The 57671-nt window shown below is 66.7% G+C and carries 48 protein-coding genes (2 of these 48 running past the window's edge); 25 read left to right on the top strand and 23 right to left on the bottom strand.

Annotated features, from left to right (window positions below):
• The 3 genes in view from rbbA to AC13EK_RS08865 are tightly spaced (each overlapping or abutting the next) and all read right to left on the bottom strand, a layout consistent with a single transcriptional unit that may run on beyond the window.
• Positions 1 to 2664: the 5' portion of a ribosome-associated ATPase/putative transporter RbbA gene (rbbA, locus tag AC13EK_RS08875; protein ID WP_170828615.1), read on the bottom strand. The gene continues 87 nt to the left of window position 1, outside the view; only the first 2664 of its 2751 coding nucleotides appear in the window; it begins with the start codon at positions 2662 to 2664; its stop codon lies beyond the left edge, outside the window.
• Entirely contained in the window at positions 2661 to 3752 is a 1092-nt protein-coding gene (locus tag AC13EK_RS08870; protein WP_069335637.1) for an HlyD family secretion protein, read from the bottom strand. Before AC13EK_RS08870 ends, rbbA begins: the two co-directional genes overlap by 4 nt.
• Positions 3749 to 5158 (bottom strand): efflux transporter outer membrane subunit, encoded by a 1410-nt coding sequence (locus AC13EK_RS08865; protein ID WP_069335641.1) that lies wholly within the window; start codon positions 5156 to 5158, stop codon positions 3749 to 3751. Before AC13EK_RS08865 ends, AC13EK_RS08870 begins: the two co-directional genes overlap by 4 nt.
• Positions 5159 to 5460: 302 nt before the next feature.
• Between AC13EK_RS08865 and AC13EK_RS08860 the strand changes: the two genes are divergently transcribed.
• The 3 genes from AC13EK_RS08860 to AC13EK_RS08850 are packed head-to-tail and all read left to right on the top strand — an operon-like array spanning position 5461 to position 10517.
• Positions 5461 to 6723, top strand: coding sequence for a phospholipase A (locus AC13EK_RS08860; protein WP_277788330.1), 1263 nt, complete (start codon positions 5461 to 5463; stop codon positions 6721 to 6723).
• A gap of 50 nt (positions 6724 to 6773) precedes the next feature.
• Positions 6774 to 9446: an HAD-IC family P-type ATPase gene (locus AC13EK_RS08855; protein WP_069335446.1), complete on the top strand. Its 2673-nt coding sequence runs from the start codon at positions 6774 to 6776 to the stop codon at positions 9444 to 9446.
• Between the two features lie 45 nt (positions 9447 to 9491).
• Entirely contained in the window at positions 9492 to 10517 is a 1026-nt protein-coding gene (locus tag AC13EK_RS08850; RefSeq protein ID WP_069335445.1) for a zinc-dependent alcohol dehydrogenase, read from the top strand.
• A 50-nt stretch (positions 10518 to 10567) separates the two neighbouring features.
• Here the strand turns inward: AC13EK_RS08850 and AC13EK_RS08845 are convergent, their stop codons facing one another.
• The 3 genes from AC13EK_RS08845 to AC13EK_RS08835 are packed head-to-tail and all read right to left on the bottom strand — an operon-like array spanning position 10568 to position 14231.
• Entirely contained in the window at positions 10568 to 12121 is a 1554-nt protein-coding gene (locus AC13EK_RS08845) for a right-handed parallel beta-helix repeat-containing protein (protein ID WP_483022163.1), read from the bottom strand.
• 55 nt (positions 12122 to 12176) lie between these two features.
• Entirely contained in the window at positions 12177 to 13106 is a 930-nt protein-coding gene (locus AC13EK_RS08840) for a polysaccharide deacetylase family protein (protein ID WP_069335443.1), read from the bottom strand.
• Positions 13107 to 13157: 51 nt separating this feature from the next.
• Positions 13158 to 14231: a flagellin N-terminal helical domain-containing protein gene (locus AC13EK_RS08835; protein ID WP_069335442.1), complete on the bottom strand. Its 1074-nt coding sequence runs from the start codon at positions 14229 to 14231 to the stop codon at positions 13158 to 13160.
• Between the two features lie 226 nt (positions 14232 to 14457).
• Between AC13EK_RS08835 and AC13EK_RS08830 the strand changes: the two genes are divergently transcribed.
• The 16 genes from AC13EK_RS08830 (at position 14458) to AC13EK_RS08755 (ending at position 32375) form a co-directional block, all read left to right on the top strand.
• The gene (locus tag AC13EK_RS08830) at positions 14458 to 16068 is read left to right on the top strand and encodes a sensor histidine kinase (RefSeq protein WP_069335441.1); all 1611 of its coding nucleotides are present in this window, start codon (positions 14458 to 14460) and stop codon (positions 16066 to 16068) included.
• On the top strand, positions 16061 to 16669 hold the full coding sequence (locus AC13EK_RS08825) for a response regulator transcription factor (RefSeq protein ID WP_069335440.1): 609 nt from the start codon (positions 16061 to 16063) through the stop codon (positions 16667 to 16669). The genes AC13EK_RS08830 and AC13EK_RS08825 overlap by 8 nt, the downstream gene beginning before the upstream one ends.
• A 42-nt stretch (positions 16670 to 16711) precedes the next feature.
• Positions 16712 to 17608 (top strand): LysR family transcriptional regulator, encoded by an 897-nt coding sequence (locus AC13EK_RS08820; RefSeq protein ID WP_483022162.1) that lies wholly within the window; start codon positions 16712 to 16714, stop codon positions 17606 to 17608.
• Between the two features lie 80 nt (positions 17609 to 17688).
• Positions 17689 to 18924, top strand: coding sequence for an amidohydrolase family protein (locus tag AC13EK_RS08815; protein WP_069335439.1), 1236 nt, complete (start codon positions 17689 to 17691; stop codon positions 18922 to 18924).
• Positions 18925 to 18940: 16 nt separating this feature from the next.
• The gene (locus tag AC13EK_RS08810) at positions 18941 to 20449 is read left to right on the top strand and encodes a bifunctional 3-(3-hydroxy-phenyl)propionate/3-hydroxycinnamic acid hydroxylase (RefSeq protein ID WP_069335438.1); all 1509 of its coding nucleotides are present in this window, start codon (positions 18941 to 18943) and stop codon (positions 20447 to 20449) included.
• Positions 20446 to 20874 carry a GlcG/HbpS family heme-binding protein gene (locus AC13EK_RS08805; protein ID WP_069335437.1) on the top strand — a complete coding sequence of 143 codons (429 nt, stop codon included), beginning with the start codon at positions 20446 to 20448 and terminating at the stop codon, positions 20872 to 20874. Before AC13EK_RS08810 ends, AC13EK_RS08805 begins: the two co-directional genes overlap by 4 nt.
• Positions 20871 to 21779 carry a VOC family protein gene (locus AC13EK_RS08800; protein ID WP_069335436.1) on the top strand — a complete coding sequence of 303 codons (909 nt, stop codon included), beginning with the start codon at positions 20871 to 20873 and terminating at the stop codon, positions 21777 to 21779. The genes AC13EK_RS08805 and AC13EK_RS08800 overlap by 4 nt, the downstream gene beginning before the upstream one ends.
• Positions 21779 to 22609 carry a fumarylacetoacetate hydrolase family protein gene (locus AC13EK_RS08795; RefSeq protein WP_069335435.1) on the top strand — a complete coding sequence of 277 codons (831 nt, stop codon included), beginning with the start codon at positions 21779 to 21781 and terminating at the stop codon, positions 22607 to 22609. Before AC13EK_RS08800 ends, AC13EK_RS08795 begins: the two co-directional genes overlap by 1 nt.
• Before the next feature lie 35 nt (positions 22610 to 22644).
• Positions 22645 to 24930: a TonB-dependent receptor gene (locus AC13EK_RS08790; RefSeq protein WP_069335434.1), complete on the top strand. Its 2286-nt coding sequence runs from the start codon at positions 22645 to 22647 to the stop codon at positions 24928 to 24930.
• 70 nt (positions 24931 to 25000) lie between these two features.
• Positions 25001 to 25849, top strand: a complete 849-nt coding sequence (locus AC13EK_RS08785) for an alpha/beta hydrolase (protein WP_069335433.1) — start codon at positions 25001 to 25003, stop codon at positions 25847 to 25849.
• A 24-nt stretch (positions 25850 to 25873) separates the two neighbouring features.
• Positions 25874 to 27178, top strand: coding sequence for a family 1 glycosylhydrolase (locus tag AC13EK_RS08780; RefSeq protein ID WP_069335432.1), 1305 nt, complete (start codon positions 25874 to 25876; stop codon positions 27176 to 27178).
• A gap of 15 nt (positions 27179 to 27193) precedes the next feature.
• Entirely contained in the window at positions 27194 to 28096 is a 903-nt protein-coding gene (locus AC13EK_RS08775) for an alpha/beta hydrolase (protein ID WP_069335431.1), read from the top strand.
• Complete coding sequence (locus tag AC13EK_RS08770; RefSeq protein ID WP_069335430.1) at positions 28093 to 28521, top strand: hypothetical protein; 429 nt, start codon at positions 28093 to 28095, stop codon at positions 28519 to 28521. Before AC13EK_RS08775 ends, AC13EK_RS08770 begins: the two co-directional genes overlap by 4 nt.
• Positions 28522 to 28536: 15 nt before the next feature.
• Entirely contained in the window at positions 28537 to 31866 is a 3330-nt protein-coding gene (locus AC13EK_RS08765) for a glycosyl hydrolase (protein ID WP_277788331.1), read from the top strand.
• A 61-nt stretch (positions 31867 to 31927) separates the two neighbouring features.
• On the top strand, positions 31928 to 32158 hold the full coding sequence (locus AC13EK_RS08760; RefSeq protein ID WP_004208426.1) for a hypothetical protein: 231 nt from the start codon (positions 31928 to 31930) through the stop codon (positions 32156 to 32158).
• Complete coding sequence (locus AC13EK_RS08755) at positions 32148 to 32375, top strand: hypothetical protein (RefSeq protein ID WP_010338905.1); 228 nt, start codon at positions 32148 to 32150, stop codon at positions 32373 to 32375. The genes AC13EK_RS08760 and AC13EK_RS08755 overlap by 11 nt, the downstream gene beginning before the upstream one ends.
• Before the next feature lie 63 nt (positions 32376 to 32438).
• On the opposite strand, the gene AC13EK_RS08750 is transcribed toward AC13EK_RS08755, so the two are convergent.
• The 6 genes from AC13EK_RS08750 to AC13EK_RS08725 form a co-directional block, all read right to left on the bottom strand.
• Complete coding sequence (locus AC13EK_RS08750) at positions 32439 to 33380, bottom strand: Gfo/Idh/MocA family oxidoreductase (RefSeq protein WP_069337801.1); 942 nt, start codon at positions 33378 to 33380, stop codon at positions 32439 to 32441.
• Between the two features lie 159 nt (positions 33381 to 33539).
• The gene (locus AC13EK_RS08745) at positions 33540 to 34388 is read right to left on the bottom strand and encodes a class III extradiol dioxygenase subunit beta (protein ID WP_037509214.1); all 849 of its coding nucleotides are present in this window, start codon (positions 34386 to 34388) and stop codon (positions 33540 to 33542) included.
• Entirely contained in the window at positions 34388 to 34792 is a 405-nt protein-coding gene (gene ligA / locus AC13EK_RS08740) for a protocatechuate 4,5-dioxygenase subunit alpha (protein ID WP_004208430.1), read from the bottom strand. Before ligA ends, AC13EK_RS08745 begins: the two co-directional genes overlap by 1 nt.
• Before the next feature lie 84 nt (positions 34793 to 34876).
• Positions 34877 to 35899 carry an amidohydrolase family protein gene (locus tag AC13EK_RS08735; RefSeq protein ID WP_069337802.1) on the bottom strand — a complete coding sequence of 341 codons (1023 nt, stop codon included), beginning with the start codon at positions 35897 to 35899 and terminating at the stop codon, positions 34877 to 34879.
• Complete coding sequence (locus AC13EK_RS08730) at positions 35896 to 36792, bottom strand: NAD(P)-dependent oxidoreductase (protein ID WP_069337803.1); 897 nt, start codon at positions 36790 to 36792, stop codon at positions 35896 to 35898. Before AC13EK_RS08730 ends, AC13EK_RS08735 begins: the two co-directional genes overlap by 4 nt.
• 64 nt (positions 36793 to 36856) lie before the next feature.
• Positions 36857 to 38008: a LysR substrate-binding domain-containing protein gene (locus tag AC13EK_RS08725; protein WP_069337804.1), complete on the bottom strand. Its 1152-nt coding sequence runs from the start codon at positions 38006 to 38008 to the stop codon at positions 36857 to 36859.
• 104 nt (positions 38009 to 38112) lie between these two features.
• On the opposite strand from AC13EK_RS08725, the gene ligK reads away from it, so the two are divergent.
• From ligK to AC13EK_RS08700, 5 genes are all read left to right on the top strand, one after another.
• Positions 38113 to 38787: a 4-carboxy-4-hydroxy-2-oxoadipate aldolase/oxaloacetate decarboxylase gene (gene ligK / locus AC13EK_RS08720; RefSeq protein WP_069337805.1), complete on the top strand. Its 675-nt coding sequence runs from the start codon at positions 38113 to 38115 to the stop codon at positions 38785 to 38787.
• A complete protein-coding gene (locus tag AC13EK_RS08715; protein ID WP_069337806.1) occupies positions 38780 to 39844 on the top strand; it encodes a 4-oxalomesaconate tautomerase in 1065 nt (354 codons plus the stop codon). The genes ligK and AC13EK_RS08715 overlap by 8 nt, the downstream gene beginning before the upstream one ends.
• A complete protein-coding gene (locus tag AC13EK_RS08710) occupies positions 39841 to 40728 on the top strand; it encodes an amidohydrolase family protein (protein WP_069337807.1) in 888 nt (295 codons plus the stop codon). Before AC13EK_RS08715 ends, AC13EK_RS08710 begins: the two co-directional genes overlap by 4 nt.
• Positions 40729 to 40884: 156 nt before the next feature.
• Complete coding sequence (locus AC13EK_RS08705) at positions 40885 to 42954, top strand: TonB-dependent siderophore receptor (protein WP_004208437.1); 2070 nt, start codon at positions 40885 to 40887, stop codon at positions 42952 to 42954.
• Between the two features lie 11 nt (positions 42955 to 42965).
• Entirely contained in the window at positions 42966 to 43598 is a 633-nt protein-coding gene (locus AC13EK_RS08700) for a DUF4198 domain-containing protein (protein ID WP_069337808.1), read from the top strand.
• A gap of 46 nt (positions 43599 to 43644) precedes the next feature.
• Here the strand turns inward: AC13EK_RS08700 and mmsB are convergent, their stop codons facing one another.
• From mmsB to AC13EK_RS08680, 4 genes are all read right to left on the bottom strand, one after another.
• Positions 43645 to 44532, bottom strand: a complete 888-nt coding sequence (gene mmsB / locus AC13EK_RS08695) for a 3-hydroxyisobutyrate dehydrogenase (RefSeq protein ID WP_069337809.1) — start codon at positions 44530 to 44532, stop codon at positions 43645 to 43647.
• A gap of 179 nt (positions 44533 to 44711) precedes the next feature.
• Positions 44712 to 45776, bottom strand: a complete 1065-nt coding sequence (locus AC13EK_RS08690; RefSeq protein ID WP_170828719.1) for an enoyl-CoA hydratase/isomerase family protein — start codon at positions 45774 to 45776, stop codon at positions 44712 to 44714.
• A gap of 11 nt (positions 45777 to 45787) precedes the next feature.
• The gene (locus tag AC13EK_RS08685; RefSeq protein WP_069337811.1) at positions 45788 to 46930 is read right to left on the bottom strand and encodes an acyl-CoA dehydrogenase family protein; all 1143 of its coding nucleotides are present in this window, start codon (positions 46928 to 46930) and stop codon (positions 45788 to 45790) included.
• Between the two features lie 127 nt (positions 46931 to 47057).
• The gene (locus AC13EK_RS08680) at positions 47058 to 48554 is read right to left on the bottom strand and encodes a CoA-acylating methylmalonate-semialdehyde dehydrogenase (protein WP_069337812.1); all 1497 of its coding nucleotides are present in this window, start codon (positions 48552 to 48554) and stop codon (positions 47058 to 47060) included.
• Between the two features lie 203 nt (positions 48555 to 48757).
• Here AC13EK_RS08680 and AC13EK_RS08675 point away from each other — a divergent pair, with 203 nt between their 5' ends.
• Positions 48758 to 49651 (top strand): LysR family transcriptional regulator, encoded by an 894-nt coding sequence (locus tag AC13EK_RS08675; RefSeq protein WP_069337813.1) that lies wholly within the window; start codon positions 48758 to 48760, stop codon positions 49649 to 49651.
• On the opposite strand, the gene AC13EK_RS08670 is transcribed toward AC13EK_RS08675, so the two are convergent.
• The 7 genes from AC13EK_RS08670 to AC13EK_RS08640 all read right to left on the bottom strand — a co-directional run.
• Complete coding sequence (locus AC13EK_RS08670; protein ID WP_069337814.1) at positions 49648 to 51453, bottom strand: hypothetical protein; 1806 nt, start codon at positions 51451 to 51453, stop codon at positions 49648 to 49650. The genes AC13EK_RS08675 and AC13EK_RS08670 overlap by 4 nt on opposite strands.
• On the bottom strand, positions 51450 to 53549 hold the full coding sequence (locus AC13EK_RS08665) for a DUF4175 family protein (RefSeq protein WP_069337815.1): 2100 nt from the start codon (positions 53547 to 53549) through the stop codon (positions 51450 to 51452). The genes AC13EK_RS08670 and AC13EK_RS08665 overlap by 4 nt, the downstream gene beginning before the upstream one ends.
• Positions 53546 to 54709, bottom strand: coding sequence for a BatA domain-containing protein (locus tag AC13EK_RS08660; protein WP_069337816.1), 1164 nt, complete (start codon positions 54707 to 54709; stop codon positions 53546 to 53548). The genes AC13EK_RS08665 and AC13EK_RS08660 overlap by 4 nt, the downstream gene beginning before the upstream one ends.
• Positions 54706 to 55599 (bottom strand): DUF58 domain-containing protein, encoded by an 894-nt coding sequence (locus AC13EK_RS08655; protein WP_069337817.1) that lies wholly within the window; start codon positions 55597 to 55599, stop codon positions 54706 to 54708. Before AC13EK_RS08655 ends, AC13EK_RS08660 begins: the two co-directional genes overlap by 4 nt.
• A gap of 15 nt (positions 55600 to 55614) precedes the next feature.
• A complete protein-coding gene (locus AC13EK_RS08650; RefSeq protein ID WP_037509241.1) occupies positions 55615 to 56604 on the bottom strand; it encodes an AAA family ATPase in 990 nt (329 codons plus the stop codon).
• A 133-nt stretch (positions 56605 to 56737) separates the two neighbouring features.
• Positions 56738 to 57406 carry a DUF4159 domain-containing protein gene (locus AC13EK_RS08645; RefSeq protein WP_483022161.1) on the bottom strand — a complete coding sequence of 223 codons (669 nt, stop codon included), beginning with the start codon at positions 57404 to 57406 and terminating at the stop codon, positions 56738 to 56740.
• A 194-nt stretch (positions 57407 to 57600) separates the two neighbouring features.
• Positions 57601 to 57671, bottom strand: the final stretch of a protein-coding gene (locus tag AC13EK_RS08640) for a TldD/PmbA family protein (protein WP_010335921.1). The gene runs 1264 nt beyond the window's last position; only the last 71 of its 1335 coding nucleotides appear in the window; its start codon lies beyond the right edge, outside the window; the stop codon is at positions 57601 to 57603.

Raw genomic sequence — 57671 nt, 5'->3', positions numbered from 1 at the left:
GTCCGAAAAGCCCAGCGCCTTGGCAAAGACGCCGCGGCTGATGGTGAACATGTGGCTGGCAGGATAGATGTCGCCGATGATCCGCGCGCTGCCCTCCATCGAGGAGACGGGGTCGGTCATGCCGCCATAGGTGGTGGCCGGGATCATCGTGCCGATCATCGCCAGGAACATCGCGGCGATCTGGCTGCGCGTCACGGCCGAGGCGAGCAGGCCCATGCCGGTCGCGGTGACGCAATAGATGGCGGCGGCGAGCAGCAAGGTCGGGAAGCTGCCCTTCACCGGCACGCCGAAGATGAAGATCGCCATCAGCACCATCAGCAGGAAGTTGACAAGCGCCAGCACCACATAGGGAAGCTGCTTGCCGAGCAGGAATTCGCTGCGGCTGACGGGCGTCACATAGAGGTTGATGATCGACCCGATCTCCTTTTCGCGCACCACCGCCAGCGCGGTGAGCATCGCCGGCAGCATGAGTAGCAGCAGCGGGATGACGATCGGCACCATCGCCGGCAGGCTCTGCACATCGGGATTGTAGCGATAGCGGTTCTCGATCGAGAAGCTGCTGCCAACCGCGCTGCCGCGCGCGGCCGCCTGCTGGCTCAGCCAATGCTGGTGCAGCCCCTGGATATAGCCCTGCACCGTTTCGGCGCGCTGCGGATTGGCGCCGTCGAACCAGGCGCCGACCGTGACCTGCCGCCCGGCCGCGATATCCCGGCCGAAGCCCGGCGGAATCTCGATCACCAGCGCCAGTTCGCCATCCTTCATGCGCCGGTCGAGATCGTCATAGTCGCGGATCGGCGCATGTTCGACGAAATAGGAGGAGCCGGAAATGTCGAGCGCATAATTCTGGCTGAGGATGCTGTTGTCGCGGTCCAGCACGGCATAGTTCAGCTCGTTGATGTCGGTGGTCATGCCGAAGCCGATCACCAGCATCAGGATCAGCGAACCGATCAGCGCGAGCGTCGCACGGACCGGATCGCGCTGCAGTTCCAGCGTCTCGCGCCAGGCATAGGTGAGCGCGCGTTGCGGGCTGAAGCCGCGCCTGATCGTGCCATGTTCCGCCTGCGCCATGTCCTTGAGCGCGCGTTCCTCGTCGGGCGGGCGGGTGTCGCCGCCGGCATCGACCAGATAGCCGATGAAGGCCTGTTCCAGATCAGGGGCGCCGCGCTTCTCGATCAGGCGCGCGGGCGCATCGCTGTCCAGCACATGGCCGGCATGCATCATCGACATGCGATCGCAGCGCATCGCCTCGTTCATGAAATGGGTGGAGATGAAGATCGTGACCTTGTCGCGGCGCGACAGCTCCGCCAGCAATCGCCAGAAGCCGTCGCGCGCCACCGGATCGACGCCAGAGGTCGGCTCGTCCAGGATCAGCAGTTCCGGCTTGTGGACCATCGCCACCGCAAGGCTGAGGCGCTGGCGGATGCCGAGCGGCAGGCTGTCGGGCAATTCCTCCATCACCGGGCCAAGATCGAACCGATCGGCCATTTCCGCGACGCGGGCGGGAATATCCTCGCGCGCGACATGGAAGAGATGGGCGTGAAATTCCAGATTCTGGCGGACGGTGAGTTCGGTGTAGAGCGAGAAGGCCTGGCTCATATAGCCGACCCGCTTGCGCGTGGACATGTCGTCCGGGTCCACTGCATTGCCGAACAGCCAGGCCTTGCCCTCGGTCGCGGGCAAGAGGCCGGTCAGCATCTTCATGGTGGTCGACTTGCCGCAGCCATTGGACCCCAGAAAGCCGAATATCTCGCCCCGGCGAATGCGGAAGCTGACATGATCGACCGCGGTGAAATCGCCAAAGCGCATGGTTAGGCCCTGCGCCTCGATCGCGATGTCATCCTCGCTGGCTTCGAGCGGCGGGATGATGACCGGCTCATGACCGCGCTTCTTCTCCTCGGGCAGCAGCGCGATGAAGGCTTCCTCCAGCGAACTGGTGCGGGTGCGCGCGAAAATCTCGGCCGGGGTGCCGGTGTCGAGGATCTGCCCGTCATCCATCGCCATCAGCCAGTCGAAACGCTGCGCCTCGTCCATGTAAGCGGTGGCGACGATCACGCTCATCTGCGCCTGGGTCTTGCGGATATCGTTGATGAGATCCCAGAATTGGGCGCGGGCCAGCGGATCGACGCCGGTGGTCGGCTCGTCCAGGATCAGCAGGTCGGGATCATGGATCAGCGCGCAGCACAGGCCGAGCTTCTGCTTCATGCCGCCCGACAGCTTGCCCGCCGGCCGGGCAAGAAACGGGTCAAGTCCAGTTGCCCGCGTGAGCGCATCGATCCGCCGTCGCCGCTCCGCCCCATCATGGCCGAACAGGCGGCCGAAAAACTGAAGATTCTCCTCGACCGACAGGGTGGGATAAAGATTCTTGCCCAGCCCCTGCGGCATATAGGCGATGCGCGGGCAGACATCGCTGCGATGGCGCTTGTCGCGCATGTCGCCGCCCAGCACATGGACATCGCCATCCTGAATGACATGGGCGCCGGCGACGAGGGAGAGCAGACTGGACTTGCCCACGCCATCGGGTCCGATCAGGCCGATCATCCGCCCACCCGGTATGTCGAGATCGATGCCGCGCAGCGCCTGCGTCTTGCCATAATGGAGGCGGACGCCGGACAGGCGGACGACCGGATCGACCGTTGGCGCGCCGATGGGGGCGGGCTGGTTCACTGGACCGCCCGCGATCCTTCGGGAAGGGCGCGGACCGCGAGCGAGGCGGGCCAGGCAACGCCCGGATTGATCCGGACATAGGCCATGCCGGGCAGGCCGGTCTTCACCTGGGCGATATGCTTGCGCAGCAGCGCCGGATCGATCCGTGCCTTGACCCGGAACATCATCTTCTCGCGCTCGCTCTGGGTTTCCACCGTCTTGGGCGTGAACTGGGCGACGTCGGCGACGAAGCTGATCCGCGCCGGGATCGGATAGTCGGGAATGGCATCGAGCACGATCCGCGCCTCGCTGCCGATGGCGACACGGCCGGCGGCGGTGGCGGGCAGGAAGAAGCTGATCGTCACGTCGGACAGGTCGACCAGGCTCAGCACCCGGCCACCGGCCGTCACCACCTCGCCGGGCTGGGCGACGCGATACTGGACGCGGCCGTCGCGGGGCGCGCGCAGACTGCTGTCGTTGATGTCCGCCTCGATCCGCTGGATGGTGGCGCGGCCGGCCTCCACGCGCGATCGCGATCCGATCACCTGATTGCGGGCATTGGTGATGGCGACCTCGGCCGAGGCGAGCTGGGCACGGGCCGCCTCCACGGCAGCGGCGGCGCCTTCGGTCTGGGCGGCGTCGTCATCGCGTTCCTGCACCGCGGTCGCGCCTTCGCGGGCCAGGGTTTCGGACCGGGCAAGGCGCTTGCGCGAGGCGTTGAGTTCGGCGATGCGCTGGCGCACCACGGCCTGGGCCGCGGCCTTCTCGCTCTCGCGCTGGGCGACCTGGGTCTGAGCGACGAGGACGGCATTCTGCGCCTCTGCCAGTTGCGCAACGGCCTCGGTCCGCTGTGCGTCCAGCACGTCGACATCCATATGGGCAACGATCTCGCCGGCCTTCACCAGCTGCCCCTCATCCGCGACGATATCCTTGATCCGTCCGGCAGACTTGGAGGCGACGTCGATTTCTGTCGCTTCCAGCCGGCCATTGCCGCCGACAATGCCTTCGGGCAGGCCGGCCGGCTTCAGCAATGTCCAGAGCAGGAAGGCAATGCCGGCAACCGCCGCGATGATCAGGCCCCTGACGATCCAGCGCTTGTTCATGCTCATGGTTCCCCTTGGTTCCCGGACGGGGCGGCCGCGATGCCGCGATTGACAACAAAGCCACCACCCAGGGCAGCATAGAGGCTGACGATGCTGGAGAGTTCCCCCCGACGAAGCTGGACCAGCGCCTGTTCCGCATCGAACAGGTCGCGCTGGGCATCGAGCACTTCGAGATAGGTGGAGCGGCCATTGTCGAAGCGTAGTTGGGCGAGGCGCGCCCGTTCCCGCTGGGCATCGACCAGTTGGCGCGTGGTGCCGATCTGCAGGGCGATCTGGCGGCGCCGGACCAGCGCGTCGGATACATCGCGAAAGGCGGACTGGATCGTCTTTTCATAGGTAGCGATGGCCTCGTCCCGGCGCGCCTGCGCCACGTCCAGATTGCCCTTCAGCCGGCCCGCGTTGAACAGGGGCAGACGGATCGTCGGCGAAAAGCTCCACACCTCGCTATTGCCGCCGAACAGCCCGTCCAGATCCGGGCTGGTCGTGCCATAGGCGCCGGTCAGGCTGATATTGGGGAAGAAGGCGGCGCGGGCAGCGCCGATATTGGCATTGGCGGCGCGCAGCTGATGCTCGGCCGCGACGATGTCGGGCCGGTTGGTGAGCAGTTCGGACGGCAGGCCGGCGGGCACCTGATAATCGCCGCCCGGTCCGGCCAGCCGCAGCGATCCGGGCGCGATCTCCACCGGCTGGCCGACCAGCAGCGCCAGCGCGTTGCGATTGACCGCGCGGTCGAGGTTCAGCACATGCATGGTGGTATCCGCCTGCGCCAGCAGCACCTGGGACTGGGCCAGGTCCAGCTTCGACCCCGACCCCACCTCGTAGCGGCGGCGCATGATGCGCAGCGTTTCCTGCCGGGTGATGATCGACTGCTGGGTAAGGGCGGCGCGCTCCTCATATTCGCGCTCCAGCAGATAGCCGAGCGCGACCTGCGCGATCAGGTCGGTCGCGACCGCCCGGCGGGATTCCTCCGACGCCAGAAACTGTTCGCGGGCAGCCTCCTTCAGATTGCGCAGCCGGCCCCAGAAATCGATTTCCCAGCTGGCGCTCAGTTGGGCGGTGATCGATTTCACGTCGACGATCTGGTCGCCGATCACCGGCAGGCTGTAGAAGGCCTGGCCGCGCGTGCCCGTCGCCACCGCATCGAGCTGGGGATAGAGCGAGGCACCCTCGATCCGCCAGGCGCCGCGCGCCTGCGCCACGCGGGCGGCGGCGATGCGAATGTCCCGATTATTGGCCAGCGCCTGGGCGACCAGCCTGCGCAATTCGGGATCGGGAAAAACCTGCTCCCAGTCGCGCCCGGCCAGCGAAGCCCCGGCCGGCGTCGCCACGGCATAGCTGTCGGGCACCGGCAGGGATGGCTGAACATAATCGGGCGCAAAGGAACAACCGGTCAGGGAAAGAGCCAGAAGCATCGTCAAGGCCTCAGGGATAACCCTCCCCTTCACGCCATGACCTATCGCAAAATCGGAATTGCCAAGCGACACCAAGCACCCCTTTTCGAGCAACATGGACCCCTATTCAATCGATATAGCATCGACCGACTTCATCTATTCTCGATTTTGTGAGACATGATGCTTCAGAACATCACAAGGACTCACTAATAACTTATGCCTTTAATATATTTGTGTTTATCTACCACAACCAGTATCGTCAATCGCACCTGACCTGACCGCTCGCGCCGTTGCGAGGGGCGCAACGCGACAAGGGACGCAGGATGATCCGCAACCGCCGCGCGCAACCACGACACTTGCCCGCCCCCTGGTCGAGCCTGGCATGGCTGCTGGCTGTCCTGTCGCCTTCTTTTGCGACAAGCGCCCTGGCCGGGGAACCCGTAGAAACCCTGATAGGGCGGATCGCCCTGCCCGATGACCAGAATATGGCGAGCGTGGAACTGCGCTTCCTCAACATGGGCACGGCACCCGCCGCCATGCCGCTGCCCGACCGGGTGGAGGCGCTGGTGGAACAGGATGGCGCGGCGCGCCGGCTGTGGCTGCGCCGGGCGCCGGGCGTGCCGGAGACGCTGGAGATTGTGCCGGGCGGCTTTGCCCAGGCGCGCTATCAACTGGCCGCGAGCGACATGGCCGAGGGCGCGTTGCTGTCGATCCCGGCCTGGAATTCGCCGCAGGTGGCGCTGCATGGCGCGGCTGCCGCGCGGATGGCGGCCGCTTCGCCGGTGCCTGTTCCACCGCCGCCGCCGCCACCCGGAACCCCGGTGCCGCCGCCGGTCGCGCCGCCGGCCGATCGGAGCGCGGGCAATGCCTTCATCGGCAATCTGGCGCCCTATGAGCCGATCTACGCAGTCTATGGCCCCGGCACCAATACCGATGCCCGGTTGCAGTTGAGCTTCGAATATCGGTTGTTCGGATCGCGTGATGCCGCGCATTTGCCCAGTTCCTGGCGGGACGGCCTGCATTTCGCCTATACCCAGCGCATGTTCTGGGATCTGGGTGCCAATTCCATGCCCTTCCGCAACATCGATTATCAGCCAGAGATCATCTATGTGACGCCGACCCGGATGCTGAAAAACGGCATGTCGCTGGCGCTGCAGGGCGGGCTTCGGCACGAATCCAACGGCCGGGACGGCGATGCGTCGCGCAGCATCAACAGCTTCTATGTCGCGCCGATGGCGGCCTTCTCGCTGGGCGAGGAGCGGCGGCTGCTGGTGGCGCCGCGCCTGACCTTCTATGTCGGCGACAAGTCCGACAATCCCGATATCGTCCGCTATCGCGGCCATGCCGGCCTGTTCCTGCAGGTCGGCGATGATGACGGGCTGCGCCTGTCGACCAACAGCCGGTTCAATTTCGGATCGGGCAAGGGCGCGATCAACGCCGACCTGTCCTATCCGCTGCCGCGTCTGCTGGGCGGCGGCCCCGATCTCTATTTGTTCGCTCAGGGATTTGCCGGATATGGCGAGAACCTATTGGACTATAATCGTTCCATAACAAGATTGCGGATCGGCTTCGCGCTGGTGCGCTGACCGCCGGGTGGCTTGCCCCCGGCCGCTCGACGCGACTGAAAGGGAAGCCCATGTCCTCTGCCCCGCCCGTTGCCTGGCATGCGCTGCCGCCCGAAGAGGCGCTGGCAACGCTGTCCGTCGAAGCGACCGGGCTGGACCAGCGCGACGCCGAAGCCCGGCTGCGGCGCTATGGCCCCAATGCCCTGCCCGAAGCGCCGCGCCAGCATCCGCTGCTGCGATTCCTGGCGCATTTCAACAGCGTGCTGATCTATTTCCTGCTGGGTGCGGCGCTGATCGCGCTACTACTGAACCACGGCATCGATGCTGCCGTGATCCTGGCCGTGGTGCTGGTGAATGCGGTCGTCGGTTTCATCCAGGAGGGCAAGGCCGAGGAAGCGCTGGGCGCGATCCAGGACATGATCGCGCCGCATGCCATGGTGCTGCGCAGCGGCGAACGGCGTGTGGTGGCGGTGCCCGATCTGGTGCCCGGTGACATCGTGCTGCTGGAAGCGGGCGACCGGGTGCCGGCCGATATCCGGCTGCTGCGCGCCCGCGGCCTGCTGATCGACGAGGCGGCGCTGACCGGCGAATCGGTCGCGGCGGAAAAGCATCAGACGCTGATCGCCGCCGACGCCGGCATCGCCGACCAGAGCAACATGGCCTTTTCCGGCACGCTGGTGGCCGCCGGCCAGGCGACCGGGCTGGTGGTCGAAACCGGCAGCCATACCCAGATCGGCCGGATCAGCGGCATGCTGAAGGCGGTCGAGGTCGGCAAGACGCCGCTGGTGCGGCAGATCGACGATTTCGCCCGGCTGATGACCTGGTCGGTGCTGGCCGGCGCGGTCGTCCTGTTCCTGTTCGCGGTGCTGGCGCGCGGCTTCCACTGGATCGATGCGCTGATCGCCATCGTCGCGCTGTCGGTCGGCGTCGTGCCGGAGGGGCTGCCGGCCGTCATCACCATCACGCTGGCGATCGGCGTGCAGCGCATGGCCGCGCGCCAGGCGGTGATCCGGCGCCTGCCGGCGGTCGAGACGCTGGGTGCCACATCGGTGATCTGCACCGACAAGACCGGCACGCTGACGCGCAACGAGATGACCGTGCGCCACCTGCTGCTGCCCGGCGGCGACCTGCATGTCAGCGGATCGGGCTATGCGCCGCCGGGCGCCATCACGGTTGCGCAGGGAGAGGATGACGCCCAGGCACTAGCCGACGCCGCGCCAATCCTGCGCTGCGGCCTGCTGTGCAATGACGCTTTGCTGCGCCACGGGGATGACGGCTGGACCGTGCAGGGCGACCCGATGGAGGGGGCACTTGTCGCGCTGGCGATGAAGGCGGGGCTGAGCGCCGACCATGTGCGCGACGAGTGGCCGCGGATCGACGAAATCCCGTTCGACGCCGCCTATCGCTTCATGGCGACGCTGCATCGCGCGCCCGATGGCAGCAGCGCCATCTTCATCAAGGGTGCGCCCGAAGCGCTGCTGGCAATGACCGGCGCGGATGCCGTCGCCTGGGACGCGCGGCTGTCGGCCGCCGCCGGCCGGGGCGAACGCCTGCTAGGCTTTGCCGTCAAGCGGATCACAGGGGCGCCCGACCGGATCGGCTTCGACGATCTGAAGAACGGGGTCGAGCTGCTGGGGCTGATGGGCTTCATCGATCCGCCACGCGACGAGGCACGCCAGGCGATCGCCCAGTGCCGGTCGGCCGGCATCGCGGTCAAGATGATCACCGGCGACCATGTCGGCACGGCGATCGCCATCGCCCGGCAACTGGCGCTGGACGATGATCCCCAGGCGATGAGCGGCGCCGAGGTCGAGGCGCTGGACGATGCTGCGCTGGCGGCGCGGGTGCGCGATGTCGACGTGTTCGCCCGCTCCTCCCCCGAGCACAAGCTGCGCATCGTCCGCGCGCTCCAGTCGCACGGGCTGGTCGTCGCCATGACCGGCGACGGCGTCAACGACGCGCCTTCGCTGAAGCAGGCCGATGTCGGCACGGCGATGGGGATCAAGGGCACGGAGGCCGCCAAGGAGGCGGCCGAGATGGTGCTGCTGGACGATAATTTCGCGTCGATCGTGGCGGCCGTGCGCGAAGGGCGCACCGTCTATGACAATATCCGCAAGGTCATCAGCTGGACGCTGCCGACCAATGGCGGCGAGACGCTGGCGGTGGTGATCGCGATCATCGCCGGCTTTGCCCTGCCGATGACGGCGACGCAGATATTGTGGATCAACCTGGTGCTGACGGTGACGCTGGGCTTGGTGTTGGCGTTCGAGCCGACCGAGCCGGGAACGATGGAACGGCGGCCGCGTGCCGCCGGCGCACCGCTGCTTTCCCCCTTCCTGCTGTGGCGCATCATGCTGGTATCGGTGCTGATGGGGGCGATGGCGCTGGGGATATTCTTCTATGCCCAGCATGTCGGCCACGACATCGACACTGCCCGGACCATGGTGGTCAACATGCTGATCGTGGGCGAGATATTCTATCTGTTCAATGTGCGCTTCCTGCACATGCGATCGCTGACGCTGCGCGGTGCGATGGGCACGCCGATCGTGCTGGCGGCGATCGTGGTGGTGGTGATCGCCCAGCTGCTCTTCACCTATGCGCCGTTCATGCACGATATTTTCGACAGCCGGCCGCTGTCGCTGACCGACGGGCTGATGATCATCGGCCTGGGCGCGGCGATGTTCGCCGTATTGGAACTCGAAAAGCTGGCCGCCCATCGGCTCGCCTGGTTCGAGGATATCTGACCGCCATTATCCACAGTCCCACAGCCGCAGAAGAAGGAGGAAATCATGCCGACGACCATGCGAGCCGCGATTGCCCGGACGTTCAAGGCGCCGCTGACGATCGAGGAGATAGCGATACCCGAGCCGGGGCCCGGCGAGGTGCTGGTGAAGATCGCCGCCAGTGGCGTGTGCCATACCGATCTGCACGCAATCGATGGCGACTGGCCAGTGAAGCCGACCCTGCCGCTGATCCCCGGCCATGAGGGCGTGGGCCATGTGGTGGCACTGGGCGCAGGTGTCACCGACCTGAAGGAAGGCGACGCCGTCGGCATCCCCTGGCTGCATGATGCCTGCCGCGCCTGCGAATATTGCGAGACTGGCTGGGAAACGCTGTGCGAGCGGCAGCATAATACCGGCTACAGCGTCAACGGCACCTATGCCGAATATGCGATCGCCAGCGCGCCCTTTGCCGGCCGCCTGCCCGACAGTGTCGACTTCGTGACGATGGCGCCGATCCTGTGCGCGGGCGTCACCGTCTACAAGGGGCTGAAGGAAACCGAGGCGAAGCCGGGTGAATGGGTGACCATTTCCGGCGTCGGCGGGCTGGGTCATGTCGCCGTGCAATATGCCAAGGCGATGGGCCTGCATGTCGTGGCGCTGGACATTGGCGAGAGCAAGCTGGAGCTGGCCCGGTCGCTGGGCGCCGACCTGGCGCTGGATGCGCGGGCCGACAATGTCGTGGCGGAAGTGCAGAATGCGACCGGCGGCGGCGCCCATGGCGTGCTGGTGACGGCGGTGTCGCCCCCCGCCTTTGCCCAGGCGATCGCCTGCACCCGCCGGCGCGCGACCGTAAGCCTGGTCGGCCTGCCGCCGGGCGATTTCCCGACGCCGATCTTCGACGTGGTGCTCAAGCGCGTGACCGTGCGCGGGTCGATCGTCGGCACCCGGCGCGACCTGGCCGAAGCGATCGCCTTCGCGGTCGAGGGCAAGGTGAAGGCGCATGTCACGCCCCGGCCGTTCGATGATGTGAACGCCGTGCTGGACGAACTGCGCGCCGGCAAGGTGGATGGGCGCATCTCGCTCACCCTGTGACGGGCGGGTGATGGCCGGGCGCGGGCGGTGCATGCCGCCCGCGCCGCCGGTCAGCGGCGCGCTTCGAAGATGGAGATGCGGCGCGGCTGGCGCGGCTGCACCGGCTGGCCCAGTTCGCGTTGCAGAATGGCCAACATCCAGGCGCGGTGCCGGACCATGAATTCGGGGAAGCCCTCTGCCCTGGCCGGGTCGAACACCGGCACCTGCCAGTCGGCGGGCTGATCGAGATAGGGCGGGATCACGTCACCCGCCGCCTCGGCCGGCAGGTCGACATGGCTGCCCCAGTAGCGATTGTCGCGGAAGCGGATAAATTGGGCCGGGGCGAAGCCTGCCTTGATGAGGTAATCGGGACCGGACCGACCGCTCTCGCTGCCATAACGGGCGGTGCCGGCGACCTTGAAGTCATTTTCGACGATGCGGACATCCTGTGCCCAGCCGTCCCAGTTGGTCGCCACCACCATCTGCACATCCATGCCCTTGCCGACATGGATCACATTCTTTTCCACCAGCACGTCGGAGACATTGCCGGCGAGCTGGAAGATGCGCAGCGCGTCGTTGCGGCTGACATTGTAGCGCGCGACGGTGCCGCGATTGCCCAGATTATCCTTGTCGTTGCGGCCGGGCGAACAGATCAGCAGGAAGCCGCCGGCATTGTCGTGGCTGTAATTGTAGAGCAATGTCGTGCGGCGCGAATTGAAGTCGCTGTCGAAGCCCTGCCCGTCATAGCGGGTGCGGGTAAAGGCGGCCTCGTTGAGCTGGATCAGGCTGTTGTCGGTGCTCCACTGCCAGATGCCGGCATTATAGCCGGGTGCTCTGGCGCCGGCATAGCGCACGATATTATGTTCGATCAGGGCGCCGTCGGTGCCGCGCGGGACGATGCCATCGCCGCCAATATCCTCGACCAGATTGTCGCGGATCACGATCTTTTCGCTCGGGAACCAGTCCTTGGCGCTGATCCGGTCGGCAATGCCGGCGATGCCGGACCGGTCGACCTTCCAGACGATATTGCGTTCGATCACCAGATCCTGAAAGCGGGTCGGCAGCTTCTTGCCGGTCGCGCTGAAGACGATGCCGCCATTATCCTTGCGATCATTCACGCCGCGCACGTCGTGGATATACATGTCGCTGATGCGGATACCGCGCGTCACGCCCCGGTCGACCGCCGAGACCAGCACGCCGAAACGCTGGGCCGGGGCGGGATTGTCGTTGGTGACTTCCAGCCCGCTGACGCTGACATATTCGGCGTTGATGACGCCCACGCCATGGGGCGAGACGCCGCCGGCGTCGATGCGCGGCCGTGCGCCGGCGCCGAAGGCGGCGACGCTGATCGGCGCGCCGGAGCGGCCCGAGCGGGTGATGGTGAGCGGTTCCTGCCAGCGCGATCCGGCCATCAGCAGCACCTGATCGCCCGGCATCAGCGGATAGTCGCGCACCCGCGCCAGGCTGCGCCAGGGCTGGTCGGCGGTGGTGCCGGCAGCGCGATCATTGCCGGTGGCGCTGTTGACATAATAGGTCGTCGCCTGCGCCGCGGATGTCGCACCCGCGGTCAGGACCAGGAAAGGCAGGAAGATTGTCAGCGCGCGGCCATGCCGGCTTTTACCCATGATCATATTGCGCGCCATTCTATCGGTCGCGCGCTGAATGCAAGGTGAAGTCGCCTCAGCCGGGCGTGCGGCAGGCCTGGCGCAGGTCGATTCCGGGTGCAGGCGCGCTATCGGCGGGGAGAGCGATGCCCTGCGCCTGCGCCACCCGTTCGATGATGCCGCCGCCGCCCGGCAGGGCTTCGGCCTGGGCATAGGCCGGGTCGGCCTCCGCCTGTGCCAGCGGAATATAGCGCCCGCCGGCGGCGTCGAGCCGGGCCATGACATCGGGCAGGGTGTCGGCGGTCCAGGCGCCGACATGGAGCAGCAGCACATGCGGGATCGGGCGGCCATGGACGCGCTGGGCATTGGCCTTTGCCCGCGCGATCGCCTGATCGACGACAGCCAGATAGTGACGCTTCATCGCCGCGATCATGCGATCGTCGCCCTGCGCGCGGCAGCGGGCATAGGCGTCGCTATAATCCCAGTCCTCGAAAGCGAAGCTGACGCTGGCGATGCGATAGCCGCGCTGTTTCAGGAAGGCGGCGGCGCCGTCATGGCGGGTCGTATCCTTGCCACTCGACAGGTTGGGGAAGCGCAGCCAGTGCCAGTCCCCCTTCCCCATATGCCGTTCCAGCGCCGGCTCGCCCGCGATCACATCCGCCTGCCAGGCGTCGAGCGAGGGCGCCCCGTCGAGATTCAAATGGCTGTAGCTGTGGTTGGCGAGCGGATAGCCCGCCTGACGCCAGAGCGTCAGCACCGCGTCCGACGCCGGATCCTCCGCCAGCCCACGCGCATTGACGAAACCATAGGCCTCCGTGACATGATGCGCCTTCAAGGTCGCCAGGAAGCGGCGGGCGATATCGGCGCGGGTGGTGCCGGGCGGCAACTGGCCATGGGCGGGCAGATCATCGACCGTGATCGCGACATCGAACCGGGGCGGATCGCCCGCCTGTGCCGCCGCTGCGCTGCCCAGCAGCAGGCAAAGGGCCATGGCCCGCTTCATCATCTCCGCCTCTCCCGCTGAATGTCCGCAGCGGTCCTAGCCGGGCCGCGCAGATCATTCGAGCAGTTTCAGCACATCCTGTTGCCGGGCATTGGCCTGGGCCAGCATCGCCGTTGCCGCCTGCGACAGGATCTGGCTCTTGGCGAGGGCGGTGGATTCGGTGGAGAAGTCCGCATCCTCGATCCGCGAGCGAGCGTCGGTGAGGTTGACGATATTGGTGTCGAGCTGGCTGGAGATGGATTCCAGCCGGCTCTGCGCCGCGCCCAGATTGACGCGGGCGGTCGATATCTGCGCCAGCGCCGCGTCGATCACCGCCAGCCCCTGTTGCGCGGTCACGCCAATCTGGGCGTAGGATTTATAGTCGGAATCGGTGAAGGCGACATAGCCTTCCGGGTCCATCCAGCCGGTGCTGCCCAGATCATTGGTGCGATGGACGGCGGCCACACCGACATCATAGTCGAGCGTCAGATCGATATTGCTGATCCCTACGAAGCGCATCGTGCCGTTCACCGCAAGGTCGGTGCCCAGCAGGGTGAAATCGTCGCTGTTGCTGCGCAGGGTCGGCAGGGTGATGGCGACATTGTCCGTCGCATTGGCGCCCGCCTGGACATTGATGACGGTGCTGCCGGCGCTGTGATAGATTTCATCTTGGCCATAATCGAGGAAGTCACCATCCGCATTATAGTCGCGGGCCGCCGTCCCTTGCGCCGTGTTCGAAAACAGGTTCACGCCGTTGAACTCGCTATTCTGCAGCAACGCGTTGATCTGGGCGACGGTCTGGTCCATTTCGGTCTGGAGCGCGGCGCGATCCTCCGGCCGGTTGACGCCATTGGCCGCCTGCAGCGTCAATTCGCGCATGCGCTGCAGGCTGTTCTGAACCTCGCCCAATATGCCTTCGGCCGTCTGGGTCAGCGATATGGCGTCGGCGGCGTTGCGCTTGGCTACTTCCATGCCGCGCAGCTGGCTCGTCATGGTCTGGGCGATCGCCATGCCGGCCGCATCATCCTTGGCCGAATTGATCCGCTTGCCGGTCGACAATTTCTCGCTTGCCTGGCCCTGGGCCTTGGTGGCTGCCTCGATCGCCCGCTGCGCGCGCAGCGCCGCGCTGTTGGTTCCGATCACGCTCATGGGATGTCCTCCATCCATGCCAGGCAGGAAGATGCCGGCGTCTGTGGGACCGGGCGACGCGGGTCGCAAAGCGCCGCCCGGCAACCGAAAGGCGTTGCCCCCAAACGGTCGCCCCCGTGATGGCCGCACCACAGCGCCCGGCCTATCCGGTTAATTCCCGGATAAGATTGAAACGGCAGGGAATTTCCCGGCTTGGCAGGCGGGTGATCCGGGCTAGGACAGGGCCATGGCCACCCTGTCCCCCCTGAGCGCCCGGCCGCGCCCTTTTCGCCTGGAGGCGCGCGCCATCGACTGGCGGCTGGTGGCGCTGCTGCTGGCCTATCCCTTCGCGTTCAAGCTGGCGCATATGGCGGCCAGCCCGTGGGGCGGCGCCCATTTCTTCAGCCTCTGGTATCCCGCCGCCGGCGTGCGGCTGGCGCTGCTGTGGCGGATCGGCGCGCGCTTCACGCCGGTCCTGATCGTCGAGGAATGCGTGATCCAGTTGCTGACCGGCACGATCATGTGGGGCGGTCCCGAATTTCTCAACCAACTGGGCGGGGTGGCGCGCGCGCCCGCCGCCTATGGCCTGATGATCGCGCTGGTGCGCTTCATCGAGCGGCGCAGCCGGTCGGAACTGGCGATCGCGCCGATGCCCTTCGGCCTGGCCGCGGTGCTGGCGCCGACGCTGGTGTCCTTCACCGCCGGCTTCTGGGAATGGCTGTGGCCCGGCGTGTCCGGCACGCTGCCCAGCCAGCCGATCGCCACCACCATCGCCGCCTTCCTGGTCGGCGACCTGCTGGGCGTGCTGCTGGTCGCGCCGCCCCTGCTGTGGATCGGCACGCGCAATGAAGAGGCACGGCGGCTGATGCAGATCGGGCGCGGGCGCGCGGTCGAGGCGGCCGCCGTCTTCGTCTTTGCCTGGCTGCTCGCCTGGGGGCTGGCGCGGGTCGAACCCCAGATCGCGGTCACGCCGGTGCTGATCGGCGCGATCTGGGTGGGGCTGCGCTGCGGCCGGCTGGGCGCGTGGATCGCGATCATCCTGTCGGCCGCGATCATCCTGCCCTGGTCGGCACCATTGTCGGCCAGCGCCACCCGCTTCGCGCTGCACATGGGCCTCGCCGCGATGGCGATCGCCACCTATCTGGCCGGAAGCTTTGCCGAGGCGCAGATCCGCGCCCGCGAGGATATCGCCCGGCGCGACCGCATCCTGTTCCAGGCCGAACGACTGAAGACACTGCGCGCCATGTCGGTGGCGATCATCCACGAGATCAGCCAGCCACTGTCGACGCTGGCGATCGAGACCCGGCATCTGTCCGCCCTGTCGCGCGATCCGCAGCCCGACCCGGCCGAGATGCGCGAGAGCATCGAACTGGTCGATCGCAAGGCGGCTTTGCTGGCCGACATGGTGCGACGGCTGCGCAGCTTTGGCGGGCGCTCGGTCGACGAACCATCGCCGATCATCGTCGGCCAGATGCTGCGCGACTGTGCCGGCATGGTCGGCGGCGAGGCGCGCAGCCTGGGCTGCGCCATCAGCCTGCCGCCGATGGATGCACGGTTGCAGGTCACCGGGCATGAGATCGAACTGACCCAGATATTGCTCAACCTGCTGCGTAACGCGATGCTGGCGGCGCCCGGATCGACCATCGAGATCGCCGTGGAAAGCCGGCCCGATCAGGTGACGATCCATGTCGCCAACCCGGTCCCGTCCCCCACCCCCGATTATGGCGGCATGGGCATCGGCCTGCTGGTGGCGCGTGCCATCGCCGACGCCCATGGCGGCACGCTGACCCGCGACATCGCGCAGGGCCGCGCGCGCGCCAGCCTGTCCCTGCCCCGCACGGAGCCCAGCCATGACTGACCCGGCCGATCCCGCCATCATCCATGTGGTCGATGACGACCCTGATCTGGGCCGGGCGGTGGCGCGGCTGCTGGGCCGGCACGGCTATCGCACCCAGGCGTTCGAAACGCCCCGCGCGATGCTGCGCGCCCAGGCCGACGAGCCGGCCCATTGCCTGGTCACCGACGTGATGATGGCGGACATGGACGGCTTTGCCTTTGCCGAGCGGATGCGGGCGCAGGATCCGGCGGTGGCGATCATCTTCATGACCGCCTGGCCGACCACCAGCAGCGCGGTGGATTCGGTGCGCCGCTATGGCGGGCTCGACTATCTGGAAAAGCCGATCGACGAGGGCCGGCTGCTGGCCGCCGTGGCGGAGGGCGCGCGCTGGAGCCGGCAGCGGCGCGGGGCGCTGGCCCGGCTGGCGCCGCTGACCCCGCGCGAGCGCGAGGTGCTGCACTGCCTGGCCCAGGGGATGAGCAACAAGATGGTCGCCGCCGCCCTGTCGCTGAGCCCCAAGACGATCGAGGATCATCGCGCCGCGATCGTCGCCAAGACCGGCGCCAGCAGTCCTGCCGCCCTGATCGCCCTGGTGCGGGAGGCGAGCGGCACCGACGGCTAGATTGTCTTGTTGTGCGCGGCGATGGTCGGGCTATCTAGGCCGATGATCGATCCCCGCGCGCTTCGCACCTTCCTCGCCGTCTGCCGTGCCAACTCGATCAGCGGCGGGGCGCGGCTGCTCAACATCTCCCAGCCATCCGTGTCCAATGCGATCGCGCAACTGGAACAGTCGGTCGGCGCGGCCCTGTTCGCCCGGTCGCGCAGCGGCATCAGCCTGACGCCGGAGGGCGAAGTGCTGCTGCGCCGGGCGGAGGCGGTCGACAGCCTGATCAGCGGCGCGGAGGAGGAATTGCGACTGGCGCGCGCAGGCGTGACCGGCCCGCTCCGCGTCGGCGGCACGCCGGGTGCGCTGGTCAGCCTGCTGCCCGACGCGGTGCGACGGCTGGAGGACAAGATGGGCCATTTCGCGCTGCATGCGGTGGAACGGCCCGACCATGACCTGGCCGACATGCTGCACCGGGGCGAGACCGAACTGGCCTTCGTCACCACGGGGCTGGAGGAACCGCCCGAGGGGATCGAGGAAATCACCTTCGCGCAGGATCCGTTCGCGCTGGTGGTCGGGCGCCGCAATGACCATCTGCCGGCCGAGGTGTCGCTGCGCGACATGATGGCCAAGCGCTGGGTGCTGCCGGAGGCGCGGGGCGCCTTTCGCCGGCAGATCGACGCGCTGTTCATGGCGGCGGGCGTGCCGGTGCCGCAGGATGTGATCCGATGCGACTCCCTGCTGACGACCAAGGCGATGGTGCGGAACAGCAGCCGGCTGACCATCCTGCCGATGAAGGTGGCGGCGGCCGAACTGTCGATCGGCGTGCTGCGCGCGATCGCCATTCGCGAAGCAACCTTCCAGCGCAGCATCGGCATCCGCAAGCTGAAGGACGCGCGCCTGTCGCGGCTGGGCGAGGCGTTGCTGGACATCATGATCCATAGCTCCAAGCTATGACGTTCCCAAAAATCATTATTATTCTTGCGTATAAATTCGGCGCATAAGGGCATTCAACAAGAGACCAAGGGAGAGCCCTCGTGCGGCAGCTGATCCGCAATATTGCGATTTTCGACGGGACTGGCAGTGTGCCCTTCCCCGGCGCGGTCATGATCGAGGGCGATCGCATCGCCGCCATTCTGCGCGACGAAGCCGCGATCGATGCGGCGCAGGCCGACATGGTGATCGACGGCCAGGGCGCGACGCTGATGCCCGGCATGGTTGACGCCCATACCCATCTGACCTGGGGCAGTTCGGTCGAGAAAATCTATCATCAGTTCATCCTGCCGCCCGAGGAGCTGAAGGTCGCCGCCTGGCGCAATGCCCGCGTGCTGCTCGACCATGGCTATACCAGCCTCTATTCGGCCGGCGCGCTGGGCGACCGGATCGAGCCGGAACTGGCCCGCGCCATCGCGGCCGGCGAAACCCCCGGTCCGCGCCTGGTGCCCTCCACACTGGAGCGCAGCCCGGAAGGGGAGGAAGGGGTCGAAACCGGCGATGTGTTCAACGGGCGGGGGCCCGAAGCGATGTGCGCCTTCGTCGCCTATTGCGCGGCGGAGGGCGTCAAGTCGCTCAAGCTGGTGATTTCGGGCGAGGATGCGCTCAAGCCCGGATCGTCGCAGGACATTCTCTACACCGACGCGGAAATGATCGCGGCCGGCGAGGCGGCGAAGGAAGCGGGCCTGTGGATCGCCACCCATGCCTATAGCCCGCGCGCCATCAACCTGGCGCTCGAAGCCGGCGCCCGCATCCTCTATCATTGCTCCTTCGCCGATGACGCGGCGGTCGACGCCATGGCGGCGAAGAAGGACGCCATCTTCTACGCCCCCGGCCCCGGCGTATCGGTCGCCGCGCTGGAGGCCAACCCGCCGCCCCATATCAATATGGCGTCGATGAAGGCGAGCGCGGCCGAGCGGCTGGAACTGGAAAAGACGCTGGTGCCCAAATTGAAGGCGCGCGGCGTGCGCGTCCTGCCCGGCGGCGACTATGGCTTCCCCTTCAACCCCCATGGCCGCAATGCCCGCGACCTGGAGCATTTCGTCACTTATTATGGCTTCACCCCGGCCGAGGCGCTGCATGCCGCCACCATGCTGGGCGGCGAGCTGATGGACCAGCCCGTAGGCCAGGTGAAGCCGGGCTATCTCGCTGACCTGCTGCTGGTCGAGGGCGATCCGACCAAGGACGTCCGCCTGCTGCAGGATGCGGCCAATATCAAGATGATCATGCTGGGCGGGCGGATGCACAAATCCCCCGTGCCCGAGCCCCTGACGGTCTGACCGGAAAGACGCTTTCATGTTCGACGTTGCGATCATCGGCTGCGGGCCGGTGGGGGCCTTTGCGGCCAATTTACTTGGAAAAGCGGGCGTCTCGGTCCTGGTGATCGAGCGCGAGGCCAATCCCTATCCGCTGCCCCGCGCGGTCCATCTGGACCATGAGATGATGCGCCTGTTCCAGTCGGCCGGCGTCATCGACCGGGTCGCCCCGGACATGCGCGATACCGAAGGCCATCTGCATGTCGGCGCCGATCATGGCGTGATCCGCTACATGGGCACGGTCGGCCGCCCCCGCCCCTATAGCTGGTCCAACGACTATTTCTTCTACCAGCCCGAACTGGAAGACCATCTGCGCGATGCGCTGGACGTCTATCCCAATGTCGAGCTGTCGCTGGGCACCGCGTTCGAGGCGCTGGCGCAGGACGCTGACGGCGTCACGCTGACGCTGCGGTCGGACGCCGGCGAGGAACAGGTCCGCGCCCGCTATGTCATCGCCTGCGACGGCGCCCGCAGCGCGGTGCGCAAGGCGCTCGACATCGGCCTGGATGATCTGGACTTCGAGGAACCCTGGCTGGTGGTCGATGCCGAGGTCGATGGCCCGGTCCGCTTCCCCGACCTGTGGGGCGTGCCGGACGCCGCCGACCTGCAGAAATTGTCGGTGATGATGTGCGATCCCAAACGCCCGGCCACCATCGTGCCGGGGCGCGGCAATCACCGCCGCTGGGAATTCATGCTGCTGCCCGGTGAAGACGACCAGGCGATGATGCAGCCGCAAGCCGTGGCTGCGCTAGTCGCCCCCTATCTCGACGGCGTGCCGCACCAAGTGGTGCGCGCCGCCACCTATCGTTTCCATGGACTGATCGCCGAGCGGTGGCGGCAGGGCGGCGTCTTCCTGGCCGGCGATGCCGCGCACCAGACGCCGCCCTTTTTCGGCCAGGGCATGTGCCATGGCCTGCGCGATGCCGCGAACCTGGCGTGGAAGCTGGAGCTGGTGCTGGCGGGCAAGGCGCCCGAAACGCTGCTCGACAGCTATCAGCCAGAGCGCGATCCCCATGTCCGCGCCGTCATCTCCGCCGCCGTGGGCGCGGGCCGCTATATCTGCGTGCTCGACCCCGACGCCGCCGCCGCACGCGACCATCAGTTGCGCGAAGCCGCCAAGGGCGCCCAGAGCGGCACCGCCGCCGACCTGATCCCCGCCATCGCCACCGGCATCATCGCCACCGGCACGCCGGGCGCGGGCGAACGCTTCATCCAGCCGCGCGTCGGCGACCGGCTGCTGGACGATGTGACCGGCGATGGCTGGCGCCTGTTCACCCGCCAGCCGGTTGTCGGCGGCGACGTGACCGTCGTCGATGTGGCGGACCTGGGCGATGATGGCCATGTCGCCGACTGGCTCGATGCACGCGGCGCCGAGGCGGTGCTGGTACGCCCCGATCATTATGTCTTCGGCACTGGCGCGCCCGCAGAACTGATCGCCCGGCGCGACGCGCTGATCGCCGGCACCGCCCGGCAGGAGATCGCCGCATGACCCTCTCGCTTGCGCAGGCCCGCGCCATCATCGACGCCGCGCTTGCCAAGGCGCGCGCCGATGGCGCCCAGCCGCTGGCCGTCATCATACTCGACGCCGGCGCCCATCCGGTCGCCTTTGCCCGCGAAGATGGCGCCAGCCTGTTCCGTTTCGACATCGCGAAGGCCAAAGCCTCGGGTGCGCTGGGGATGGGCGCGGATACGCGGGTGCTGGCCACCCGCGCCGCGTCCAACCCTGTCTTTTTCCAGAGCATCGCCGCCGCCACCGGCCAACTCGCCTTCTCGCCGGGCGGCGTGCTGATCCGTGATGCGGCCGGCGCGCTGATCGGCGCGGTCGGCATCAGCGGCGACACCGGCGAATGCGACGAGGCCTGCGCCATCGCCGGCATTGATGCCGCCGGACTTTTCCACGGAGACAGAAAATGAAGCTGCGCAGCATCGAACTGGCGCTGCCCCATGCGGGTGAGGCCGCTGCCTTCCTGACCGACATCTGGGGCATGGCCCCGGCAGCGCAAGAAGGCGAAACCCATTATCTGCGCGGGTCGGGCAGCTATCCCTATCTGGTCGCGCTGGCGGAGTCGGCGGACGCCTATGTGCGCTCCACCACCTTCGTCTGCACCGCCGAGCGGCTGGAGCAGTTGAAGCGCAGCGTCACCGCCGCCGGCCTGCCGGCGACGCCGACCGTCTCGACCGATCCGGGCGGCGGCCATGGCATCATCGTCGAACTGGCCGAGGGCGAATTGCTGCGCTTCCTGGTCGATGCCGAGGAGGTCGCGCCGATCGCGGGCACCGACCTGCCGGTCAAGCTGACCCATGTCGTCTTCAACAGCGCCGACGCGGAGGCAACCGGCCATCTGGTCGAGCAGGCGCTGGGCTTTCGCGTCTCGGACCGGACCAAGGGCATGGTGTTCGTGCGCTGCAATGACTCGCACCATTCGACCGCCTTCGCCCGCGCCGGCTTCCCCTCGCTCAACCATATCGCCTTCGAAATGGCGGACATGGACGCGGTGATGCGCGGCATCGGCCGGTTGCGCGACCATGGCATGGTGCCCGCCTGGGGGCCGGGCCGCCATGGTCCGGGCGCCAATGTCTTTGCCTATTTCATCGCCCCCTTTGGCCCGGTCATCGAATTTTCGACCGCCGTGGAAAAGGTGGCCGAGGATTATCAGCCCGGCGCGCCGGAAGATTGGACCTGGCCCGAGGGCCGGATCGACCAGTGGGGCATGTCCGACAAGGATTTCGCCGGCCTGCGCGCCGCCGAGGAAAAATTCCGCCATCGCCGCGACTGGGATGCCCGGCCGCTAGACCTGATCAACGAGGAACAAGCCTGATGCGCTATGTCAGTTTCCGCCGTCCCGACGGCACCCCCAGCTTCGGCCGGATCGAGGGCGAGACGATCGTCGAGCTGGCGACCGATGCGGCGCCGAGCCTGAAGGCCGCGCTGACCGACGGCAGCCTGTCGGGCCTGGCCGACGGCGCATCCTATGCCGCCGCCGATGTCGTGCTGCTGCCGGTGATCCCCGATCCCGCCAAGATCCTGTGCGTCGGCCTCAACTATGCCGAGCATGTCAAGGAAACCGGCCGCGAGCAGAAGGCGCATCCGGCGATCTTCGTGCGCTATGCCGACAGCCTGATCGCCGACGGCCAGCCGATGGTGAAGCCGGCCGTGACCGAGCGCTTCGACTATGAAGGCGAACTGGCGCTGGTGATCGGCAAGCCCGCGCACAAGGTCGCGGCCGCCGATGCCTGGGACTATGTCGCCGGCTACGCCGCCTTCAACGATGGCAGCGCGCGCGACTGGCAGCGTCACAATATCCAGTTCACGCCGGGCAAGACCTTTCCCGGCACCGGTGGCTTCGGCCCGGCGCTGGTGACGCCCGATGAGATTGACGATCTGGTCGCGCTGCGCGTCCAGACCCGCCTCAATGGCGAACTGGTGCAGGACCAGCCGGTCAGCGACATGATCTGGGATATTCCCACGGTCATCGAATATGTCACCGCCTTCACGCCCTTGAGCCCCGGCGACGTGATCGCCACCGGCACGCCCGGCGGCGTCGGCGATAAGCGCACCCCGCCGCTCTACATGAAGGCCGGCGACAAGGTCGAAGTGACCATCGGCACCATCGGCACGCTCAGCAACCGCATCATCGACGAACAATAACAATCATCAACCCGCATACCGGGGGAGGACAGACCATGCGTAACATCCACATCACCATTGCAGCCCTCGCCAGCGCGAGCGCCATCGCGATCGCCGCGCCGGCCTTCGCACAGGACGCGCCGGCGCCCGAACAGGCTGCCCAGCCGGCGGACAATTCCGACATCATCGTCACCGCCCAGCGCAAGGCGGAGAAGGTGACCGAAGTGCCGATCTCCATCACCGTGGCCAATGCCGCCCAACTGGAGCGGCAGCAGGTCAACACGATGAACGACCTCAACCGCATCGCGCCGAGCCTGGAGATCCAGCAGGCGCCGGGCCAGAATACCGGCGGCGGCGGGTCGATCCGCGGCATCGGCACCCAGACCTTCTCGGCCGGCGCGGTCGCCTCGGTCGGCGTGGTCGTCGACCAGGTGAGCCAGGGCAACGCCAATATCTCCGACCTGTTCGACGTCAGCCGGATCGAAGTGCTCAAGGGACCACAGGGCACGCTGTTCGGCCTCACCACATCGGCCGGCGTCATCAACATCACCACCAATGCGCCTGATCCGACCGGCTTTGCCGCTCGCGTCCGCACCGAATTGTCCGACGCCGGCACGCTGGGGTCGAAGTTCGGTAACCAGATCGTGCAGGGCATGGTCAACATCCCGCTGGCCACCAACGCCGCGATCCGCCTGTCGGGCGTCGCCAATTTCCGCCAGGGGCCGAACCGCAACGCCAGCACCGGCGACTATAATGATACCGATCGCTACGGCATTCGCGGCCGCTTCCTGTGGGAGCCGACCGATCGCCTGACCGTCAATGTCATCGGCGACTATACCAAGAGCCGGATCGAGAATGGCGGCGACTTCTTCACCTTCGTCAAGACCAGCGGTCCGGGCACGGCGCTGGGCGGCCTGCTGGCCGACACCACCGGTATCACCGCCCGGCTTGCCAGCTGCGGCGTGACGCCGGGCGAAGGCAATCGCGACTATTGCAGCGATGACAGCTATGTCGGCCATACCGAAAATTATGGCGGATCGCTGCAGGTCGATTATGAGGCCGATCCCTTCACCCTCACCTCCATCACCGCCTATCGCAAGTCGAACGAGACCGGCTATGGCGCGGCGACCAACGTGTTCCGCGGCGATCCGCTGGAATTGCAGGTCGCCAATGGCCCGACCAACCGCCGCCTGAGCCTCTTCACCCAGGAATTGCGGGTCAGCTCGCCTGCCGACCAGTTCCTGGAATATACCGCCGGCGTCTTCTATTCGAACCAGAAGCAGACCCGCGATCCCGAAACGCTGGCCGTGTCGGTGGTGCCCTTCCCCGGCCTCGTCATCCCGATCGTGCGCAACCCTGGCGCCGACATCGACATTCAGGATGAATCGCTCGCCGTATTCGGCCAGGGCACCTTCCACCTGTCGCCCGCACTGCGCCTGATCGCCGGCGGTCGCTACACCACCGACCGCCTGTCGATGGACCGCTACGACTATTTCACCCCGGCCGATCCTTTCAGCCGGACCGTGCTGGACGTCGAGAAATTCTCCTGGCGCCTGGGCGCGCAATATGACCTGGCCAACGACACCATGGTCTATGCGACCGCCTCGCGCGGGTTCAAGGGCGGGCAGATCGCCATCCCCTCGGCCCCGGCCAAGCCCTTCGTCGTGCAGCCGGAAATCCCGACCGCCTATGAACTGGGCCTCAAGAGCACATTGTTCGGCGGCTGGGTCGCGGACCTCAACGTCTTCTACAGCAAGATCAAGAATTTCCAGGCGCAGCAGTGCACGGTGGACAGCACGGCGGTTATTTCCTGCGTCCAGACCAACATCAACGGCGTGAAGTCGCGCGGCGCGGAAATCAACTTCTTCGGCAAGGTCTTCGACGGCCTGTCACTCAACACCGGCTTCATCTATGCCAAGGCGACCTATCCGGGCGGCTTCATCGGCACCGATGGCACCAATATCGGCGGCAGCCAGCTCGCCTATGCGCCCAAATACAAGTTCACCCTGTCGGGCGAATATGAAGCGCCGGTCACGAGCCGGCTGAAGGGCTTCCTGGCGGCGGACACGGTGTGGAAGTCGAAGGTGCGCTACGAAGCCAATTCGAACGACGAAACCACCTTCCGTTCGCACTGGCTGGTCGGCGGCCGCATCGGCCTGCGCACCGATGACGATCGCTACAGCGTCGCGATCTTCGGTCGCAACCTGTTCAACGTGCATGAGCCTTCGCTGATGCAGAGCGACTTCCCCTACACCACCGACCAGGGCGAGCAGAATATCGGAGCCATCTATGGGCCGCAGTCCTTCCGCCAGATCGGCATCAGTCTGGACGCGAAATTCTGATCCTCCTGAGGCGGGGCGCCGCTGGTGGCGTCCCGTCTTTTTTCCTAATCCTTCTGGCCAGAGGGGACATATGAAGCCGATCAGGGACGCCATCGCCGCACTGGGCACCGATCTGGGACCGGACATACTCGGCCAGTGCCGGGCGCTGTTCGATGCCGAGCAGGCGGCGCTGGCGGCGGCGGTGCCGGTGACGCAGGCCGACATCGCCTATGGCCCGGACGCCCGCCACCGGCTCGACCTCTATGCCCCCAAGGGCGATGCCCCCGCGCCCATTCTGGTCTTCGTCCATGGCGGCGGTTTCCTGAAAGGCGACAAGGGCAGCGCCGACGCCTGGCCCAATGCCAATGTCGGCCGGATGGCGGCTGAGGCCGGCTTCCTGGGCGTCGTCATCAATTATCGCCTTGCCCCCGACCATGGCTGGCCGGCCGGGGCACAGGATGTCGCGGCCGTCGTCGGCTGGCTCAAGGATCATGCCGCCGAGCATGGCGGTGACCCCGATCGCATCGTCCTGATGGGCACGTCGGCCGGCGCCGTCCATGTCGCGGGCTATCTGAAACTCGCCGGATCGGACGCCGTGCGCGCTGCCGTGCTGCTGTCGGGTCTTTACGGCTATACCCCGCTCGATCCGCGCGACATGCTCTATTATGGCGAGGCTTCGCTCTACCCGGAGCGCATGCCGCTGGAAGCCATCGCTTCGACCGACCTGCCGCTGCTGATCGCCTGCGCCGAGTTCGACCCGCCCCGCTTCCAGGCCGAGTTTCTGAGCCTGTTGCAGGACCGGCTGGTGCGCCATGGCGCCATGCCGCGCGCCTTCATCCAATCGGGCCATAATCATTATTCCATGGCCATGCATCTGGGCACCGCCGATCGGCGGCTGTTGCAAGAAATCTGCGCCTTCGTGCGCGAAACCACTGCCTGACAATTATAATAGGAGAGACGGAACATGCTGGATCGCCGCACCCTTCTGGCTACCGGCGCCGCGCTGATGGCCGCCCCCGCCATTGCCGCGCGCAAGAGCGCCAACCCCAATTTTCCCAAGGGCTTCTACTGGGGCGCCGCCACCGCGCCGCATCAGGTGGAGGGCAATAATATCGCCAGCGACCTGTGGTTCGTGGAGAACCAGCAGCCGACCGTCTTTGCCCAGCCTTCGGGCGACGCCTGCAACAGTTTCGCCCTGTGGGAAACCGACCTCGACCTCGTCAAGGCCATGGGCCTCAACGCCTATCGCTTCGGCATCGAATGGGCACGGATCGAGCCGGAAAAGGGCCTCTTCTCCCAGGCGATGCTGGATTATTACAAGGCGGTGATCGACGGCTGCCACACGCGCGGCCTGGCGCCGATCGTCACCTTCAGCCATTTCACCGCGCCGCGCTGGTTCAGCGCGCAGGGCGGCTGGACCAACCCGGAAAGCGCGCAGCTTTTCGCCCGCTATTGCGACAAGGCGATGCGCGCGCTGGGCCAGGGCATCGCCAGCGCCATCACCCTCAACGAACCCAATATCCTGCTGCTCCTGAAGCCCATGCTGCCGCCGCAGGTGTGGGACATCCAGAAACTGACGCTGGAAACCGCGGCCAAGCGGCTGGGCGTGCCCAAATATGTCTGCGCCAATGTCGCCGGCTTCGACGATCTGCCCGCGCTCCAGACCGGCCTCGAAGCCGCGCACAAGGCGGGCAAGGCCGCGATCAAGGCAGTGCGCTCCGACCTGCCGGTCGGCTTCTCGCTGGCGCTGATGGATGATCAGGCGGTCGGCGCCCACTCCGTGCGCGATACCATGCGCAAGCAGCTTTACGGCAACTGGCTGGAGATTGCGAAGGCCGACGATTTCATCGGCGTCCAGAATTATGAGCGCGCCCTGTGGGGCGACAAGGGCCGCCTGCCCGCGCCCAAGGGATCGGCCGTCAACTGGTCCGGCACCGAAGTCTGGGCGCCCTCGCTCGGCGGCGCGGTGCGCTTTGCCCATGAGGCGACCGGCGTGCCGATCCTGGTGTCCGAACATGGCGTGGGCAGCGACGATGATGCGGTTCGCGCGAAGTTCATTCCCGAAGCGCTGGCAGGCCTCAAGGCCGCGATCGACGATGGCGTGCCGGTGCTGGGCTATTGCCACTGGTCGCTGCTCGACAATTTCGAGTGGATCTTCGGCTACAAGCCCAAATTCGGCCTGCACAGCGTCGATCCGGTGACCTTCGCCCGCACGGCCAAGCCCAGCGCCGCCGTCTATGGCGCGATCGCCCGCCGCAACGCGCTCTGACGGGGGAGGATCGCCATGAAGCGCCTTGTCCTGCTGCCGCTGCTGCTGGCCTCGCCCGCCATCGCGCAGATGCCGACGCCGGTGCCGGCGCAGGCTCCGGCCGAACCCGATGCCATCCCGCTCTATCCCGATCTGAAGGCGCCCAAGGGCTCGACCGAGAATTGGGTGCGCTTCGGCGACGATCTGGCGGTACGCAACGTCACCGTGCCAACCATCACCCCGGTCCTGCCCGATCCGGCCAAGGCGACCGGCGCGGCGGTGATCGTCGCGCCCGGCGGCGCCTTCATGCTGCTGGCGATGGATCATGAGGGCTGGAATGTCGCGCGCTGGCTGGCCGATCATGGCGTCGCCGCCTTCGTCCTCAAATATCGGCTGAACCAGACCCCCGCCGACACCGCCGAGGCATCCGCCTATATGGGCAAGCGCATGGCGGATTCGCTGCGCGATCCCAACGTCCCGCCAACGATCAGCGAACCGCGCGCCACGCTGGACGCGCTCGCCGCGCTCAAACTGGTCCGCGCAAACTCAAGCAAATGGGGCGTAGATCCGAGCAGGGTCGGCATGATCGGCTTTTCCGCCGGCGCCATGACCGTCATGAACGCCACGCTGGACGGCAAGGGCGCGGATCGCCCGTCCTTCATCGGCTATGTCTATGGCCCGATGCTGGCGCGCAATGTCCCCGCCGACGCGCCGCCGATGTTCGCGGCGATCGCCAATGACGACAGCCTGTTCCCCAATCCCTCTTATGCGCTGGTCGAAAGCTGGCGCCGGGCGCATGTGCCGGTCGAACTTCACGCCTATGAGCGCGGCGACCATGGCTTCGGCATGGGCAAGCCGGGCACGACGACCATGGGCCTGTTGCCGCAATTTCTGAGCTGGATGGACATGCGCGGCCTGCTCACGAAGGCGGGACAATGACCAGCGCGGTCTCGATCCGGCGGGAGGCGGCGATCAGCGTCGGCATCAATGGCGCGCTGAGCCTGGCCTTCTTCCTTGCCTTGTTCGGCATCCAGCCGCGCCCGCTGGCCTGGGCGGCGCCGGATCGACTGGCGCTGGATTTCGTGCCGCAGAGCATTGCCGTTGCACTGATGAGCGCGCTGGTCCCGGCGCTGATCGCGCGCAAACGGGTGGATGGCGCCTTGCGTCCGATCCTGCTGCGGGCCGCTGGCTTTACGCTGGCCGGCGCCGCGCTCGGCGGGCTGCTGTCACTCGTGACCGGCGGCCTGCCACCGATCGGCTGGGGCGCCGCACTGGCCATCAAGATTGCCTATGGCGGCGCGCTCGGTGCGCTGGTCGCCAGCCTGGCGCTGCGGCGGATGCTCTCGTCCGCCCCAATCATCTAAATGAGGATCGCCCCGATGACATTCCGTTCCCTGCGTCTCGCCATGCTGCTGGCCGGCACCGTGCTTGCCATGCCTGCCCAGGCCGACGACCTGGCCGACGGTTTCAACAATCCGCCGCAGTCGGCCCGGCCGCGCGTGTGGTGGCACTGGCTGAACGGCAATGTGACCAAGGACGGGATCGACAAGGATCTCGACTGGCTGGCGCGCATCGGCATTGGCGGGGTGCAGAATTTCGACGCCAATCTGCAGACGCCGCAGATCGTCAAGGAACGGCTGGTCTATATGACCGATGGCTGGAAGGACGCGTTCCGCCACGCCGTCCAGACCGCCGACGCGAAGGGGCTGGAATTCGCCATCGCGGCGTCGCCGGGCTGGAGCGAGACCGGCGGCCCCTGGGTCAAACCGCAGGACGCGATGAAGAAGCTGGTCTGGTCTGAAGTCGAGGTCGAGGGCGGCCAGCGGCTCAAGGGCGCGCTGCCCGCCCCGTCCAATGTGACCGGCGCGTTCCAGAGCGCCAAGTTCAGCGATCCGCTGGCGGGCGACGCGGAGATACCGGACCAGCCGCGCGCCTATGGCGAGGCGCGGGTGCTGGCCTATCCGATTGCAACGGCACCGTTGCCGACGCCCCGCATCCTGGATGCGGATGGCCAGACGATCGCGGGCGCCGCTGCGCTGGGCGACAGCGATCTGGAAACCGTGGCGCAGATGGCCAAGGGCGATGCGGCGCATCCCGGCACGCTGATTCTCGATTATGACAAGCCCGTCACGGTGCGATCGGCCAGCCTGTTCGTGCCCCATGCCCGCCCGCCCTTCGGCGACCCCGCCTATCGCCCGACGATCGAGGCGGAAACGGCGCAGGGCTGGCAGCCGCTCGGCCGCTTCTCGCTGACCGAAGTCGCCTCCACCTCCAGCTTCGCGCCGGTCACGGCGCAGCGCTTCCGACTGGTCCTGTCGCCCAATGACGCCGCCAAGTCGCCGGGCCTGGGCGATGGCGCGCCCGGCGCGGTGATGATCGACGTGTTCGGCCGCCCGGCCAGCCCAACGCTGGGCATCGGCGACCTGCGCCTGTCGGCCGAGGCGCGGATCGACCAATATGAAGCGAAGGCCGGCTATGCCATCGCATCCGATTATAACCGCCTGAGCATGGGTCCGGCCGACGCGCCCGCCATCGATCCGGCCAGGGTGATCGACCTGACCGACCGGCTGCGCCCCGACGGCACGCTCGACTGGACCGCGCCCAGGGGCACGCGCTGGCGCATCGTTCGCATGGGCTGGTCGCTGACCGGCAAGACCAACCATCCCGCCACGCCCGAAGCCACCGGGCTGGAGGTCGACAAATATGATGCGGCCGCCGTGCGCCGCTATCTCGAAACCTATCTCGCCATGTATCGCGATGCGGTCGGCGCCGACTGGATCGGCAAGAAGGGCATCAGCGCGCTGCTGACCGACAGTATCGAGGTGGGCGCATCCAACTGGACGCCGCGCATGGTGGAGGAGTTCAAGGCGCGGCGCGGCTATGATCCCGTCCCCTTCCTGCCGACCCTGACCAGCGCGGTGGTGGGATCGGCGGCGCGCAGCGACGCCTTCCTGCATGATTATCGCCAGACCCTGGCCGACCTGCTAGCCGATGCCCATTATGGCACGGTGGCCAAGGTGGCGCATGAGCATGGCCTGACCGTCTATGGCGAAGCGCTGGAAAATGGCCGGCCGGTGCTGGGCGACGACCTTGCCATGCGGTCGCATACCGATGTGCCGATGGCGGCGATGTGGACCTTCAACCGCGGCAGCGCGCCGCGCCCGACGCTGATCGGCGACATGAAAGGCGCGGCGTCGGTCGCCCATATCTATGGCCAGAATATCGTGTCGGCCGAAAGCATGACGTCGGCCTTCGCCCCCTGGGCCTTCGCGCCGGCGGACCTCAAGCGCGTGATCGACCTGGAATTCGTGTCGGGCGTCAACCGGCCGATCGTCCATACCTCCGTCCACCAGCCGGTGGATGACAAGGTGCCGGGCCTCAGCCTCATGATCTTCGGCCAATATTTCAACCGCCACGAAAGTTGGGCCAATATGGCCAAGCCCTGGGTCGACTATATGGCGCGCACCGGCTTCCTGTTGCAGCAGGGCCGCGACCATGCCGACATCGCCTATTTCTATGGCGAGGATGCGCCGATCACCGCGCTGTTCGAACATGGCGTGCCGGCCGACCTGCCCAGCGATTATGCCTATGACTTCGTCAATGCCGAGATTTTGGCGACCAAAGCGTCGGTGCAGGATGGCGACCTGATCGCCGGCAAGGCGCGCTACAAGGCGCTGTATCTGGGCGGATCGAGCAAGGTGATGACGCTTGCCACGCTGCAGCGCATCGCCGCGCTGGTCGAGGCTGGCGCTACCCTGATCGGCAACGCGCCCGAACGCGCGCCCGGCCTGCAGGATGATCCCGCCGCCTTCCGCGCGCTGGTGGCGAAACTGTGGAGCGGCCAGCCGGTCGGCAAGGGCAAGGTAATCGCCAGCGCCGATATCGACACCGCGCTCGCCGGCGCGGGCATCGGCGCCGATTTCCGCGTGAGCGGCAGCGGCGATGCCAGCGCCTATCGCTTCCTCCACCGCGCTTTGCCCGATGGCGACCTCTATTATGTGACCAATGGCAAGGCTCAGGCCGAGCATATCGAAGCGCGCTTCCGCGTCGCCGGCCGCCAGCCGGAAATCTGGCGCGCAATCGACGGCAGCGCCGCGCCGCTATCCTATAGGACCGAAGGCAGCGACACGGTGGTCCCGCTCGATATCGGGCCGGAGGATGCCTTCTTCATCCTGTTCCGCAAACCGGCGCAGGCCCCCAGCCGGACGATCGCGCCGGTGGCGGTGAAGCCGGTCGCCACCCTGTCGCAGCCCTGGACCGTGCGCTTCCAGCCGGGTCGCGGCGCGCCGGCCGAGATTGCGATGCCCACACTGACGGCGCTCGACAAGAGCAGCGATCCGGGCGTGCGCTATTTCTCGGGCGAGGCGACCTATGCCAGCAGCTTTACGTTGCCCAAGGGCGCCAAAGTCGGCGCACCGCTCTGGCTTGATCTGGGCAGTGTCGGCGATGTCGCGGAGGTGCGGGTCAATGGCCAGGTCGCGGGCACAAGCTGGTTCGCCCCCTATCGCCTCAACGTCGGAAAGCTGGTGAAGCCCGGCCGCAACGCGATCGAAGTGAAGGTCGCGAACCTGTGGGTCAACCGCCTGATCGGCGACCAGCAGCCCGGCGCACAGAAGATCACCTTCACCGCCGCCCCCACCTATCGTCCCGATGCGCCGCTGCGTCCGTCGGGCCTGATCGGGCCGGTCACGCTGTCGGCCGAACAATAAGCAGGGACCGCGCGGATGCTCGCTTGAACGACGGAAAGTCGCCGCCTATCAGGCGGTCATCATGACCGACGATCAGCAGAGCATCCGCGCCATCCTCGACCGGCTGCGCGCGCCGGCGGGTAACCCCGTTGCCCGCGCCCGCTGGCTGGTGGAACGGCAGGTGCCCGAAGCGCGGCGCGGCCCCGGCTGGGACCGGCACTGGCGCGAGCTGGAAGCCTATCTGGACAGCCCGGTCAGTTGGTCGGGCAATCGCGATGCGGACGGGATCGAAGGGTGGGACGATGACGTCTGACCGGCTGATCGACATGATGATCGCGCGGCTGGTGATCGCCCATGGCAAGAGCAAGCATCACTGGCGCAAGGCGATCGGTCCGGTCCGAATCTACAGCCGCGCCACCCATCCCCATTGCAACTGGGCCTTCACGCCGAGCGGCACGGCGGGCGAGATATCGGTGATCGAGACGCTGCTGGACGATCTGCACCTGCGCCATCCGCTGATTGATCGGTAACAAAAAGGGGCGTGGACGGCCGGTCGCCATCCACGCCCCCTTGCGACCCCGAAGGGATCGGAATCAGCCGGCGAGCTGCGTTTCCAGTTCACCCAGCACGCGATAGCAGTCGAACACCTTGGCGACCGAGCTGTTGGGCTCGCGCCCCTCACGGATCGCGCTGATGAACTCGCGGTCCTGCAATTCGATGCCATTGTTCGAGACGGCGACGCCGGCCAGGTCGATCGGCTCTTCCTTGCCGTTCACCAGATCGTCGTAGCGGGCAATATAGGTGTCGGTGTCGCCGATATAGCGGAAGAAGGTGCCAAGCGGCCCGTCATTGTTGAAGCTCAGCGACAGGGTGCAGATGGCGCCGGTCTCGCTCTTCAATTGGATCGACATGTCCATGGCGATACCCAGTTCCGGATGGATCGGCCCCTGCATCGCATGAGCGGCGACGATCTTGCCCGCCTGATAGGCGAACAGGTCGACCGTATGCGCGGCATGATGCCACAGAAGATGGTCGGTCCACGACCGCGGCTCGCCCTTGGCATTGATGTTCTTGCGGCGGAAGAAATAGGTCTGGACGTCCATCTGCTGGACGTTGAATTCGCCCGCCTGGATGCGGTTGTGGACGAACTGGTGCGACGGGTTGAAGCGGCGGGTATGGCCGACCATGCAGACAAGGCCGGTTTCCTTCTGCTTGGCCAGCACCGCCTGCGCATCGGCCCAGCTGTCGGCGAGCGGGATTTCCACCTCGACATGCTTGCCCGCATTCATGCAGGCGATCGCCTGTTCCGCATGCATCTGGGTCGGCGTACACAGGATCACCGCATCGACATCGTCACGCGCCAGCGTCTCGTTGAGGTCGGTCGTCACATGGCCGATGCCATATTTCTCGGCGACCTTCTTCGTCGCCTCCAGTTCGCGGCCGATGATCGAGGTGACGGTGACGCCATCGATATTCTTGAGGCCATCAAGATGCTTTTCGCCAAAGGCGCCGGCACCGGCGAGTGCAATACGCATGGAATTTTCTCCATCTAAAGCCCCTCCCTTCCAGGGAGGGTTGAATAGAGACACCGGTCTCTATTCAAGGGTGGGTGCCTCCGAAGGAGGCTCGCTACGCTCGCACCCACCCCCGGCCCCTCCCTGGAAGGGAGGGGAGGCAGGAGTGCGAACCGAAATTCAGTCCGTCGGTTCGAGCACGAGGTGCCCGACCGCGGTGTTGGAAGCGGGAACATGATAATGGCGGTGCAACGGCCGGACCTTGTCGCCCAGCGCCCCGCGCATGATCAGCCACATGACCATCTCGATCCCTTCGGATCCGGTCTCGCGCAGATATTCGATATGCTCGATCGCGCGCAGCGCCTCGCCATCGTCGCTCTGGCTCATCAGGTCGAGGAAACGATTGTCCCACTCGGCATTGATGAGACCGGCGCGCGGCCCCTGAAGCTGGTGGCTCATGCCGCCCGTGCCCCAGATCTGCACGTTGAGATCCTCGGGGAAGCTGTCGACCGCGCGGGCGATCGCCTCGCCCAGCCGCCAGCAGCGATTGCCCGACGGCGGCGGATAGGTGACGACATTGACCGCGACCGGGATCACCCGGCACGGCCAGGCGTCCGGCTGACCGAACATCAGGCTCAACGGCACGGTCAGGCCATGGTCGACATCCATCTCGTTGATGATGGTCATGTCGAATTCGTCGAGGATCAGGCTCTGGGCGATGTGCCAGGCCAGGTCCGGCTCGCCGATCACATCGGGCACCGGGCGCGGCCCCCAGCCCTCGTCGGCCGGCTTGTAGCGTTCGCCACAGCCGATCGCGAAGGTCGGGATGATCTTCATGTCGAAGGCGGAGGCATGGTCATTATAGACCAGGATTACGACATCGGGCTTTTCCTGCGCGATCCATTGCCGCGACCAGTCATAGCCGGCGAACAAAGGCTGCCAATAGGGTTCGGCGGTCTTCTTGAGGTCCATGGCAGCGCCGATGGCGGGCACATGGCTGGTGGCGACGCCGGCAGTGATGCGGGCCATCAGCGTTTCTCCTTGATGGAGCGGACACCCTGAGGCGAGCGGCCGCCGGCGATCATCATCGCCTGATAGTCTTCCGGGCTCATCCCGGTCATGGTGCCGACCGCCTGCAGGAAGCTGAGGCCGTCGGTCGAGAACACCTTGGCGAGGAAATAGATGTTCCCGCCCAGATCCAGGCAACGATTATAGTCGCGGTCCAGGATCGCCTGTTTCTGCGCCTCGGTCATCGGCCATTCGTCGATATAGGCGCGCTCGCCGGCCAGCCAGCGCACGCGGTTTTCCGCCTTCATCAGGCTCATCGCGAACTGGTTCATCCAATAGCCCTGGCGCGCCCGCGCCGCCGTATAGACGCGGGTGCCGGGAATATCGTCGAACTCGGCAAGATATTCGTGGATATCGATGCTCATCTCATCCTCTCTTGGCATCCATCCCCCGGCCCTTCCTTCCAACAAAGGACCGGGGGATGAACGCGCCCCTCCGCGGGGATAGGTTTACAGGCCGCGCGCCTTCAATTGCGCGTCGAGCCGGGGGAAGACCCGGCGGGCATTGCCCGCGAAGATTGCGGCACGCTCGCCCTCGCTGATGTCCAGCGCATCGACATAGCGCTTGGTATCGTCGAAATAATGGCCGGTGGTGGGATCGATGCCGCGCACCGCGCCGACCATTTCCGACCCGAACAGGATATTCTTGTTGTCGATCACGTCGGCCAGCAGGTCGACGCCGGGCTGATGATAGACGCAGGTGTCGAAGAAGATGTTGTTCATCAGATGGGTCGACAGGTCGGGCTTCTTCAGCATGTCGGCCAGACCGCGATAGCGGCCCCAATGATAGGGCACCGCGCCGCCGCCATGCGGGATGATGAACTTGAGGGTCGGGAAATCCCTGAACAGGTCGCCCTCCAGCAACTGCATGAAGGCGATGGTGTCGGCGGCGATATAATAGCCGCCGGTCGCGTGCATCGCCGGATTGCAGCTGCCCGACACATGGATCATCGCCGGCACGTCCAGCTCGACCATCTTTTCGTAGAAGGGATACCAATATTTGTCGGTCAGCGGCGGATGCTGGAAATGGCCGCCGCCCGGATCGGGATTGAGGTTGCAGCCGATGAAGCCCATGTCGACGCAGCGTTCCAGCTCGGCAATGCTGTTGGCCATGTCCGCCTTGGGCGACTGAGGCAGCATGCACACGCCGACGAAACTTTCGGGGAACAGGCCGACGACGCGCGCGATCAGGTCGTTGCAGCGCATCGCCCATTCCTTCGCCACCGCCGCGTCGCCGACATGGGGCGCCATGGCCGAAGCCCGCGGCGAGAAGATGGTGAGGTCGGCGCCGCGTTCCTTGATCAGGCGCAACTGGTTCGCCTCGATCGTCTCGCGGATTTCGGCATCGCTGATGTCGGGATAGGCGGGGGCAGGCACGCCCGCCTTGAATGCCGCCTTCTGCTCCTCGCGCCAGGCGTCATGCCCCTTGGGCAGCACGGTATAATGGCCGTGGCAGTCGATAATCATGGTCATGCCGCGTCGGCCTTTCCTGTCTGTTCTGCTTTTGCTTGGATGATGCAGTCGATCTTGGCGCCCAGCCCTTCGGGCGGTGCCTTGAGGCCCAGCGTGCCGATCGCCTGCTGGCGCTCGACCGTGCCGCGCGTCATCGCGGAACCGGTGCCAAGGCCGTCGAGCGTCTTGACCACCTCCTCCATCTCGGCCGCGCGGCGCAGTCCGTGGACCATCATACGGTCGAGATTATAGTCGGCGCGAATGTCCCAGGGACGCGGTTTCTCGCTGGCATCGAGCGATCCGATCACCTCGTCCAGCACGCCCGCCGCATCGGCCGCCAGCATGCATTCGGCGGTCAGCGCCTCCAGCCCCTTGACCATGACCGACCGGATCATCTTGATCGCCGACGCCCGGCCGACGGCCTCGCCGACGACGCGGATATGGGTGAAGCCCAGCCGGGCCAGCCCTGCCCGCGCGGCATCGGCATGGGCGCCGCTGACCAGCAGCGGCACGTTCAGCCGGGCCGGATCGACCGGCGCCATGACGGCGACATCGACATAATGGCCACCGGCCGCCTCGATCGCGCGGGCCGCCGCCTGCTTGGTCTGGGGCGCGACGCTGTTGAGATCGCAATAAAGCGCGCCGGGGGCGATATGGGCGGCGGCAGCCTGCGCCACGACGAGCGCCTGATCGGCGGTGACGAGCGACAGGATGAAGGGGACGGGCGCGACGGCATCGGCCAGCGTCGGCACGGCCCGGACGCCGGCCCTGGCACAGCGCGCCAGCATCGCATCACGCGTGGCGCCGGCATCCGTCTGGATATCATAGACGCGGGCCGCGTCGATCCAGTCCCCTGCCATCGCAAAGGTGGACCCCGCCTCGCCAAATCCGATCAGACCGATTTCCTGCTCCATGGCGGGTTGGATGACGGATCAAGCCTGATGCCGCCAATCGAATCCGCTGGATCAGTATAAGATTTTACGAATTCATATGTGCCGCAGCCTGATCGATCGCGGCCATGAACTGCTGCTGCAACCGGGTCGGGCGCCAGTCGGCCCGCGTCGTGAGGCCGATGGTCCGGCTGATCGCGCCGGGTGCCGGGCCGATATCGATCAGCAGCCCCGCCTCCAGCTCCAGCGCCAGCTGATCGTGCGACAGCAAGGTCAGATACTCGCCGCCGACCAGCAATTGCCGGATCGTCATCACCGATCCGCATTCGATCGGCACCGCCGGCAGGTCGCCGCCCAGCGCCGCAAACATCGCCTGCCACAATTGGCGCAGCGGCGTGCCTTCCGGCGGCAATATCCAGGGATAGCGGCGCAGCGCATCGGCGTCCCAGCCCGCCGCCAGCGCATGGCCGCGCCGCGCCAGGATGGTCGGCCGATCCTCGAACAGGGGCCGCTGCGCCAGGTCCAGCGCCATGGCGGGATCGCGCAGCGCACCGACCATCATGTCGATCTCGCCATCGCGCAGCGGGCCGACCAGTTCGGCATGCGATCCTTCATGCACGCTGATGTCGACCAGCGGGAAATCGGCGCGGAACCGGGCGATCGCATCCGGGATCAGGCGCGCGCGCGAAAGCGGCATGGCGCCGACCAGGATGCGCCCGCCCTCCTGCCCGCGCAGGTCGGCCAGATCCTCCAGCCCCTGCCGCAATTCCGCCAGCGCCAGCCGCAGCCGCTGCGCCAGCACCGTCCCGGCCCTGGTCAGCATCACGCCGCGCCCGCGCCGGTCGACCAGCCTTTGCCCCAGCGCCAGCCCCAGATCGCCGACCGCCCGATGCAGCGAGGGTTCGGCCACCCCGGTCGCCACCGCCGCCGCCGCATAGCTCCCGCCGCGCGCCAGGGCGACGAAGGCGCGGACCTGCGCCGCCGTCACCCGATTGCTGCCAATCAGCCGCAGCGCCGCATCGATCCGGGGTTTCAGCCGTTCCGCCGGCTCCAGCGCGACCATGCCGCCGGGCTGGCGCGCGAACAGCGGCAGGCCCAGTTGCGCCTCCAGCTTGGCGATCCCCTGGGTCACGGCCGGCTGGGTCAGGTTCACCGCGCGCGCCGCCAGGCTGACGCTGCCAAGCTCCACCACGGCCGCCATCGCGGCGAGATGTCGGATATTGAACTGGTCGGGGTTCATGTCCAACACTTAGCAAAAATTTATGCACTGGTTCCAGTTCGGATTTGAGCATCGCGCTGCACCTGTCCACATCGCTGTCAACTTATGCGCTAGGAGAAGGCTTGATGTCCGGCATTGTCGTCCAGAATATCGAACGGGCGGACCTCGCCGTCATCGACGGCCTCGCCAAGGCGGGGGTCGCCACCGTCCATGAAGCCCAGGGCCGCAAGGGCCTGCTCGCCCCCTATATGCGCCCCATCTATCCGGGCGCCCGCATTGCCGGCAGCGCGGTGACGATCTCCGCCCCGCCGGGCGACAACTGGATGGTCCATGTCGCGATCGAACAGTTGAAGGAAGGCGACATTTTGCTGCTCGCTCCGACCAGCCCCTGCACCGACGGCTATTTCGGCGACCTGCTCGCCACCTCCGCCCAGGCACGCGGCTGCCGCGGCCTCATCATCGACGCGGGCGTGCGCGACGTGCGCGACCTTAGCCAAATGAACTTCCCGGTCTGGTCCAAGGCGGTCCACGCCCAGGGCACGATCAAGGGCACGCTGGGATCGGTCAATATCCCGGTCGTGTGCGCCAATGCGCTGGTCAATCCGGGCGACGTGATCATCGCCGACGATGATGGCGTGTGCATCGTGCCGCGCGCCGACGCCGCCGCCGTGCTGGAAAAGGCGCAGGCCCGCGAAGCCGCCGAGGAAGCCAAGCGCATCCGCCTGGCCGCCGGGGAACTGGGCCTCGACATCTACAATATGCGCTCGCGCCTGCAGGAAATGGGCCTGAAATATGTCTGACGTCCCGACCAGCGCCCTCGTCATGTGGATGCGCGGCGGCACGTCCAAGGGCGGCTATTTCCTTTCGGAAGACCTGCCCGCCGACAGCGCCGCGCGCGACGCCTTCCTGCTGCGGGCCATGGGATCGCCCGATCCGCGCCAGATCGATGGCATGGGCGGCGCCGATCCGCTGACCAGCAAGGTGGCAGCGGTGAAGAAATCCGATCGGGAGGGCGTCGATGTCGACTATCTCTTCCTTCAGGTCTTCGTCGATCAGGCGATCGTCAGCGATGCGCAGAATTGCGGCAATATCCTGGCCGGCATCGGCCCCTTCGCGATCGAGCGTGGCCTCGTCGCCGCGCAGGACGGCGAGACCCGCGTGGCCATCTTCATGGAAAATACCGGGCAGATCGCGATCGCCACGGTTGAGACCCCCGGTGGCAAGGTCCGCTATGATGGCGAGGCGAGGATCGACGGCGTGCCCGGCAGCGCCGCGCCGATCCCGCTGGAGTTTCGCGATACCGCCGGCTCTTCCTGCGGCGCGCTGCTGCCTACCGGCAATGCCTTTGACGAGGTGGAGGGCGTGCGCGTCACCCTGATCGACAATGGCATGCCCTGCGTCGTCATGAAGGCGCAGGATGTCGGCATCACCGGCTATGAGGACCGCGACACGCTGGACAAGGATGTAGCGCTCAAAGCCCGGATCGAGGCGATCCGCCTCGCCGTCGGCGAACGGATGAACCTGGGCGACGTCAAGGAAAAGTCGGTGCCCAAGATGATGCTGGTCGCCCCGCCACGCGATGGCGGCGCGATCACGGTGCGCAGCTTCATCCCGCATCGCGCCCATGCCTCGATCGGCGTGCTCGGCGCGGTCAGCGTCGCCACCGCCTGCCTGATCGACGGATCGCCCGCAGCCGAAGTCGCCTCGATACCATCGGGCAACCGCAAGACACTCTCGGTCGAGCATCCCACCGGCGAGACGACCTGTGTCATGGAACTGGACGAGAGTGGTGCGGTCACCAGCGCCGCCATGCTGCGCACCGCGCGCAAGCTGATGGATGGAGAGATTTTCGCATGACCGCCCCTGAACTTGGCCGCATCATCAGCTGGCACGGCAATCCGTCCAAACCGCGCTACACCCCGCCGGCCGGCGCGATCGACGCCCATTGCCATGTGTTCGGCCCGATGGCGCAATTCCCCTTCAGCGCGAAGGCGAAATATCTGCCGGAGGATGCCGGCCCGGACATGCTGTTCGCGCTGCGCGATCATCTGGGCTTCGCCCGCAACGTCATCGTCCAGGCCAGCTGCCACGGCACCGACAATGCCGCGACGCTGAACGCCATCGCCAAGTCCAATGGTAAGGCGCGCGGCGTCGCCGTGGTCGATCCGGCCATTTCGGAGGCCGACCTCGCCGCCCTGCATGAGGGCGGAATGCGCGGCATCCGCTTCAATTTCCTCAAGCGCCTGGTCGATGACGCGCCCAAGGACAAGTTCCTCGAAGTGGCCAAGCGCCTGCCCAAGGGCTGGCATGTCGTCATCTATTTCGAGGCCGACATATTGGAGGAACTGCGCCCCTTCATGGACGCGATTCCGGTGCCGCTGGTGATCGATCATATGGGTCGTCCGGACGTGACCCAGGGGCCTGATGGCGCCGACATGAAGGCGTTCCGCGCCTTCCTCGACAGCCGTGACGACATCTGGTTCAAGGCGACCTGTCCGGATCGGCTCGATCCGACAGGTGATCCGTGGAACGCCTTTGCCGAAGCCGTTGCGCCGCTGGTCGCCGACTATCAGGACCGCGTGTTGTGGGGCACCGACTGGCCGCACCCGAACATGCAGGATGCGGTCCCCGATGACGGCCATCTGGTCGACATGATCCCGCGCATCGCCCCGACGGTGGAATTGCAGCGCAAGCTGCTGATCGACAACCCGATGCGGCTCTACTGGCCCGAGGAATTATAAGGGCACAGCCGGTTTCCAATCAGCACGCGGCCGCTCCGTCTGGGGCGGCCGGTTGCATTTGCGCAACATGCCTTTCGCAAATGCAAGTCAACAGAATTGCGAACGAATATCAATATCGCTATGGGCGCCCCATAAACGAGTCACGGGGGATCCCATATGAAGAAGTTCATCGCATTGAGCGGCGCGGCCCTGATCGCGCTGTGCCATGGCACCGCCTGGTCGGCAGAGGCGGCCGCCGCGGACGCCCCCCGCACTGACGAAGACAGCATCGTCGTCACCGCCGCCACCACCGGTTCCAAGACCGACACCGCGCTGGTCGAACTGCCCCAGCCGATCAAGGTCATCACGTCCGAACAATATCTGTCGCAGGGTGCGATCAGCATCAGCGATACGGTGAAATATGCTGCCGGCGTGCTGGCCAACCCCTATGGCCGCGATACCCGCGTCGACGGCTTCAACGTCCGTGGCCTGGACGCGCTGCAGTTCCGCGACGGCATGCGCGACATCTTCAGCTATTATGCGTCGATCACGTCGGACCCCTATAATTTCTCGCGCGTGGAAATCCTGCGCGGCCCGGCATCGGTGCTGTTCGGCCAGGGGTCGATCGGCGGCCTGGTCAACCTGGTCAGCAAGACGCCCGATTTCACCACGCGCGGCGAACTCAACCTTGTCTATGGCAGCTATGACCGCAAGGAAGCGATGGGCGACGTGAATGTCGCGCTGGCCGACAATCTGGCAGTGCGCTTCGTCGGCCGCGTCCGCGACGCCGACACCTATGTCGACCATGTCCCCGACGACCGCGTGATGTTCGCGCCCTCGATCCGCTGGCAGCCGACCCCGGATACCGACATCGTGCTGACCGGCCTCTATCAGGAGGATGATACCGGCTCGACGTCGCAGTTCCTGCCGATCGTCGGCACCTTCATGCCCAACAATGTCGCGGGCGAGCAGCTGGATCGCTACACCTTCGTCGGCAAGGCCGGCTGGGATCGCTATGATGGCCGGTCGCTGCAGGGTGGCGGCTCGATCACCCACCGCTTCTCCGACAATGTGAAGCTGAGCCTCAAGGCGCGCTATATCGACAGCGACCTCGAATATAACACCCATTATGCCGACAGCTATACCAACCCGCAGGATCCCTTCTCGGTCTATGGCACCGACGGGCGCACCATCGCGCTGACGGCCGACGCCAGCGACGCGCGGATGAACGTCTTTTCGACCGACAACAACGTCCAGTTCAATTTCAACACCGGCGCCAATATCGAGCACAAGCTGCTGGTCGGCATCGACTATAGCTGGAACAAGGTGTCCAAGCGTTATGCCGGCGGCTATGAACTGGTCGACCTGTACGACATCGATTATGATGCACTGGCGACCTATGATCCGACCGGTCCGTTCACCAGCGACAGCCAGAAGCAGCTGGGCGTCTACGTCCAGGACCAGATCCGCTTCTATGACCGGGTATCGGTCGTGCTGGGCGCCCGCCGCGACCGCGTGACCGGTTCTTCGGGCCAGAAGGACAATGCCACCACCTTCCGCGCCGGCATCATCGGCGAAATCGGCGCCGGCATCTCGCCCTTCTTCAGCTACACCGAAAGCTTCCTGCCGGTCGCCGGCCGGATCGACAATGGCGACGGCAGCTATGGCGATGCCTACAAGCCGCAGACCGGCACCCAATATGAAGCCGGCGTGAAGTGGCAGCCCGCCCCCAGCACCCTGGTCACCGCCACCGTGTTCAAGATCAAGGAGCGCAACCGCGTCCTCTATCTCGCGGCGGGCGGCACCGAACAGTCGGGCGTGCTCAACACCAAGGGCTTCGAGATCGAAGCGAGCCATACCCTGCCCGGCAATTTCGAACTGCTGGCCAATTATGGCTATTCGAAGCTGAAGTCGGAAACCAACACCAGCCTCGACTATATGCCGCGCCACACTGCGTCGCTCTGGTCCACCAAGACCTTCGGCCTGGCTGACGAGGCGCAGCTGCGCCTGGGCGGCGGCGTCGTCTATAGCGGCAAGAGCGTGTCGACCAGCGCGATCTGGTCGATCGTCACGCCGTCGCGCACCACCGTCGATGCGCTGGCGGAAATCACCTGGCAGGACTGGCGCTTCGCGCTCAACGCGACCAACCTGCTCAACAAGAAATTCTACGCGTCCTGCCTGGCGCGTGGCGACTGCTTCATGGGCGCGCCGCGCAACGTCATGGGCACGGTCGGCTTCCGTTTCTGAGGAGAGAGACTATGCTGAAATGGACTAGTGCGCTGCTGGCGATCGCCTGCCTGCCCGCAATGGCGCAGGCGCATGAAGTGTGGGTCGAACGGGACGGCGCCGGCCCGGCGCGCATCTATCTGGGCGAACCGGGCGACCCGCTGCCCGAGGGTGGCGATCCCGAGTTCGAGAAGCTGAAGGCGCCCAAGCTGGTGCCCGCATCCTCCGCCGCGCAGGTGCGCAAGGCCGGCTATATCGAGGTCGCCGTGCCCGCCGGCGACGTGCGCGTGATCGACGACAGCGTGTTCGATCCCTGGGGCGAGGACGGCAAGAAGGAAGGCGTGATCTATTATGCGCGCGCCGGTCGGAGCGAGGCCAAGGCCGGGATGCCGCTGGAAATCGTGCCGACCGCTGCGGGCGCCAACAGTTTCACGCTGGTCCGCGACGGCAAGCCGCTCGCCGGGGTCAAGGTGACAGCGATCTCGCCCGACAAATGGTCAAAGGGCTTCGTCACCGACGCCCAGGGCCGCGTGACCCTGCCGATCAAGGAAAAGGGCCGCTATATCCTGACCGCGACGCAGGAGGAAAAGGGCGACCTCAGCCTGCGCGGCGCCAAGGTGGCGACGCTCTACAACATCGCCACGCTGACCTTCGTCAATAATTGAGCGCGATGGCGCGGGCCGAAGGCCCGCGCCATCGCGACCTTCAAGGTCAGGCCGCCGCCCCCTTGAGGAAGCGGATCATGGATGAGAAATCCTTGGCCCCAGCGCCGGTGTTGACCAGCGCCTGATAGAGCGATTCCGCCGCAGCGCCCATCGGCACGCTGGCATCGGCGCCATGGGCGGCCTCCACCGCAAGCTTCAGATCCTTGAGCATCAGCGCATTGGCGAAGCCGCCTTCATAGTCGCGGTCGGCCGGCGTTTCCGGGCCGACGCCGGGTACCGGGCAATAGCTGGTCATCGACCAGCTCTGCCCCGACGCCTTGGACGAGATGTCGAAGAAGGTCTGGAGATCGAGACCCAGTTTTTCGGCGAGGGCGAAGGCCTCGCAGGTGGCGACCATGGTCGCGCCCAGCAGCATGTTGTTGACGATCTTCGCCGCCTGCCCCGCCCCAGCTGCACCGGCATGGATCACCGCCTTGCCCATTGCCTGCAAGATCGGTTCGGCGCGCGCAAAGGCGGCATCCTCACCACCGACCATGAAGGTCAGGGTGCCGCCATTGGCCGCCGCGATGCCGCCCGACACCGGCGCATCGACCATGGCAAGACCGCGTTCGGCCGCCTGTTCGATGACGGCGCGGGCCGAAGCGACATCGATGGTCGAACAGTCGATCAGCAGCGTGTCCGGCCCGACCGTGCCCAGCAATTGCTCGCCATAGACGGCACGGACATGCTTGCCGGCGGGCAACATGGTGACGACGATGCTGACAGCTTGAACGGCTTCCGCCGCCGATGCCGCACGGGTGCAACCGGCCGCCTCGGCGCGGGTCAGCGCAGCTTCGGACAGGTCGAAGGCGGTGACAGCATGGCCCGCCTTCACCAGATTGGCGGCCATGCCGCCGCCCATATTGCCTAGGCCGATGAAGCCGATGCTGCTCATGTCCATCCTCTCCTTTTATTATGTCAGAGCCTGTTTGAAAAATGCGCGGAAGAGCGCATTTTCAGAGCCGCACCGGCCCGCACCCCCACCCGACCGCCCAGACATGGTACCCTGATGGGCGGTCGGGTGGGGGTGCGGGCCGGTGCGGATGCGCCAGAGGCGCATTTCCAAATACACTCTCAGACCTCGACCGCTGCCTGCGGCAGCGGGGTCCAGCGCTCGCCGTCCGGCAGCGGCGCGAAGATCGCATCGACCAGCTGGTCGGTCACCGCCTCCACCGTCGGCGGATTCCAGCGCGGCTGATTATCCTTGTCGACGATCAGCGCACGCACGCCTTCGACAATGTCGGGCCGGGCGATGATGCGGCAGGCCAGATCATATTCCATCGCCATATTGTCGACGAAGCGGGTCAGTCGGCTGGCCTGCGCCAATTGCCGCAGCGCGACCTTCATCGTCTGGGGTGACTTGGTGTCGAGCGCCGCGAGTTGCGCCTGCGCCCAGTCGGACCGGTCGGCGCGCAAGGCGGCATAGATATCCTCCAGCCGGTCGCTGGCGAACAGCCGGTCAATGTCCGGCAGGCGGGCGGCGAAATGGCTGTCGGGCGGGGTGACGGCGTAGCGCGCGAGCACGGCGCCGATATCGGAGGGGTCGGCGATGATCGCTGCCTTCGCCTCTTCCAGCCGGTCGCTCGGCAGATAGTCGGTGGCAAGGCCGAGCGCGATCGCGTCCACCCCGTCGATCCGCGCGCCGGTGACGGCGAGATAGCGGCCCGACCGGCCCGGCAGGCGGGAAAGATACCAGCCGCCGCCGACATCGGGGAACAGGCCGATGCCGGTTTCAGGCATGGCATAGACGGTGCGTTCGGTCGCGACGCGATAGCGCGCTGGCTGGGCGATGCCGACGCCGCCGCCCATGGTGATGCCGTCCATGAAGGCAATCACCGGCTTCCCATAGGTGAAGAGCAGATGGTTCAGGCGATATTCGGTCGCGAAGAAATCGCGTGCCGCCAGATTATCGCCGGCCGCGCTTTCCGCGATCAGGCGGATGTCGCCGCCGGCACAGAAGCCGCGTCCTTCGGCATGGTCGATCATCACCGCGCGGATCGACACATCATCCTGCCAGGCGAGCAGCGCGTCGGTCATGGTTGCGCACATGGCGCGGGTCAGCGCATGGATCGCCTTGGGCCGGTTCAACCGCAGGCGGCCGACGCCGCCCTCCACCGCAATCAGCACATCGTCGGTCATGGTCATCCCCTTCAGGCCTTGAGCAGTTCGCGGGCGGTGATCATGCGCATGATCTCGTTCGTGCCCTCCAGGATGCGATGGACGCGCAGGTCGCGCCAGATGCGCTCGACCGGATAGTCCATCAGATAGCCATAGCCGCCATGCAGTTGCAGCGCGCGGTCGGCCACGGCCGATCCGGTGTCGGTCGCGAAACGCTTGGCCATGGCGGCGAATTTGGTCTTGTCGGGCGCGCCCTCGCTCACCTTGGCAGCGGCAAGATAGAGGAGAGCGCGCGCGGCCTGAAGCTCGGTCTCCATGTCGGCCAGGGTGAATTGCGTATTCTGGAAATCGGCGATCGCGCGGTCGAACTGGCGCCGCTCGCGGGTATAGCCCACCGCCTCATCCAGCGCGCGCTGGGCGCCGCCGAGCGAGCAGGCGCCGATATTGAGACGGCCGCCGTCGAGTCCGGCCATGGCGATGGCAAAGCCCTGCCCCTCCGCGCCCACACGGTTGGCGACCGGCACACGGACGCCGTCGAAATTGACCTGGGCGGTGGGCTGCGAATGCCAGCCGAGCTTGCGCTCCTGCGCGCCGAAGCTGACGCCTTCCATGTCCTTTTCGATCACCAGGCAACTGATGCCCTTGGGGCCATCCTCGCCGGTGCGGACCATCACGACATAGATGTCATTTTCGCCGCCACCCGAAATGAACGCCTTGGAACCGGTGACGACATAATGGTCGCCGTCGAGCACCGCGCGGGTGCGCAGCGAGGCGGCATCGGAACCGGCGGACGGTTCGGTCAGGCAGTAGGAGGCGATCGTCTCGCAGGTGACGAGCGACGGGAGATAGCGCTGTTTCACCGCATCGTCGCCGAAGCGGTCGATCATCCAGGCGGCCATATTGTGGATCGAGATGAAGGCCGAGGTGGAGGGACAGCCATAGGCCATCGCTTCCATGATGAGCGCCGATTCAAGCCGACCAAGACCGATGCCGCCGCTCTCTTCCGACACATAGATGGCGCCGAAGCCCAGTTCGGCCGCCTGGCGGATGGTGTCGCGGGGGAAATGATGCTCCTCGTCCCACTTGGCCGCATGGGGCGTGATCGCATCGGCGGTGAAGCGCTGCGCCAGTTCCTGCACGGCGCGCTGCTCGTCGGTGAGGTCGAACTGGGTCATGGGGCTTGTCTCATTCTTTCCATTCGTCATGCCGGACTTTATCCGGCACCCATTAGCGCGACGGGGATATGCAGCGTCAACCTGAAGCACCATGACCGGGGAGGCATCATCGCCTCCCCGCTCCTCTTCACCCCATGGTCGGGATGACGAAGGCGCTGTCGCCGGTGGCGCCGCCGTCGGGCCAGCGCTGGGTTACAGTCTTGACCTTGGTGAAGAACTTCACCCCTTCCATGCCATGCTGGTTGGTGTCGCCAAAGGCGCTGCGCTTCCAGCCGCCGAACGTGTGATAGGCGACCGGCACCGGGATCGGCACGTTGATGCCGACCATGCCGACATTGACCCGCGCGGCAAATTCGCGCGCGGCATGGCCGTTGCGGGTGAAGATGGCGACGCCATTGCCATATTGGTGGTCGCTCGGCAGGCGCAGCGCGTCCTCGAAGCTGTCGGCGCGCACCATCTGGAGCACAGGGCCAAAAATCTCCTCCTGATAGCTACGCATCTGCGGCGTCACCCGGTCGAACAGGGTCGGGCCGACGAAGAAGCCCTGTTCATGGCCCTGCAGCGTGAAGCCGCGGCCGTCGACGACCAGTTCGGCGCCTTCATCGACGCCCATCTGGATATAGGACTCGATCTTCGCCTTGTGCGCGGCGGTGACGACCGGGCCATAATGGGCGTCGGCATCGGTCGAGACGCCGACCCGCAGCGCGTCGATCGCCGGGATCAGCTTCTCGCGCAACGCGATCGCCGTCGCCTCGCCCACCGGCACCACCACCGGCAGCGCCATGCAGCGCTCGCCGGCCGAGCCGAAGGCCGCGCCGGCCAGGTCATTCACCACCTGGTCGAGATCGGCGTCGGGCATGACGATGCCATGATTCTTGGCGCCGCCCATCGCCTGGACGCGCTTGCCCGCCTCGACGCCGCGGCGATAGACATAATGGGCAATGTCGGACGAGCCGACGAAGCTGACCGCCCTGATCTCGGGATGATCCAGGATCGCGTCGACCATTTCCTTGTCGCCATGGACGACCTGCAACACGCCGTCGGGCAAGCCGGCCTCCCGCATCAGTTCGGCCAGGCGCACGGGGACGCTGGGGTCGCGCTCGCTGGGCTTGAGGATGAAGGCATTGCCACAGGCGATGGCGACGCCGAACATCCACATCGGGATCATCGCCGGGAAGTTGAACGGGGTGATGCCGGCGACCACGCCGAGCGGCTGGCGCATCGAATAAACGTCGATGCCGGGGCCGGCGCCCTGGGTATATTCGCCCTTGAGCAGATGGGGGATGCCGCAGGCGAACTCGATCACCTCCAGCCCGCGCTGGATATCGCCCTTTGAATCGGCAATCACCTTGCCATGTTCGGAACTGAGCAGATGGGCAAGCTCGTCCATATTCTGTTCGACCAGCGTCTTGAACGCGAACATGACACGGGCGCGACGTTGCGGGTTGGTCGCGGCCCAGGCCGGCTGGGCGGCAAGTGCGGCAGCCATGGCAGCGTCAAGATCGGCCTGGGTGCCGAGGCGCAGCTGCGCCTGCACGCCGCCGTTATTGGGGTCGAAGACGTCGCTGGTGCGGCCGCCGTCACCCGCCGAATGACCGCTGATGACATGATCGATGATACGCATGGCCCATCCTCTCCAATATGCTTTGGAGCGCGCTGCGATCACTCTGACGCAAGTCGCGCGCTCCAACTTCTTTTGTCGCATCGTTTGAAGCGGAAAACCGGTTCCCACTTTTCCGCACGATGCTTTCACCCCGCCTTGCAGGATATCATAAATGCAGGCAAGCTGACGGATATGCATATCCACCCTGCAAAAATGCCGCCCCCATGAACTGGGACGATCTGCGCCTGTTCCTGACGGTGGCGCGCACCGAGCGATTGAGCGCGGCGGCGGCGATGACCAGGATGGACGCCACCACCATCTCGCGACGGATCAAGCGGCTGGAGCAGGCGCTGGAGCAACGATTGTTCGAGCATACGCCGGCCGGCCATGTGCTGACCGACCATGGCACCCGCCTGCTGGAACAGGTCGAGCGGATGGAGGCGGCGGCGCTCGGCGTGCAGCGGAGCGGCAGCGCAGCCGGCGCGCAGATGGCCGGGACGATCCGCCTGAGCGCTTCGGAAGGCTTTGGCAGCCGGGTGATCGCGCCGCATCTGCGCAGCTTCACCGCCGACCATCCCCGGATCGAGATCGACCTGGTGGCGTCAAGCGGCTTCCTCAACCCCTCGCGGCGCGAGGCGGACATTGCGGTGATGCTCGCCCGGCCCAAGACCGGCCCGCTGATCACCCGCAAGCTGACCGACTATCATCTCGGCCTCTATGCCACACCCGCTTATCTGGAGGGTGCACCGCCGTTGAAGGCCAAGGGCGACCTGCTGCGCCATGTGCTGGTCGGCTATGTCCCCGATCAGATCTATGCGCCCGAACTACGCTATCTGGCGGAGGTCGATGCCCGGCTGGAACCGGCGATCCGGTCGAGCAGCATCAATGCCCAGGCGGAGATCATCGCCAGCGGTGCAGGCTGCGGCATATTGCCCTGCTTCATCGGCGACGCCATGCCGGGGCTGGTCCGTGTGCTGCCGGAGGCGGTCGATATCCAGCGCAGCTTCTGGCTGGTGGTGCCCCGCGACCTGCGCGGCATTGCCCGGATCGACCAGTTTGTCGGCTGGCTGGTGGCGACGAGCGAAAGGCTGCGACCGGTGATGCTGGGCGTGGGTTAGGCCTGCGGGGTCACCGCGCGGCCGATCCGGGACCGCTCGAACCACCAGAGCAGGGCGCTGGCGATCAGCCAGCCGATGAGCCAGGGCCAGGACGGGCCGGGAACGGCGCGCGCGGCAGTGGCAGAATCCGTCTTCTGATCGGCGCCCTGCAACAGGGGCATGGCCTGATGCATCTGCGCGATGCGCAGGGCCGGCAGGGCATTGGCGGGATAGATGTAGAAGGCCGCCGCCGAGCCATCCGCCCGGCGCAGCTGATGCCAGCCCGCCCGATCGGGCCACCAGGCGGCGCAATTGCCGGTCGCGGGATCGATCGCCAAGGGCGCGCTGTCGACACGGGCGCCCGCCTTCAGGCCACACAGGCTGATCCGCTCGCCCACCCAAGCCGGGCCAGTGAAGGCGGGCACGGACCCCGGTGCCGGGCGCACGATGGCGGCCATCATCCGCCCCCACCAGTCGCCGTAAAGATCGCCCCGGCCGCTCAGCACCAGGCCGAAGCTGTCGAGGCCGGTCCAGACCGCGACCCGCCCTGCCCCAAGTGCGCGCCAGGCGGCGAGCGGCGTGCCGGCGGCGTCCTGCACCAGTGGCACCGCGTCGCGGCCGGTCGGGACGCCATCCATGCGGGTCGCTTCGGGCAGAATATCGTCGCCGATATTGAGGTCCGCGGGTATGTCGGCGCTGCCGATACCGGCACGGGTGCGGGCGCGATCGGCGGCCAGCGGCGCCGGCAGGGCGATCGGCGCGACGCCATTGCCGCCGGACAGATCGAAACCCAGCGCACGCCACTGGCCGCGCAGCGCGCCGTCGGCCGGGCCGCTGCCGCGTAGCAGCAGGCCCATGCCGCCGCGCACCGCTTCCAGCACCGCACCGCGTCCGCCGCCCAGACCGGCCCAGGCGCGGTCATCGGCGACCAGCAGGTCATAGCGACGCAGGCTGGCGGCGTTGATTGCGACCGGTGCGTCGCCCAGCGCAATGCCGCCACCCGCGCTCATGTTGACGGTGACGGCATAGCCGGCGTCGGTCGCCCAGCGGCGCAGATATTTGACCTCCGGCCCCGGCGCCCCGGCCAGGATCAGCAGCCGCGGCGCAGCATCACCCTCGACCAGCAATGGCACCACCGCCTGTTCGACCAGCCCGCCATCGGCGCGGCGCAGGCGCAGGGTGAATTCGGCGGTGCCGGCGGCGCGCGCGGTGCCGGTCAGGCTGAAACGGCCGTCTCCATCCACAGGAGCGGCATCGGTGACGCGCCCGGCGGGATCGAGCAGTTCGACCTGCGCCTTGGGCAGGCCGGCAACCTGTCCGCCGACGGCGAAGGTTGCGCCCGGCGCGATCCGGTCAGGCCGGGCTAGCGCGATCAGTCCTGCGGCGGCGGCCGGCGGCGTGTAATCGATCGCAAGCCCCCTCGCCGCATCGCGGTCGCGCGCAACGAGCCCCTGCCCCAGGATGACGAGGCGGCGCGTGTCGGGATAGCGGCGCAGCGCGGTCGCCAGATCCGGCACCGCCTGCGCGCCCGCCATGTCCGGCGTTTCGGGCAGCGCGACCAGATGCGCGCCCTTGCCGGCCGAGGCGAAGCGCGAACTGCCCTGGGTGGCGACGGTCAGCGTGCCGTCTGCTACCGGAAAAGCGGGCGGGAAGAGGCCGAAATAGAGGAGTAGCGCGACAAGCGGCTGGAGCAGCAACAGGGCCGCGAGGCGCCAGGGCCGTGCGCCCAGATCGCCCGCCGAACGCTGCCACAGCAGCAGCCTTGCCCAACCGACCAGCACGGCCGCGCCGAGGAGCAGCGCGGTGATGAGTTGTACGTTCATGGACGCCCCCCGATCGCGCCGAGATAGCGGGCGCCGGCAGCGTCGGGCGGGCGCCGCCGCGCCACACCGCCCTGCGGCCGCTCCATCGCCATCCACAATTGCGCGCGCAGCTTGTCACGACAGGCGGCGCAGGCCGGATCGCGCCGCACGGCGTCGATCGCGCCGCGCAACGCCAGCGGATCGGGCAGGCGCGCGGCGTTGGCCCGAGACCAGCCCTCCAGCGCGTCGAGCGGCACCGGTCCCTGCGCCAGCCCGCGCCAGGCGGCGGCGGCCGGGCCGTCATCGCCCTCGACCGCGACCAGCGGCTCGAAATTGCCGGCTATCCCTTCACGCTTGCCGGTCATGCGGCGGGCGGGGTCGATCGGCGGCAGTTCCGGGCCGACGCGCGACAGGAAGATGCGGGTCGCCTGCTGCACTTCCTTGATGAAGCGCAGCGCCTTGTAGGCGAAGGGCAAGGCCAGGTCGGGTCGGCCCTGCTTCAACTGCATTTCCGACTGCCACATCTCGTCCACCGCCTGTTTCAGGATCGCGCGGGTCTCCGGGTCCAGGCTGGAGGCAGGGGATTCATCGTGCGGATGGCCGAATTCGGCGAGCACATCCTCCTTCTCGCCAAAGACATTGGGCGCCGCGACCGGCAGACCATGGTCGTGGCCGTCGCCCTCGCTGTGGCCGTCCGCATCGGCGGTCGGCAGGCTGGGTTCGCCTTCGCTCTCGCCACCCAGAAACTGGCTGTAGCGGCCGCGCAGGATTTTCTGGTCGTTGCCGATGCCGTTGGATTGCGACAGATATTTGTCGGCCGACAGGCTGCGCTTGCGCTTCAGCAGCGCCTCGGCATCGATGATGATCTGGCGCTGGCTGCGGAAATAGGCCGGCAAGATGGTGTTCACCATGCCCTGAAGACCGCCGCTTTCGGGGGCCTTGGCCGCGGGCCAGCGCAGGATGACGCTGGGGCCGCGCACTTCCTGCGGCGCAGGTGCGCAATTGTCGCGCACGATGATCTGCACCACCATGTCGCCGCCGGCCGAAAAACCGAGAGCGCCGAAGTCGAGGCGCGGGGCGAAGCGCCGGTCGCGCGCCGGGCCGGTGCCGGACACGGCGATCTCGCGTTCGGTGAAGCGGATATTCTCGCCCTCGCCGATCGCCAATGTGACGCGCAGCCGGGCGGTGGCGGCGACGCCATAATCATCGGTCGCGGCGAAAACGGGCGTCCAGCTACGCTGGCCGGGCGTTACCATGTTGAGGCTCGCGGCGGGCGCGATCAACTTCACCTGCGGCGGCGCATCGGCCACGCCGTCGATCCGGTGCAGCGGCGGCAAGGGGCCGCGCCCGGATGCCGGATCGATACGGTAGAGGAAGGAGGCATCGAGCGTGCGGCTGGCGATCCAGTGATCGCCGTCACGGCGCAGCGCAATGCCCGCCCCGCCCAGCGGCAGCAGCGCCGGCGCGCTTGCCTGCGGGTCGAAGCGGAAGGTCCATTCGAGCCGTGACCCGAGCGGCGCGCGCGCATCGAGCTTCGCCTCGTCGCGCAGCGGCAGGCCGGTATAAGCGGGCGGAATGATACGCAGATTTTGCGCGACAAGGCGCGGGATGCCGGGCTTTGCGGCGATGCCCTCGGCGGCGGGGGCCAGCACGACGGGCTTATCGCTGCTACGAGGCCAGAGCAGCAGGGCGGCGATGCCGAGCAGGGCAATGATCCAGAGGATAGGGATCGCGCGGCGCGACCAGTCGGGCGCCAGATCCTGCGGCATGCTCTGCCCGAGCCGCTGGTCGAGCCGGGCGCGTTGCAGCCGTTGCAGCGGGCCCAGTGCCTGCGGATCGGCGAAGAGCAGCCCGCTGCTATCCTCCAGATCGGCGCGGCTGGCGTCGAGGCGGCGGACCAGCCAGGCCTGGTCGAAGCGCCGGGCGCGACGGATGATGAGGGCGCCGAGCAGGCCGGCGCCGAGCAGCAGCAGGATGGCGGCCGGCACCAGTCCGGCCAAGCGCCAGACCAGCGCGCTCGCCAGCAGCAGAACCGGCAGACCGAGCAGCAGCGTGTCGAACCGCGCGCGCCGGCGACTGGGCGTCAGCCAGGTGGAGAGCAAGACGTCGGCGCTCACGGTGCGATCGCCCGTTTGCGGCGGGTGGCGAACCAGCGTTCGACCAGCAGCAGCGCGGCGATCAACAGCGCCAGCCAGGGGCGCAGATCGGCTGGCGGCTGCGGGTAGGCACGACCACCGGTCAGCGGCGCATAGGCGGCGGCATCCGCGCGCTGCGGCGCCATGCTGGGCGGCTGGATCAGCGCACGCAGGCGGGCGGGGAAATCCGCCTCCAGCAATTGCGGCATCTGCGCCGGCTGCAACGGGCGGGTGAAGCGGAGCAGCCGGCCCTTGCCGATCCGCATCGCCTCCACCAGCGGCCGGGCAAGATCATCCTGCCACAGGGGCGCGGGCGTCGTGCCCTGGGGCAGCAGCGCATCGGATGCGACGATCGCCTGCCCGCCCTGCGCGATCCAGCGTTGCAGCGCTTCCGGCAAAGTGCCGGCGCTCATCCAGAACAAAGTCTTGTCCATCGGAGGCAATGGCGCGGTCAGGGGGCCGCTGTCGACATCGGCCGGCTTGCCCGCCGGCTGCCAGGCAAGCGCGGCGGCATTGAGGTAACGCAGGCCGGCGGCATGAGCGCCATCGGCGCGGATCGCGATCGATGGCGGCTTGATCGCCACGGGCTTGCCCACCGGCATCGCGCCGGGGACGATGCGCCAGTCGATCTTGCGCGACAGGCGGGGCCGCTCCGCATCGGCGCCCTGGAGGATCTGCGGCACGATGATGGTGAGCGGCGCGCCCTGTGGCAGCTCAGCGTCCAGCTGGCGCACCAGACTGGCTAGCGGGACGGCATCGGCCGCCAGCGACTTGCCCGGCTCGACGCGGGGATAGCCGGGCGCCAGCCAATGCGCCCTGCCCTCGGCCAGCGTCTTTTCGTCCACCGCCGCTGGATCGACGCCGGGCGTCAGCGCCACATAAGCCTGCTTGCTCGCCGCGCCGAACAGCACCGGATGGGCCAGCCACAGCACGACCAGCGCCAGCAGGGCGAGGCGCAGGGCGAGCAACAGCCATTCGTCGAACCGTAGCCGGGACCGGGGCTTGGGCTTCTGCCGCAGCCAGCGCAGCGCGGCGAAATCGGTCGGCAATTGCTCGCTGCGCCGGGCGATATGAATCGCGAGCGGGATCAGCAGCGCCAGCAGGCCGGCCAGCGCGGCGGGGAGCAGCAAGGCGGGCGTCATGAATATTCGGCCGCGTCATGGGCGCCGAACAGGCGGCGCAGCGGCAGGTCGATCGGCTCGTCCAGCACATGGGTCGCGCGGCGGATGCCGACCGCATCGAGACGCGCATGCAACTCCGCCCGCGCCTCGCCGAAGCGGCGCAGAAATTCGGCGCGCAGCGCGGCGCCGTCGCCCAGCAGTTCCTCGCCGGTTTCCGGGTCGCGGAAGCGATAGCCGCCGTCGAACGGGAAATCCCGCTCCCCCACGGTCAGCATCTCGATCACCAGAACCTCGCGCCCGGCGGCTGACAATTTCTCGACCAGATCGATCGCGCCCAGCTCAAAACAATCGCTGAGCAAAATCACCATATCATGCGCGCCGATCCGTTCCCAGAGCGGACCCAATTGGGTTTCGGCGGCAAAGCCGCCTTCGGCCCGCAGCGGCAGCATGTCGAGCAGCAGCCGGTCGCGCTGGCGCAGGCCGGTCGCGGGCGGCAACAGCCGCAGCCCGGTGTCGGACAGCGCCATCCAGCCGAAGCGATCCCCCTGCTGCATCGCCAGTTCGGCAATGCTCGCGGCGATCCCCTTGGCCGCGTCGAGCCGGCTATAATCGGGCCGGATCGCATCGGTCTGCGCCATCGAGGCGCTGGCATCCATCACGATCCAGACCGCGACCGGGCTTTCCCGCTCGGCTTCCCGGACGAAGAATTTGTCCGACCGGGCATAGAGTTTCCAGTCGATCTGGCGCAGCTCGTCGCCCGGCTCATAGGCGCGATATTGCGCAAATTCGAGGCCGGCGCCCCGGCTGTGGCTGTGATGGAGGCCGAGGCCATGCGATCCCACCGCCCGGCGCGTGAGCAGGCGCAGGCTTTTGAGCCGGCTCCGCACATCTGGGGGAATGAAATCGGCCATGATTGCGCGTCCGGATCAGCCGAGCGGCACGGCGCGGACGAGCGCGGCGACGACATCGTCGGCGCTCTTGCCTTCGGCTTCGGCGGCGAAGGACAGCAGCAGGCGGTGGCGCATCACCGGCCCGGCCAGCGCAACGATATCCTCGCGCGTCGCCGCCAGACGGCCCTGGAGCAAGGCGCGTGCCTTGGCCGCCAGGATCAGCGACTGGCCGGCGCGTGGCCCCGCACCCCATTTCACATATTTGCGGATCTCGTCCGGTGCGCCCTCGCCCGGACGGCTCGCCCGCACGATACGCGTCACCCAGCGCAGCAGATCCTCACCGAAATGCACGTCGCGCACCAGCTTCTGCAGCGCCAGCACCTCCTCGCCCTGCATCACCGCCGGCACCGCGCCCGGCTTGGCGCCGGTGGTCTGGGCGAGAATGTCATGCTCCTCCTGCTCGGTCGGATAATCAACGCGGATATGGAGGAGGAAGCGGTCGAGCTGTGCCTCGGGCAGCGGATAGGTGCCGGCCTGTTCCAGCGGGTTCTGCGTCGCCAGCACGAAGAAGGGCGATGGTAGCTGATAGGTGGTGCCGCCATAGCTGACGGTGCGCTCCTGCATCGCCTCCAGCAGCGCTGCCTGCGTCTTGGGCGGGGTCCGGTTGAGTTCGTCGGCCAGCAGCAAATTTGTGAAGACCGGCCCCTTCTGGAAGCGGAAGCTGCGATGGCCGGTGCCATGATCCTCCTCCAACAATTCGGTGCCGAGAATGTCGCTGGGCATCAAATCCGGCGTGAACTGCACCCGGCGGAAGTCGAGCTTCAACGCTTCTCCGAGCGAGCGGACCAGCAATGTCTTGCCCAGGCCCGGCACCCCTTCGAGCAGGCAATGGCCGCCAGCGAGCAGGCCGATCAGCAACTGCTCGACCACCGCCCCCTGCCCCACGATCGCCTGGCCGATCGCCGCGCGCAATTCGCCCAGGCGCGCCAGTTTCTGCTGGATTTCCGCTTCGCTGATATCGGTCATGATATTTCCTAGCAAATGCCGTCATCCCCGCGCAGGCGGGGATCCATCTCCGACGCTCTCCACGGGTGCGAGGTTGGGAGATGGATTCCCGCTTTCGCGGGAATGACGAAAAAAAGACGGCAGACGGCAGGCATTACGACGACAGCGCGTACATCACGATATTGACCGCGAACTTGGTATTATCCTCGGCCAGGAAGCGCTTGTTGCGCCAGTCATAGTCCCACTCGCAGCCATAATCCTTGTTGCTGTAGAGAACGCCCAGGCGGCCATTGACCTCTATGCCCTTGAGATAATCATGGACCAGATCATCGCCCCAGCCATTCAGTTCCAGCCCGGTATTGGGCGGCCCGTCGAACTTGAAGAAGCTGCGATAGACCGGATGGGTCTTTGGCAGCGTCTTCAAGCCTTTGGGGCCGAAAATCTTGGCCATCTGCGCCTCGAACGAGCGGGCGAACAGGCCGTCTATGTCATGGTTGCAATCATCCACCAGGACGAAACCCCCATTGCGGACATAGCGCTCGAAATTGCGCCGCTCGGCCTCCGAAAATTCGACCAGCTTGTGCCCCGCCATGTAGCAGAAGGGCGCGGTCAGCATCTTCGGGTCCGAAAGGGCAATGACATGCTCCTTCGGATCGACCCGCAGCGTCGTATAATCGATCAGCGAGGTGATGAGGTTGGACGGCATGCGCTGGTCGACGTCCCAGTCGCCCGAGTCATAGCGCAGCCGCGTGAACCAGAAATCATAGCCTCCTGCGGCGGCAAGCGGACGGGCCAGCATTGCGCCAGCCAGACCGCCCGCCATCAACCGAAGAAACTCGCCGCGTGTCATCACTTCCAATCGCATAGGGATTTGCATGATCCTCCCCTCGAAGGGGAGGTGTCTGGCAAAGCCAGACGGAGGGGTGTCCCGCTATCGATAGGGTGACACCCCTCCACCATTGCTTCGCAATGGTCCCCCTCCCCTTCACAGGGGAGGATCATGCACAGCTCAAACCGTCACACCGCGTCCGAGAGCGAGGTGAAGGTGAAGTCGCGCAGCTTCATCGGCGGCACGACGATGTTCATCG

This window comes from Sphingobium sp. L-44, from assembly GCF_056859495.1.
The sequence above is the reverse complement of the archived record's forward strand: the minus strand, read 5'-3'. Positions and strand labels throughout refer to the sequence as shown.

What these genes read in the sequence shown, in the direction of transcription:
- AC13EK_RS08870 (WP_069335637.1), bottom strand. Translation starts at nt 3,752, where the DNA reads ATGAGCATGAACAAGCGCTGGATCGTCAGGGGCCTGATCATCGCGGCG.
- AC13EK_RS08865 (WP_069335641.1), bottom strand. Translation starts at nt 5,158, where the DNA reads ATGCTTCTGGCTCTTTCCCTGACCGGTTGTTCCTTTGCGCCCGATTAT.
- AC13EK_RS08860 (WP_277788330.1), top strand. Translation starts at nt 5,461, where the DNA reads ATGATCCGCAACCGCCGCGCGCAACCACGACACTTGCCCGCCCCCTGG.
- AC13EK_RS08855 (WP_069335446.1), top strand. Translation starts at nt 6,774, where the DNA reads ATGTCCTCTGCCCCGCCCGTTGCCTGGCATGCGCTGCCGCCCGAAGAG.
- AC13EK_RS08850 (WP_069335445.1), top strand. Translation starts at nt 9,492, where the DNA reads ATGCCGACGACCATGCGAGCCGCGATTGCCCGGACGTTCAAGGCGCCG.
- AC13EK_RS08845 (WP_483022163.1), bottom strand. Translation starts at nt 12,121, where the DNA reads ATGGGTAAAAGCCGGCATGGCCGCGCGCTGACAATCTTCCTGCCTTTC.
- AC13EK_RS08840 (WP_069335443.1), bottom strand. Translation starts at nt 13,106, where the DNA reads ATGATGAAGCGGGCCATGGCCCTTTGCCTGCTGCTGGGCAGCGCAGCG.
- AC13EK_RS08835 (WP_069335442.1), bottom strand. Translation starts at nt 14,231, where the DNA reads ATGAGCGTGATCGGAACCAACAGCGCGGCGCTGCGCGCGCAGCGGGCG.
- AC13EK_RS08830 (WP_069335441.1), top strand. Translation starts at nt 14,458, where the DNA reads ATGGCCACCCTGTCCCCCCTGAGCGCCCGGCCGCGCCCTTTTCGCCTG.
- AC13EK_RS08825 (WP_069335440.1), top strand. Translation starts at nt 16,061, where the DNA reads ATGACTGACCCGGCCGATCCCGCCATCATCCATGTGGTCGATGACGAC.
- AC13EK_RS08820 (WP_483022162.1), top strand. Translation starts at nt 16,712, where the DNA reads ATGATCGATCCCCGCGCGCTTCGCACCTTCCTCGCCGTCTGCCGTGCC.
- AC13EK_RS08810 (WP_069335438.1), top strand. Translation starts at nt 18,941, where the DNA reads ATGTTCGACGTTGCGATCATCGGCTGCGGGCCGGTGGGGGCCTTTGCG.
- AC13EK_RS08805 (WP_069335437.1), top strand. Translation starts at nt 20,446, where the DNA reads ATGACCCTCTCGCTTGCGCAGGCCCGCGCCATCATCGACGCCGCGCTT.
- AC13EK_RS08800 (WP_069335436.1), top strand. Translation starts at nt 20,871, where the DNA reads ATGAAGCTGCGCAGCATCGAACTGGCGCTGCCCCATGCGGGTGAGGCC.
- AC13EK_RS08795 (WP_069335435.1), top strand. Translation starts at nt 21,779, where the DNA reads ATGCGCTATGTCAGTTTCCGCCGTCCCGACGGCACCCCCAGCTTCGGC.
- AC13EK_RS08790 (WP_069335434.1), top strand. Translation starts at nt 22,645, where the DNA reads ATGCGTAACATCCACATCACCATTGCAGCCCTCGCCAGCGCGAGCGCC.
- AC13EK_RS08785 (WP_069335433.1), top strand. Translation starts at nt 25,001, where the DNA reads ATGAAGCCGATCAGGGACGCCATCGCCGCACTGGGCACCGATCTGGGA.
- AC13EK_RS08780 (WP_069335432.1), top strand. Translation starts at nt 25,874, where the DNA reads ATGCTGGATCGCCGCACCCTTCTGGCTACCGGCGCCGCGCTGATGGCC.
- AC13EK_RS08775 (WP_069335431.1), top strand. Translation starts at nt 27,194, where the DNA reads ATGAAGCGCCTTGTCCTGCTGCCGCTGCTGCTGGCCTCGCCCGCCATC.
- AC13EK_RS08770 (WP_069335430.1), top strand. Translation starts at nt 28,093, where the DNA reads ATGACCAGCGCGGTCTCGATCCGGCGGGAGGCGGCGATCAGCGTCGGC.
- AC13EK_RS08765 (WP_277788331.1), top strand. Translation starts at nt 28,537, where the DNA reads ATGACATTCCGTTCCCTGCGTCTCGCCATGCTGCTGGCCGGCACCGTG.
- AC13EK_RS08760 (WP_004208426.1), top strand. Translation starts at nt 31,928, where the DNA reads ATGACCGACGATCAGCAGAGCATCCGCGCCATCCTCGACCGGCTGCGC.
- AC13EK_RS08755 (WP_010338905.1), top strand. Translation starts at nt 32,148, where the DNA reads ATGACGTCTGACCGGCTGATCGACATGATGATCGCGCGGCTGGTGATC.
- AC13EK_RS08750 (WP_069337801.1), bottom strand. Translation starts at nt 33,380, where the DNA reads ATGCGTATTGCACTCGCCGGTGCCGGCGCCTTTGGCGAAAAGCATCTT.
- AC13EK_RS08745 (WP_037509214.1), bottom strand. Translation starts at nt 34,388, where the DNA reads ATGGCCCGCATCACTGCCGGCGTCGCCACCAGCCATGTGCCCGCCATC.
- ligA (WP_004208430.1), bottom strand. Translation starts at nt 34,792, where the DNA reads ATGAGCATCGATATCCACGAATATCTTGCCGAGTTCGACGATATTCCC.
- AC13EK_RS08735 (WP_069337802.1), bottom strand. Translation starts at nt 35,899, where the DNA reads ATGACCATGATTATCGACTGCCACGGCCATTATACCGTGCTGCCCAAG.
- AC13EK_RS08730 (WP_069337803.1), bottom strand. Translation starts at nt 36,792, where the DNA reads ATGGAGCAGGAAATCGGTCTGATCGGATTTGGCGAGGCGGGGTCCACC.
- AC13EK_RS08725 (WP_069337804.1), bottom strand. Translation starts at nt 38,008, where the DNA reads ATGAACCCCGACCAGTTCAATATCCGACATCTCGCCGCGATGGCGGCC.
- ligK (WP_069337805.1), top strand. Translation starts at nt 38,113, where the DNA reads ATGTCCGGCATTGTCGTCCAGAATATCGAACGGGCGGACCTCGCCGTC.
- AC13EK_RS08715 (WP_069337806.1), top strand. Translation starts at nt 38,780, where the DNA reads ATGTCTGACGTCCCGACCAGCGCCCTCGTCATGTGGATGCGCGGCGGC.
- AC13EK_RS08710 (WP_069337807.1), top strand. Translation starts at nt 39,841, where the DNA reads ATGACCGCCCCTGAACTTGGCCGCATCATCAGCTGGCACGGCAATCCG.
- AC13EK_RS08705 (WP_004208437.1), top strand. Translation starts at nt 40,885, where the DNA reads ATGAAGAAGTTCATCGCATTGAGCGGCGCGGCCCTGATCGCGCTGTGC.
- AC13EK_RS08700 (WP_069337808.1), top strand. Translation starts at nt 42,966, where the DNA reads ATGCTGAAATGGACTAGTGCGCTGCTGGCGATCGCCTGCCTGCCCGCA.
- mmsB (WP_069337809.1), bottom strand. Translation starts at nt 44,532, where the DNA reads ATGAGCAGCATCGGCTTCATCGGCCTAGGCAATATGGGCGGCGGCATG.
- AC13EK_RS08690 (WP_170828719.1), bottom strand. Translation starts at nt 45,776, where the DNA reads ATGACCGACGATGTGCTGATTGCGGTGGAGGGCGGCGTCGGCCGCCTG.
- AC13EK_RS08685 (WP_069337811.1), bottom strand. Translation starts at nt 46,930, where the DNA reads ATGACCCAGTTCGACCTCACCGACGAGCAGCGCGCCGTGCAGGAACTG.
- AC13EK_RS08680 (WP_069337812.1), bottom strand. Translation starts at nt 48,554, where the DNA reads ATGCGTATCATCGATCATGTCATCAGCGGTCATTCGGCGGGTGACGGC.
- AC13EK_RS08675 (WP_069337813.1), top strand. Translation starts at nt 48,758, where the DNA reads ATGAACTGGGACGATCTGCGCCTGTTCCTGACGGTGGCGCGCACCGAG.
- AC13EK_RS08670 (WP_069337814.1), bottom strand. Translation starts at nt 51,453, where the DNA reads ATGAACGTACAACTCATCACCGCGCTGCTCCTCGGCGCGGCCGTGCTG.
- AC13EK_RS08660 (WP_069337816.1), bottom strand. Translation starts at nt 54,709, where the DNA reads ATGACGCCCGCCTTGCTGCTCCCCGCCGCGCTGGCCGGCCTGCTGGCG.
- AC13EK_RS08655 (WP_069337817.1), bottom strand. Translation starts at nt 55,599, where the DNA reads ATGGCCGATTTCATTCCCCCAGATGTGCGGAGCCGGCTCAAAAGCCTG.
- AC13EK_RS08650 (WP_037509241.1), bottom strand. Translation starts at nt 56,604, where the DNA reads ATGACCGATATCAGCGAAGCGGAAATCCAGCAGAAACTGGCGCGCCTG.
- AC13EK_RS08645 (WP_483022161.1), bottom strand. Translation starts at nt 57,406, where the DNA reads ATGGCGGGCGGTCTGGCTGGCGCAATGCTGGCCCGTCCGCTTGCCGCC.